The sequence below is a fragment of the Actinacidiphila oryziradicis genome (assembly GCF_005047355.1).
GTDB lineage: Bacteria > Actinomycetota > Actinomycetes > Streptomycetales > Streptomycetaceae > Actinacidiphila > Actinacidiphila oryziradicis.
In genome coordinates, this window is sequence record NZ_SUMC01000005.1 from 1 (window position 1) to 57,671 (window position 57,671).

The window sequence follows — 57,671 nt, forward strand, 5'->3', positions numbered from 1 at the left end:
GATGGGAACTAATTGCCAAACTCCCAGCTCAGGCCGCCAAGTTGTAGGAGGATGGAGACCCCGTCGGACCGCGCTCTGACCTCGTGACCTGCGGGTTCTCACCCGTCTGATGCAATTCCCGAGGGTTGAGGTAGATCTCCCGCGTCGTCTCCAGTTCGGCATGGCCCAGCAGGTCCTGGACCATCCGCCACGGATCCCCGTAGAGCTGCCGGAAGTCCCGCCGATCCTCAGGCGTCAACCCCATCCTCTGGTCCATCAGGTGGTTGAGGACCACGAGCATGGCGAGCGCGAAGGAGTGCCTGGCCATATGCGCGGTCGCGAACGGCGGCTCGGCCATCACCTCGGCCAGCACGGTCGCGCACCGCTCCGACGCCGCGCGGAAGACGTTCTCCCACGAGGCCGGCCGGAACGGCAGCCCCGACTCGTTCAGCCAGAGCCACAACGGCTCCGGTCCCGCCGGGCCTTCGGTGAAGTACGTCATCCGCTCGTCGACGGTGGCCTCGCTCAGTGGCGTCTGCCCGATCACGCCGTCCTGGTCGCACCAGTGCAGGAGCCGCCGCAGCCGCCCGGTCTGGTGTGTGACCAGGCGCCGTTCGGTGAGCCGCTCGTACCGACCCGCGGCCTGAGCACGGCGGACGGCCCTCGCCCGCGACGACTCCGTGTAGCCCTCGATGTCGCCCACCACGACCGCCGAGGCGTAGAACGTCCGGGCCCTCTTGGACTTCGTCACCGCGCGTGCCAGCCGGCCGCAGTAGTACCGGCCGCCGTCCAACCGCGTGCGCGGAACCTCGAACGTCAGCAGCGAAGCCGCCTCCGTCAACCGCAGCCCGGAGGAGAACAGCAGGTCGGCATAGGCGGCGTTGCGGTCGTCAAGACGCCCGGCCCATCCCGGGGCGGGCAGTCCCCGAGCCGTGTGACCACGCAGCCCGACGTCTACCCACCGGCGGTAGGCCCGTGGGGTCAGCCATCGCACGTCGCTGGTCTTGGCATGCTTCGCGCGGGCCGCCGGCACTGAGATCATCTCGCCGTTCCGGCCGATCGCCGAGCGCAGCACGATCGGGTTGGCCAGCACGTATTCGTGGTTGATCGCCCATGAATAGAGCTTGGTCAGGGCCGCCAGCTCACGGTTCCAGCGGGCGCCGCCCACCTTCTTCGGGTTGCGCGGGGAGCGGGTCCGCCAGTCCTCGTAGTCCCACAGGTCATCCGCGGTCGCTTCGTTCCAGCTCTTCCCCCGGCTCCAGAGGAAGTTGCAGAACACGCAGTAGTCGCCGGTGTAGTTCCGCTTCGACTCGTGCTCAAGACGTGCGAACGACGAGCGGCACAAGTACAGGCTCAGGATCTCGTCGACCCGGTGGTCCGGCGACAGCAGGATCGGGTCTCCCGGACGGATCCCGGTCCGTTCTTCCCGCTCCGCCAGGTCCGCCCACCCCGCCAGCACCGGTATTCGATCCGGTACAACGACGCGCCTCTTGGGCACCCAGTACGTACGCCAACTCGCCACAGAACCACCCTGTTAGATCAGCTTCAACACGCTGATCTAACAGGGAACACGTCGCAGACGACCAGCCGCCAGCCGGGTGGCGGCCAGCCGGTGATGGCTCCCGGGATGGGGACGGGACGGAGTACCACCAGGAGCAGGATGAGCACGGCGGCCGTGCACAGCCAGGGGTGGCGCAGAAGGCGGCGGGCGAAGGTGACGACGAGCACTGTCACGGTCGCCAGGGCGAGGGCGCCGAGCCAGCTGCCCGGCCAGCCGACCGAGGCGCCGGGGAGGGCGGCACCCCGCCGGGCCACGATGACGATCCAGCCGGTGGGCCAGCCCGCCAGCCAGGCGAGGGCTTTGGCGACGGGCATGGCGAGCGGGGCAGCCGCCAGCGCGGCGAAGCCGAGCACTGTGGCGGGGGCGACGGCGAGTTCGGCGAGGAGGTTGCAGGGGATGGCGACCAGGCTGACATGCGCGGCGAGCACAGCCACGACCGGCGCGCAGACCGCTTGGGCGGCAGCGGCGGCGGCGAGGACTTCCGCGAGGCGGGGCGGGACCCGGCGACGCTGGAGGGCGGCGCTCCAACGCGGGGCGATGGTGAGGAGGGCAGCGGTGGCGAGGACGGAGAGCAGGAAGCCGTAGGAGCGGGCCAGCCAGGGGTCGTAGAGGAGGAGCAGGAGTACGGCCGTGGCGAGAGCGGGGATGAGGGTGCGGCGGCGGCCGGTGCCGATGGCGAGGAGGGTGATGAGGCCGCATACGGCGGCCCTCAGCACACTCGGGTCGGGGCGGCAGACGATGACGAAGCCGATGGTGAGCACCCCGCCGAGGACTGCGGTGAGACGGAGCGGGATGCCGATGCGCGGGGCGAGGCCGCGGCGTTCGGCACGGATGGCGATGCCCGGCGGGCCGATGAGCAGCATCAGCAAAATAGCGAGATTTGAGCCGCTTACAGCCGTCAGATGAGTGAGGTCGGTGGTCTGGAATACCTCCTGGAGCTCTGGGGTGATGCGGGACGTGTCGCCGGTGACCAGGCCCGGGAGCAGTGCGCGGGCGTCGGGCGGCAGGTGATCGGTGGCGGTGCGGAGCCCCGCGCGGAGGCGGCCGGCTTCGCGCTGGGTCGGGGTGGGCGCGCCGGTGATCCTGGGCGGCCCGTGGACGGAGAGTATGGCTGCGATGCGGTCACCGGGGCGCGTGGATGGTGCCAGCCGGGCCTGCACGGCGATCCGGGTCGTCGGCAGTAACCGCAGCCAGGCGGCGACCGGTTGACCGGCGATGACGAGGACGGGGGTGCGGACGGCTGTCGTCCTGCCCTCGGCCGTGACCCGCACCGCGTCCGCTTCCACAACGACCGCCGCCGGTGCCCGGGCCGCGCCCCGGACATGGGGGCGGAGGGTGCGGGGGTCGCCGGTGAGGAGCAGCTCGACGCGCGCATGCCCATGTTGGGCGGCGAGCCGGGGGACGGGGCCGCGATGCAGATCGGCTGCGTGCAGGGCCGCCGCGGTGGTGGCGGTGGCGGCACAGAGCAGGGTCATGGCGGCGGGTAAGCCCAGGGCTTGTCCGGCGGCGGTGGTCCGTATGCCTGCGACGCGGCCTGGTGCCGACTGTGCCGGTCGCTCGGACCGCGTTCCTGCGGTCGGAACGCACCAGGCGGCGGGCCTGGAGCCAGGGGCGCATAGGCGGCGCGGCACGAGGAGAAGCAACGCCACGAGGACGGCGGCACCGGCGCAGACGGCTGCCGCCTTGCCGGGTGCCCCAAGGGTCAGCGCCGCCGCGATCCATGCGGCGATGGCGGGCGGGACGAGCCGGTAGTCGGGTGGTCCGTCCTGGTGAGGGTCGGAGGCACCGAGCCGCGAGGCGGCTGCCGCGTGCACCGCGAGGCGGGCCGGACCACCCTGGTCTGGTGTCTGCGTCGTGGCCGGACCAGTGGCTTGAGGTCGGCGAAGCGGCGGTCGCCCACACGGTCAGTGCGACCTTGAGGTCAAAGGCGGCGCGTATCAGTTCCTGTACGGCAGTACGTGCCTGATTCCCAGCCGCGGACCTGCGCGCCGCCTTGTCCTTGCGGCTGTTTGCGAACCAGCCGATGCCGAAAACGAGGAGTGAGGCAGTGGCGCCGATCGAGCCGGACGCGATTGTCGGATTCACAGCCGATCACTCTGCCGTACTCGCCGAAAAGGGAAGACAGTACCCGGCAGTACGCATCCAGCCGCCGCGGCAACGGTGTGGCCTCCTTGCCGCCCGACGCAAGCGGACCGCTCCGGCCCGTCAGTCGCCGAGGTGGCTATCGGGGCCGTCGTCTGCCGGCCCGTCGTCGTTGGCTGCTTCGGGTTCGGCAACCGAGGCCTCCGTCGTAGGGCTGACTCCGATGCGGTCGTCGACGGTGATGGTGACGGGTTCGGCACCGCCGCCGGTGTGGGGTGCCTTGGCGATGGCCCGCACGGTATCGGCGATGCGGTCGTACAGGTGCTGGGCGATGGCGGCGGTGCCAGGGTCGACGCCTCGGGCCTGGTGGACGGCTTGGAGGCTGGTAAGGGCGGCGACGAGGCTGCACCCGGACACGTCGACTGTGACGGTTCCGCCGTCGGCGGTGACGTCGCCGGGGATGCGGAAGTGGCGGTCCTGGCCGGCGTGTTCGACAAGGAATGAGTGGGCGGCGCGTTAAAGAGTGGTCTCCTAGCCCACGCTCACCCAGCCAGCTACTGTCCGGTGAGAGCCGCGTACTCCTGCTGGCAGGCGGCCACGTACTCCTGGGCGTGCTGGTTGGTATAGAAGCGAATGAACCCCACTCCCTTCTCCGCCACATCACAGGCGATCTCCGGCGTGGTGCTCGCCACGTCCCCGCCTGCAGCATGGTTGCGAACGATCGCTTGGGCGTCTGACTTTCCCTTCTGGGCAGCGGTCATGCTGTCCGCCAGTGGCGCTCCGCTCCTGCCGATCGCGAAACCCAGGAGGAGCAGCGTCGCCCCACCGACCGCCAACGCGACTATCAGGCCAGTGCCACCGACCGCCAACGCGGCTTTCAAACGGTATGCGAGGGGCTCCGTCGGCTGACCAGCCGCTGCCGGCGGCCAGGGTGAAGAAGGCTGACCAGCCGCCGATGCGGCATGGTCCTTTCCGGCCTGTCTTTGTGCTTCCTGGGCCTCAGCCCGCCCTTCGATATAGATGTTGATGCATTCTGGGCAGTTCGACTGCTCCGGTCCGACAGCGCGAGGCGCATTAGGAGAGATGGATGCGTCGCACATGGCAACTATGTCGCCTTTGATGCCAATATGTATCATTGTATCCATTGCGGCTTGCGGGTTCCTTCGGGAGGTTTTTGCAACTTGACTGCGAGGTAGGGCGGTAACAGAACCATGAAGCGCCCGGTAGGTGGGTTGTCGACCAGGACCAACCGCTCCGCCGGGGCTTAGCTGTGCTTGTTTTAACCCGTCCGGCTGGATCTGTCTACATCTGCGCTGCGGCTGCTGCCACGGGAACTGGCCGCTCATCGCCGCCGTATCGGCACCCATCGTCCGGAGGGGCCGGCGCGGCTATCTCGACGGTTACCAGGCTGGGCCTGGCCTGCCCTGGCGCGCCGTCCATCGTCATCGGTGCCCCGGCGGGGTCCGGCTGGCGAAACCGCCGATACCCCACTGTGGCAGTGCCGGGGACTGCGCGCCCGGGCGGCCGCTGCGACCCGGCTATGGCGTGCACCCGCAGCCGCAGCGGATCAGGGCGTATCCGGCGTACCGGAAAAGGCGGGCGGACTGTATGAAGCCGGGCTAACCTGTGCGTTGGTATGTACGCGGAGTTGCAACTCGCCGCCGTCTGCGACCGGTTGAGCCGGAAACGATCACTACAAGTGCATCGTGGAGGCGCACGGGGCGCGCCTTGCCACACACATATGCGGGCGCACAGACGGCGCGGTGATGCGGCAGTACCTGCCCCGCTTGCGCACCTGTTGCCGATCATGAACTGACCAGGAGATCCTGTGCCCCTCGACCTGAGCCGCGTCGGACAGCGCGACAGCAAGCCGCTGCGCCCGCGGGACATCTACAACGCCTCCCGCAGGCCGTGGCCCTACCTCCGCTTCGAGCAGGGCGAGGTCCTGGACAAGTGGTTCCAGGAGGACGTACGCAACCGCCGTGACGTGGTGATCAAGCAGAACACCGGCGGCGGGAAGACCGCGGTCGGCCTGCTGATCGCCCAGAGCACCCTTAACGAGGGCATTGGCGCCGCGGTCTACCTCGCCCCGGACCGATACCTTGCGTCCCAGGCCCGGGCCGAGGCCGCAAAGATCGGCCTGCCGGTGACCGACGACGCGAGCGACGTCAAGTTCCGCAACGGCCGGGCGACGCTGGTGACCACCTTCCAGAAGCTGGTCAACGGGCAGTCGGTCTTCGGCGTCGTCGGGGACCAGCGGGACAAACGCAAGCTCGGCCTGGTCGTGGTCGACGACGCGCACGCCGCCCTCGCCACCACCGAGAGCCAGTTCCGCCTTACCGTGGAGAGCACCCACCCGGTTTACTGGCCGCTCGTCGAGCTGTTTGAGAACGACCTGGAGGAGCAGTCGCCCAACCGCTGGGCGGACGTGCGCACCGGCGACTATACCGCGGTGGTGCCCGTGCCGTTCTGGGCGTGGGCTCGCCGGCAACGCGACGTCATGGACTTGCTCCACCCCTACGCCCAGACCGGCGCATTCAAGTTCACCTGGCCATTGATCGCCGATGTGCTGGGGATTTGCTCGGTCACCGTCACCAGCAGGAGCGTGGAGATCAGTCCGCCCTGCCCGCCGATCTCGATGATCCCGGCGTTCGCGAACGCGTCGCGCAGGGTCTACCTGACCGCCACGCTCGCCGACGACAGCGTGCTCGTCACCGACCTCGATGCGAACCCCGAGGACGTCGCCCGCCCGGTCACCCCGGGCAGCGCCGCCGACCTGGGCGACCGGATGATCCTCGCCCCATCCGCGCTTAACCCCGGACTTGACGACGAGGCCGTACGGCAGCTCGCCCGTCAGTTCGCCGACGGCGACCGCGACGGCGACGGCATCTACGAGGCTCGGCCGGTCAACGTGGTCGTGCTAGTCCCCAGAGACAAGGCCATGGACGCCTGGACCGGGTACGCCGACCTGGTCCTGAATGCGAGCAACCTCGACCAGGGCATCACCGCGCTGAAGGCCGGCCACGTAGGCCTGGTGGTGCTGAGCAACAAGTACGACGGCATCGACCTGCCGAGCACCGCCTGCGAATTGCTCGTCCTCGACGGCGCGCCGCGCGCCATGGACGCCACCGAGCGCCGCGAGGCCGCTGTACTTTCGGGCAGCCCGACCCTGTTCGCGCGCCAGATCCAGCGGATCGAGCAAGGTATGGGCCGCGGCGTCCGCGACTCCGAGGACCACTGCGCGGTCCTGCTGGTCGGCAGTCACCTCGCCGTCGCCCTTCACGACCGCACCCACCTGGACCTTTTCTCCCCCGCCACCCGTGCCCAGATCAACCTGAGCCAGGACCTCACCGACGAACTCGCCGGCAAGGGGCTGGACGCAATCCGCGAGGCGCTGAGCCTGTGCCTTGACAAGGACGACACCTGGGTCAGCATCGGCCGCCGCGGCCTCGCCGAGATCCAATACGCCACCACCGGCTCCGTGCGCCCGGAGGCCGTGGCCGCACGCTCCGCCTTCGACCTCGCCGCAACCCACCGCTACAGCGAGGCGTGCGACCGGCTCCAGGAGGTGCTCGGCCAGGTGACGGACCCGGCCATGCGCGGCCTGCTCGCCGAACAGCGCGCCGCCTACCTCCACCACTTCGAGCCGAACGCGGCCCAGAACGCCCTGCGCAAAGCACTCGACGACAATCCGCACGTGCTGCGCCCCCTCGGCGGTGTCGCCGCCGCCCAACTCCGGCCGGCCGCGGCACAAGCCGAGGCGGCCGCAGCGTTTCTCAGCAGAACGTATCCGGATGCCACCTCTTTGCTTCTGGGCGTCAAGTCCATTTTCGAGGACGTAGTCTGGGGCGACGAGAAGCGCTCCAAGGACGCCGAGCGCGCGGTGGAGCAGCTCGGGTTGCACCTGGGATTCGCCAGCAGCCGTCCCGAGGACATGTACGGCAAAGGCCCGGACGACCTGTGGGCGCTCAGCTCGGACCGGCACGCCGTGATCGAGCTCAAGACCGGCCGCACCCACGACGCGATCATCAAGCACGACCTGGACCAGCTCGGCGGAGCCGTCCGCTGGAACGCCGAGACCCACCCCGGGGTCACCCAGATTCCCGTGATCATGCACCCGTCTCCGGTGCTCCACGGCCAGGGCACCGCCGTGACCGGGATGCGGGTCATCACCCCGCAGACCTGGAACCGCCTGAGCGAGGCGGTGCGGGCGTTCGCTGAGGCCCTCACCAACGGCCAGCAGCGCTGGCGTGAACACCACGCCGTCGCCGAACAGCTCGCGCAGCACAAGCTGACCGCCACCACCCTGTTCACCACCTACACCGAACCCCACCAGCGCGCCAGCACCGCATAACCGGTCACGGAACAGAAGGGCACGGGCAGCCGCAGTGGCGCGGCTGCGGGAGGAGGCCGAGCGGGTGCAGGCCGCGCTGGATGCGGCGGAACACGCGCTCGCGCGGCTGGCCGGTGCGCGCGAGACGGTGGCCGAGGTACTGGCCGAAGCGCCCGCCGGGAGTGAAGAGCCCGGCTCCTGCCGAACAGCATGATGCAACAGACTCATCCCACGGCCTTCGCGCTGGTCACGTGCATTCCTTGGTCGGAGCACATGATCAGCCGAAGGCCGCCCGCACACGCCGTAGTTCCCGACGCGAGTGATCAAGTACGAGGCGCCTTCGACGCCCGAGGTTAAAGATCAATTTAGAGCGGGCACGCAAGGTCTTCAACGAGGCGCGCTTGAGTGCGAAGTCGCGGATACGTACCGGGCTCATGGCGGCGATGGCGTTTTACTCGGTGTGGAGTGCGCGGGGGAGCAGCTGTGAGGCCACGGCGGTCGCGTTGGCTCCGGCGGTGCGGGTGGTAGAGGCTTGGGATCGCCGTACCTTCACGCAAGGCTTGGAGTTGACGTCGCACCTTGCCCGAGTATCGGCGGCCAGGCTGCCATTGGGGACGGTGGAAGATACGGCGGTCGCCAAGGCCGCTCGGGTGCTGATGGACGCCGCGTTGGAGAACAAGGGCGAGGAGGCGATAACCGCAACGGTGCGAGACCTGCGGACCGCGTTCTAAGGGGACTCCGCAGACGCCCGGGAGCCCCCAGTAGCTGGGCGCGCAACCTTCACTCCGTCAGTACTCCTGCGCGTCGGCGCCCCATGGGCGTGGCGGCGTCGGTGCGGGGCAGTATGTTCGCGGCTCGTTCCCCGCTTCGTGAGGATCCGCTCATGCGCCCCAGTCGCCCCGCCTCGTTCGCCTTGCTTGCCGCGCTGCTGCTGGCGGGGTGCTCGTCCACGTCCTCCGGCAGCGTGGACAACGCCGCCCCGTCCGGGAATGTCGCGCCTCCGGGGCCCTCGAGTGGGGGCCCAACGGCCAGTGGCTCACCGGGTCCGATCCCTGTTGGGGCCGGCCCGCAGACGAAATACACCGTCCAGCGGCAGCCCCCGGCGGGGAGTTGCCACTACCGGGCCGACAAGGGGGAACCACTCCCGGATCCGTCTTGCACGCCTGGCGCGATCAGCCCCGCCGTGACGCAGGCGAACTTGAGCTCAACGATCTGCAGGAAGGGCGGTTACACCGCTGGCATCCGGCCGCCCGCCTCTGTGACCGGCAAGGAGAAAACTCTCAATGCCGCGTCCTACGGCTACAACGGTAGCTTGGCCGATGCTGAGTTCGATCACGAAATCAGTCTTCAGCTCGGCGGCGACCCCAACGACCCCCGCAACTTGTGGGTCGAACCGCCGGATCCTGGCCACAAGGCGGGCGCTGGGGTCAACAACGCCAAGGACCCGGTGGAGACGAAGCTTCACACCGCTGTCTGCGCCCACAAGGTCACCCTCGCCCAGGCGCAGCGAGCGATCGTCGCGGACTGGTCTACGGCGCTGCACACCCTCGGTATCGGATAGGGCGACCGTTCAGGGCGCCCCCGTCTGGCTCCGGCCGGACGGGGACGCGTCGTCATGGCTGGCTAAGGAACAAGGTGATGTCGAGCGAGTTCGGGACCGATCGGTAAGGCAAGATGCCGTCCTCGTCGGTGTAGGCGGATTCTGGCCAACTCTGGGCCTCAAATCGCTCGAACTAGTTGGTGTCACCGGAAAGCATGACGCGGGTTCGATCACCGGGCCAGACGACAGCGAAGTGAACGGTGCCGCACTCACAGACCGAACAGAAGGCGATCTCCTGATTGGCCTGGGCGGCAAGGTTGTTGAACACATCTGGGTAGTGGATGACGTGGTTGCGGCCCCAGGCTCTTCGCTCACCACGATCTCGATGAGATCTGATGATCTCGCGGATAACTAGCCATGTCGGCGAGATTGAGGAGGGACCCCACCCCGACCGCACTCGCCCCCACGGGGTTCCCCTGGGCGAATCTCATCAGCGTTCGCAAGGAGAGTGGTCGCACCAGTGGTGGGACAAGCCTGAGCAGATCACGCTGCCCGCCACGGCGAAGAACAGTGCCTCCGACGCCTCGGCCTGACAGACCGCCCACGGCCCCGTCGCGGCGGGGCCGTCCGCAACCACCGGAGGACACGACGCCCCGCCAGAGACCCGGAGCGCGGCGGCCGAGCTAAGCGCCCCTTCGCTGTGGCTGCCCGAGCCCCGTCGCGTGGCACAGCGGGGCAATCGCAGGGGGGACTCCCGACCCCGGTTGCGCGGGGCTGGCCTCCGTCACCGGGGTTATCGTGCTCGGGACGTTGCCAAAGTTCAGCGGCTGGTGGCGGGGTGGCGCTGCCGCCCGAGTAGCGCGGTGGTGGCTGGATCGGGGGTCGCGTCGATGTCGGCGAGGCGCCGGGTCAGCAGGTGGTAGGTGCGGTGGGCGGCGTCGTCACGTCCGGCGGCGAGTTGCAGGCAGATGATGCGCTGGTAGACGGCCTCGTTGACGGGGTCCCAGTCGGCTGCCTGGTCCAGCAGGGCGAGGGCGGGGTCCGGGTCGGGGTGGCGGGTTGCGGTGTGGTCGGCGAGCAGGACGAGGGCGTCGACGGCCTTGCGGTGCAGGGCCTCGCGCAGACCGTCGGCCCAGGGGTAGTCGGCCCCTTCGCACAGGGGCCCGCCGTACGCGGCGACCGCGCTCTGGAGTGCGGTGGCGCGGGTGTGTTCGTCGCGGGCTGCGGCGGCTTGCTGGATGGCGGTGGTGAAGGCTTCGACGTCGGTGGCCACGAGGGTGGGGTCGAGCCGGGTGCGCTCGCCGGTCCGGACGAGAAAGGCCGCTTGGTTGGCTCCGGTGGCCTGGCGCAGGCTCCGCCGTACCGCGCGGCGCAGATTGCCCAGTTCCCGGCCGGACTGGTCCGGGTCGGTAGACATCCGCAGGTGCTCGATGATTTCTTCTGCACGGATTCCACGAGGATGGGCCGCCAAGATTGCGAGGAATTCCCGGGTCTCTTCACGCAGGCCAAATCCGAATTCTCCGGATTCCCCTTTCGTCTGGATGCAAAAGCCACCGAGCAGGTGCACCGTGACGGGCCTATTACCGGCCGCCGGTTCCGGGGCGTGACGGGCCGGTTCGGCAGCGCGGTGGCGCGCTTCTGGCACGGGTGGTGCTTCCCGCAGCACTTCGGATGAAGCCGGGTGAGGAGCGGGGACAGCAGGTTCGTGCTTCTCATCCGTGCCGGTCCTCGGCGGCGGCGCGGGGGTGGACGACGGAGTGTGACCGTGCGCGGCGTGCAGGACGTCGAAGAATTCGCGGACCGGCTCGCGAGTCAGGGTGAACAGGCGAACATTGTGCAGCTTCCCGGCTGCAGGTCCGGTCACGTGGGTGATGGTGCCGTCGGCCGCGAGGTCGGCGCGCTGAGGCCAGTCGTCGGTGCCGAGGACGATGACGGCGAGTTGGCCGGGGGCGGCGCGGCGTGCGGCCGCGCGCAGTCGGTCCCGGCTGCGGGGGTCGTCGTCGGTGAGCAGGATGTCCATCGGGGGCGCGGCTTGGGGCTGCTCGTCGGTGTCCTGGTCATCGGCGAGGCGGGCGTGGTGCAGCAAGGACTGTTCCACCAGATCCAGCGCGTGATTGCAGTCGCCCGTGCGCGTCCACGCCGGCACGTTGTGGTCGGCGTCGGGGAGCAGTCGTGCGGCGGTGGGGGCGGGCGTCAGCAGGCGGGCGTGCGGGTTCCCGGGTCGTAGGCGCTGGGCGGCGCTGAGGACGGCGATGGCCAGTGCGCGTGCGGCCGGGTCTGCTCCGGGCCCGGTCCAGGCGATGCCGCCGGGGACGGCGAGCGCGTCGAGGGAGAGCTCATGGCCGTCGAGGGCTCCGAACATCACGACCCCCGGTGTGCCCGGTTCGGCCGGGATGGGCCGGCGGGAGACGCTGGGTTCCTGGTTCTCCTCCTCGTGTAGTGCGGTGGGCTGGGCTTGGTGGACGGTCAGGTGGGCGCTGTTGGCAGCGCGGACGGCTTCGGCCAGTGGCGGCGGGGCGGGAGCTGAGAGGTCGGGCTGTCGGCGTCGGCGTTCGTGGGCTCGGGCGAAGGCGAGGGCGGCGGCGATGCCAGCAGCGGTGGTGACGCCGATCGCCGAGGCCAGGCCCACGCCGATCGTCACAGGCCGCTGCCCGATGCCACGGTGGCGTGGGGCCGGGACGGCAGGCTGCTCACGCTCCTCCCGCTGACCGGAGGCCTGGCGTTCAACGGGTCGGGGTGCGTCGGCGCTCGGTGCTGGTGACCGCTGCGGAGGTGTGATCTGTGCGTGTGGCGGGGTTGAGGGGGCTGGCGGGCTGGGGGGTCGCCCGGGGCTGGTGGGGGTCTCGGCGCTGTCGGGGAGGTGCAGGACCCAGCTGGGTTCGATCAGGTCGGGGTCGCGCAGGCACTGTCCGTCGTCCTGGATCCGGCCTTGGTTGAGTTGGTAGATCTTCGGCCAGAGCAGCGGGTCGCCCAGGTGCTGGCTGGCGATGTCCCAGAGGGTGTCACCGGGCGCGACCGCGTAGGGGGTGGTGCGGTGCTCTGACGTCCGCGACGAGGACGGTTCGGCCGCGGCTGTCACAGTCACCGTGAGGGGGGCGGTCGCGTACGCGAGCGGCCGGGCCGCCGCAGGGCTGTCGGCCGACGAAGCATGAGCTGGGGCCGGGCGCCACGCTACGGCCCACGATGCCATCAGCGTTCCGATGAGCAGCGCGGCGGCGACCCGGTGGGCGGGCAGGGTGCGGATGCGGGTCCGCAGCAGCGCGCCGTCGCGCCTGAGCGTCGGCAACTGCTGTGCCGTCCAGGTGGCTTCGCGGGCGAGGGTGGTCAGGAAGGCTGCCCAGCAGGCCCAGCCGAGCAGGGCCAGGAGTTTGACGACCATCGGGTCGCTGACCGGCTCGCTGAGCCGGTCCATCAGGTCTCCGGCCGAGACCGCTGGGTCCGGCCAGGGCACTCCCACGGCAGCGGTCAGCGCGTAGGGCACTCCGGCGACCAGCACGAGGAGCACCACGGCCGACGCCATCAGCCGCACCAGGGCGTGCACTCTGCCACGCACGGTCCGGGGCGGTTCGGGGTTGGTCATCGGACGCTCGCCTTCGCACCGGTCCACGGGGCATCGATGCCGCGCTCTGGGCGTGCGATCGCACTCGCGCTGGTGACCAGGTCATCGACGCCGACCAGCGAGAGGACCTGCGTGCATTGGCGGTGCGTCACGGTCACCGTCACCCGGTCGCCGTCCACACGCACCTGGCCCGCATCCCCGGTGGCGTGGACATAATCAAGCGCCGCGCTGGCAGCGCGCTGACGGTCCAGCCGGACTCGCTGGGTGGCGCGCAGGTAGGCGAGGTCGATCTGCTGCGAGCCGCTGCGGGCAGCTTCCTGGGCCGTATCCGCCGCGGCGACCTTGCCCGCCAGCGCCAGCCCGCCATCGAGCACCAGCCCGGCGAACAGGAACAGACCCGCCGTGACCACCACCACCATCGCGGTGACCTGCCCCGCATCCTGCCGCTCCCGGCTACGTGACACGCCATGGCCATGGCGTCGTCGATGTTCCGGCGTCGTCATACGCTGCTCCCCCGGTAGGTGTCGACCACCGAGGTCGCCGTCTTGGCCACCGTGACCTGACCGGGCAGACCAGCGCCCGTCAGTACTGCCGTGCAGGCCACCTGCACCCGTACGACGCCTCCGGCCCGGAGACGGCCGACGTCGGTGGCGACCGTGAAGTGCCTGCAGGACTCCCCCGCATCGCCCAGGGCTGATGCTGCCGCGGAGCGCGCTGCCTCACGTGCAGCGGCCGGGGTACGGGCCAGGGATGCGGCGCGGGCGGCCTGGTGCGCGGCGTCATCGACGCGGAGCCGGGCCGAGGCCATCCGCCCCAGCGACACCGCGACCAACAACAGCAAGACCAGCAACGGAGTCACGATGACCAGTTCCGTCGAGGCCGAACCATGATCGCTTGTCCACAGCCCGTGCACTGGTGTGTTGATAACTCCGCGTCGGTGCGACCCGGCAGCGCGCCTTCGTCGTCCCTGCGTCCGGTTTTCCATGCCGTTCACCTCCCGTCTGCGACGGTCGACCAGCGTTCGACGGCTCCGCCGGCCCGGCCGGTGACCCTCAGATGCAGGCCGGGAATGACCTGCTGGACGTCACCGCTGACCTGCACGGCCGCGCTCCCGGCACCGCGCGTGACGGTGACCTTGGGGTTCAGCAGTACGGCGGAGCCGAGCGCGGCCAGGGTGTGCTGGGCGCGGGATCGCCCGGCTCCGGCGCTGCCGCCCTGGGCACGGGCGTCCGCCAGGGCTCGGGACGCGGCGGCCTGGGCGATGTGCTGGGCGTGCTCGGCGAGCGCGAACTGCACGATCAACAGCAGGAGCAGCAGGAGCAGCGGCACCGTGATGACCGTTTCGGCGGCCACGGCTCCGTGATCCCTGCGCCGCCGAGCGCCTGGTCTGCGGGCCGAGCGGCCGGTGGTAGCAGGATCGGGCATGGTCGTCTCCGCGGGTGTTTTCTGTCAGCCGAGGTTGATGCCGTTGGCCTTCTTGGTCACTTTGGCGGCGATGATGCCGACGACGGCCAGGCCGAGGGCGGCGAGCAGTGCGGTGACGATGACGGTCTCGGTCGAGTAGCCCGCGTCGTCGCGCAGCCGGTGGCGCAGCTCGCTCCACCGGAGCCGCAACTGGCAGGTCAGGTAGTGGAACATGGGGTCCATGGAGGGTGTCTCCTTAAGCGTTCGAGGGTCTACAAGCCGCTCAGCACGTGCGTGAGAGCCGGGTAACCGATGAAGATCAGGAAGGCGCCGAACTTCAGCACCACCGGCAGCGCCATGCGTTCGGTGGCCGATTGGGCGGCGCCGTCTGCCTCCGCGAGGCGGCGGCCGCGCATGGCGGCGGCCTTGGCCTCCAGCGAGGTGCGGATGCGGGCGCCTTCGCTGCCGGCCAGGCCGACGGTGGCGGCCAGTTCGGACAGCTCGCTCACGCCGGTCTGCCGGCCCAGCGCGCCGAGCTCGTCCCACACGCTGCTGCGGGCCAACTGCGCCGTCGCCAACGCCCGCCGCAGCTGGGACGCGGCCCAGCCCTGTGGGGCAGCTGCGGCATCGGCCAGGGCCTGCTGGACACCGGCACCTCCGGCCAGCGCGATGACGACCAGGTCGAGGAAGACCGCCAGGGTGTGCCGCATCTCCGCCCGCCGCCGACGGGCCTGCGCGCGCACCGTCAGGTCGGGGGCGAGGAACAGCGCCCCGGCGCACAGCAACGCCACCCACGTAGGCAGCCACCAGCCGACCCCAGCGCCGGTCCCCAGGTCGACCAGGGCCAGCAACGCGGGCGGGGCGATGAGCCCAACCGCCGCGGCGGCAGCCTTCTCGGCCAGATGCCGGTCGACGTCCATGCCCAGGACCGCCAAGTCCTGGCGGAGCGAGGCGGTCGGCAGACCCAGGGCGCGCAGCAAGGGCACGCCGCGCCGCCCCCAGCGTGCCGCCCAGCCGCCCGGTTCCGCCTCGGCCGCAGTCGGCGCCGCCGCCTGCCGGACGGGGCGGTGGAGGGCGGCCAAGGAGGCGGCCAACGAAGGGCGGGGCGGATGGAGCCCGTAGGCGAGGGCGAGCAGGCCGCCGCCGAACGTCGCCCCGAGAAGGATCGCGATCACCGGACCCCCACCTCTCTCTTCCCCTGTGCGGGGACCGTTGGCTGCGTGGGCGGGGCCGGGGCGAGGATCCGGGGTTCCTCGACGAATTCGGCGATCTTCATCAGCCAGGCGAACCCGGTTGCGAACAGGATCCCGATCAGCGCCAGCACCAGCTGACCCTCCACGGAGGAGAACGGCTCCAGATAGGGACGGTTGAGCACCACCAGCCCGGTCGCCATACCCAGCGTGGTGGCGGTGATGACGCGGACCGAGGTGCGCACCCGGGCCCGCCCGGCATCGATCCGCAACCGCATCGCCACCTGCTCACGCGTGGCCCCGGCCAACGAACCCAGCAACGGGGCCAACTGGCGGCCCTGCCGCTCGGCCGCCATCACCAAAGCGGCCACCACCGTGTCGGCCACCGGATCCGCCACCTCCTCCGCGAACACCCGCAAACTGGCCCCGAGCGACTGCCCGCCCTCGATCCGCGCGGCCAACGCCGCCGTCTCCGTCCGCAGGGCGGGCGGGGCGAGGGAGGCGGTGGCCACAATGGCCTGCTCCAACCCGGCCGCGGCCGACAGGGTGTCGCGGAGCATCTCCGCCCACACCGCCACCGCCTCCAGCCTCCCCGTACGGGCGGCAGCCTGACGGTCCCGCCCCAGCACACCGGGCAGCACCGCCACCGCGACCGAGGCCAGCAGCGCCCCGACCGGCCAACCCGTCGCCGCACCCACCAGCATCCCCGCGAGCACCGCACCGCCCAGCCGCCGCTTCCCCACCCGCCCGGTCAGCCGCGCCCACCACGCCACGCCCGAGCCAGAGGTGCCGTCGGGCCGGTCGCGACGCATCGCGCCGTGCGCCACGAGCCAGCCCCCTCCGCCGGCACCGGCGCCGAGCAGCACCGCCATTACCAAGTCGAGGCTCATGCGGTGCGCCCCCACCACTGCTCGCGCAGCACCCGCTCATCCAGCCCGGCCGCGAGCAAGTCCTCGAGGGTCTCGCCCCGCACGGGGGTTGCCGGGATCGCGCGGCCGTCCGGTCCGGGCCGGTAGACCTCATTGGAGATCACCTGCGCCCCGTCCGCATCGACGATCTCCCGCACCGAGTCCACCACCCGCCGCCCATCGGCATCCCAACCCAGATGCACCACGAAGTGCACGGCCGAGGCCACCAGCAGGTTCGTCGCCTCCAACGACAACCGCTCCGGGGACTGGGCCGCGTAGGCGGCAAGCTTGGTGAACACCCCACGCGAGGTCGAAGCATGGATCGTGGACAGCGACCCGTCATTGCCCTGCGACATGGCATTGCACATCGGCACCACCTCCGACCCACGGATCTCCCCGACAATCACCCGGTCCGGAGACATCCGCAGACCCCACCGCACCAACTCCGCCTGATCGATGACGCCCTCGCCCTCGATGTTCGCCTCCCGCGCCTGCATCGCCACCACATCCGGATGCGCCACCGGGTCCGCATCCAGACCGAGCTCGAAGGTGTCCTCAATCGTCACCAGCCGCTCGGACGGATCGATCGCCGAGGCCAGAGCGCGCAGCACCGTGGTCTTCCCCACGTTCGTACCGCCCGCGACGATCACATTGCGACGAGCCCGCACCAAAGCGCCCAGGAAGCCCGCCAGCGCCTGGTCGCACACACCCAGCCGCACCAGATCGGGCAGCGTGGCGGTACGGAAGCGGTGCCGGCGAATCGACAGCGAGACCCGGCCGGTCACCGCCATCACCGCGAACATCCGCGACCCGTCCGGCAGACAGATGTTCAACCTCGGCACCCCCCGGTCGAACCGCCGCTCCTCCAACCCCGCCCGCGCGGCAATCTGCCGCACCAGCTCCACCAACTCCTCATCGGACGCCGCCAGCGCCTCCGCCCGGCGCTTGGCCCCGTCCGCGTACCGCACCCACACCGTGTCCGCACCGTTGACCGCGATGTTCTCCACCCGCTCATCGGCCAGCAGCACCTCCAACGGCCCCAGCCCGAACAGTGCGTCCAGCACCACCGAACTGATGCGGTCCTCTGCCGCCGTATCCAGCCCGGTCCGGCCCGCCGTCAACTGGGCTGCTGCGTAGCCATCCAGCTCCTCCGCGACCAGGCGGCGCACCACTTCCCGCCGCTGGCCGGCGTCCTCGGCCGGCAGTCCGGCCTCTTCCCGGGCATGCGCATAGGCCGCCATCCGCCCCGCGACCTGCTCACGCAGCCAATCCGCCAGCCGCCGCTCCCAATCCTGCACCGGCCGCGGCAGCAGCGCCTGCTGCTCCGTACCTACCGTCATCGCACTTCACCGGCCTCCAACACCCGAGCGCCCTGCGCAGCAGGCGGGAGCGGAGCCGGTACCGCCAGATGAGCCAGATCCCGGCCAAGAACGCCCGAGGGCTGCTCCGTCAATGCGGCCAGGTGCCATCCGAGATGGCCCGCCGCCCGCGCCAACGGCGACAACCGCCCTCGCCTCGCCTTCGGGGCCGCCCGGCCCGCGAGCGCGGCCGCGGTCGGCGGATCCCACGGCACCGCATGCACCCGCCCAATCCCCAACGCAGCCCCGATCTCCGACGCCGGATACGGACTCGGCCCGACCACCACCAACTCCACACCCGCCGCCACAGCGTTCAGATCACCGGCCCGGGCCGCGACGTGCGCCAACGCCTCCACCTCACCCCGCGTCACCAGCAACAGCACATCCGCCGCCCCCACCAACGCCACCGTCGCCTCCTCCAACCGCCCCAGATCCAGCAGCACCGTCCCCGCCGCCTCCGCGCCCCCGCGCAGGGCCTCCACGCCCCCGCTGCCGGCGAACAGAGTGACGGCCGCCGCAGCCTGCTGCCCACCCGCCGGACCCGCCACCACCGGCACCCCGCCCGGCAGCACCTGCACACACTCCTCCACGACCTCCGGCGCCGCCGCCCGTCGCACCGCAGCAGCCAACGCCATCAGCCCAGGAGTGTCCGAGAGAGCGAACCGCGCAGCGACATCACCGCCCGCCGGATCAGCCTCCACCACCACCGGCCGCACCACCCCACCCGCGGTCGGCCAATGCCCGGCCACGGCCAGCGCCAGCGTCGTCGCCCCCGGAGAGCCCTTCACCGACCCCACCGCCACAAGCCTCCGCATTACGGCACCTCCCGGCCGACCGGGCTCAGCACCACCACATGCGGTTTGTCGAGCTGCGCGGCCCGCCGCGCCGCCGCCGTATCCACCAGCATCGTCACCACCGACGGCGCCGACTCCCCCTCACCAGCCGTCACATCCGTGACCACACCCACCAGCGGATCCTCCTTGACCTCCGCACCATCCTTCGGCGCCCCCGCAGCGTCCGGGCTCCCCGCGAGAACCGCCGCCCGCTGCCCGGCCACCAACCCGGCAGGCACCGCACCCGGCTCAACCGCAAAGGACACCTGCGCCCGCCCCGCCGGCGGATACTGCGAGGACTCCCCCACCTGCTCCGGCGCCAGCAACGACCCCGCCGCCAACGGCACCGCCGCCACCTGACCCACCACCGACCCCGCATCCGCCGCCGGCACCACATGCCCGGCCGCGTCATCCACCCCCAACTCCACCTTCCGCAGGTCACCGGCGACCAGGACATGGCCTGCGGGCAACGACCGCGCCACCGCCAGCACCGGCGTCTTCCGCCCCGCCTGCCCGAGCAGCGCCGCAAAGCCCACCGCGCACACCATCACCACAGCAGCCCCGATCCACACCAGCGCAGGCCGACGCCGCACCCGACCGCCCACAACGCCCGGCGACCCCGGCTCCGGACCGCTCGGCCGACGCTCAGGACGCACCCGCGCCCAACCACCCGCAGCCCGCTCCCCGGCCGAAGAAGACACAGAGGTACCCACAACTCACCTCACACATCAAGAAGATCACTCACCCACAGGGCGTTCACCGCCCACCCGGCTGCAACCGCTACCGGCCGCGCCGCCCGTCCACCACCAGCGCCTGCACCTCACTCACCCGCACCGGTATCTCCGCAGCCGACCGCAGCCCCGGCACAGCTCCCGCCTGCCCACCGCCCTGCCAGACCACATCCCAGACGATCGTCGCCGTCACCGTGAACGCCTCACCAGGCCGCCCGGCCGACGACCGCCGATACACATGACCACAATCCGGAGACACCGAATCCGCCGCGAACCTCGCCGAATACGCAGTCCCCGGCCCAACACACGTCACCCTCACCCCGTCACCCATCGACCACACCACCCGCCTCGGCGTCGCAGTAGCCGTCACCACCATCCCCGGCACCCGCGCCGTCCTCGACACCGGCCGCCACACCGACCCATCAACCCACAACCACGTCGGCACCCCCACCACCTGAGCCACATCCTCACCCGGGCTCATCCGAATCACCGGCTCCGGCAACACCAACTGCTCCACCACCTGCCGCGCCACCACCGCTGGAGAAGGGCGGTCAGCCCTCTTGCCAGGCGCAGGTGGCGCGCCTCGGTCGTCAAGCACAAGCCCCTTGCCGTCAAGGCTCATGAGCATCCACGGCCGCTGATTCTCAACCTGAGCGCCCCCGCTCCTCGAAGGGCTGCCGCTCCCCGCCCTCAGAGGAGCAGATCGCGCAGGCGAGGGCACGTCCTGTGCCGATCGGGCTGGTGTCCCTGCGTGAACGTTGCACCGCGAATTGCCGCAAGACACACCAGCCAGCTGGTTCCCATTACCGTCCGCTCTGGCGGCAGGCGGTGTGCTGGCCATCACCGCCAGGCAGACGGTCGCGGCGACGGTGATGGGGTGCCGGTGGCAGCCGATCAGCACGTTCCCGCCTGATCCACGTAGAGCTTGGAGACTTTCCACGCACCGTGCACATATTCCACGGTGGCCTTGGTGTGGTGATGGCTGCCCGGGACATCGTTCTTCAAGGAGCCGTCGAGCTTGTACTGGAGCCACTGGGTGTCATCCATACAGTCCTCCAAGTCAACGGCTGTAGGCGCGTCAGCCGGACGGGTTCGCACCACCTCGGGTTCGAGGCGCGGCGCTCCCTTAGTGACAACTCGCTCCGCCTGTGCCTTCTCCAGGCCGTACATCAGCAACCGCAGGGCCCCGTCCACCGCGTGGTCATCGAGTCGGGGGGACTTGGGATCGGAAGTCCTCGACACTGCCGCCATGTCGGCCCACATTGATCGGTAGGCGGAGAGCGCCGCTTCCGTACGGAGATCGCTCGGCGCTGCGCTACGAACAGAAGCCGATCTGCGGCCCTGTGCGCTTCCCCCCGAGCGTTTCCCCTCATCACTGCATCCGCTCAACGCCAGGCCGACGAGCACGAGGGCGGCAGTTGCCACCGCGGTCGCTGCCGCCCATCGACGAGTCCATCGTTCTCGCATCAACACCCGCTCTCCACCACACCGCTCTCACACATCGTAATGAGTCACTCACTTTACGTCACGTCAGCCTGTTCCCGGCATGCACGGTGGCAAACCCTCCGGGAACGATCAGTTGCTGCTCGTAGCCAAATTCGGACGCGACCGCGGCCGATGGCCAGTTCCGGTAGCCGACCCCCATCTGAGCGATCCAGCGGGGCTGTTCACGAGGTCGTCTCGTGAACGATGGGGAGTTCCGGCGCTACGGTGCCGCCTGCCGCTCTCACCCGAGGAAGAAATCCCCAGCCACGAGTACCTCACCGCCATCGTTCACGATCTGCACCCTTCAGGCCTGCGGCCGCTGGCCCTGCCCGTCACACCCGGCCGGGTCGGTGACTCCGCCCAACCCGGAGCCGTCGTCGAACAGGTCCACGTTCCACGCCCAGGGGCGGAAGGACCCGCGCCCGGCCAGACCGCGATAGGCCGACGGCCTGATCAAGCACCGGGAATCACCATCCACGCGACCTTTGTCCCGTCGCCGGGCAGCCGGAAACCCCACGCACCCCCAGTCAGCTGATCCACGATGTGCAAACCCCGGCCACGCTCGGACAAGCATGCCGACAGCGCTTCCAACCCGCCGCCACGGCCCTCAGGATGCGGAGCAAACACCCCGGTTGCCGGGAAGGCAGGAATCTCCGGAATCCGCGGGTCGTAGTCGTAGACCTCGCAGATCAGCTCCACAGCCGTGCGGCGTAGCATCATCTCGTAAGGGCCAGTGGCGTGGTCTGTGGCGTTCCCGACAAGCTCGGACGCAGCCAATACGGCGTCGGTGATGACGTCCTCGGAAAGTTCCAGCCTTTCCAGGGCCCGGCGTAGAGCCGTTCGGGCACGTCCTGGTGCGCCCGGGGTGGCGCTGGTCCAGGTGTAGACCAAGCCGAGGGCCGCGGCGTGGGACGGCGGCATCATCGCGAGCCTCCCCTGGCGGCGTGCCGGCCGTGCGTGACCCGGCGATGGCGGCCGCGCCCGGGGCGCACGCAGGCGCGTGCCCCACCGGCCATGAGCGCAGTGCTCGACATGGCCGGCCCCAGCAGCAGAGCGGTAGTGAACAGCAGCGGGAGCATCAGGTGGCCCTCCAGCGGTCGTGATCGGGAACACGACCACGACACCGTCCGCACCCCAGTGAGCGGCACCCTGTGCAAACGACGTCATCCCACGCAATCCGACGTGGTTGAAGTCGTCGTACGTGGTCCAACCGGACCGGTTCCGCTCTGGCCGCCAGCGGCGTTACGGTCCATCCGGCCGCCCGACGCCGCGCCTGAGGAGGTGACTGTGCGCCGCCCGAATCACACACTGGCAGAGCAGCTCGCCCTCGCCGGCTGGCGCCCGCCGCAGCTGGTTGCGGCGGTCAATGCGCTCCTCGGCGACGGCTACCTGAGCCGTTCCACCGTCTCGGAATGGCTGCACGCCGGGCGCGTACCGCGCGAGCCACTCCCGGCGATCGTGGCCCAGCTGCTGTCCGAAGCCGCCGGAAACCACGTCCCGGTGCGTGACCTGTGGCCGCGGGCGGCACTCGCGCCGGTGTGGACAGTCCCTGCAGACGATGGCCTGGCTGACATCCTGCGCGCACCCAGCCCGACCATGGCACTTGCGACGGACTGGATCCGTCACGCCGACCGTCGGACGGGACGCGACCGGCGCCGTTTCACCCCGGCCCTGGCCGCAGTGCTGCCCACAACCGCCGCCTGCAACGACACCCCGGCACGAGCCGCAGTCGCCGCCCACTGGAGCGAGGCAGCGCGGGCTGCCGCCGACCTGATCGCCGAGCTCACGCCGGGGCCCGAAGCCATCCGCTTCGCGTACCGCCAGACGCTCGCCTACGCGGAGACTCTGATCGACCTCCCCCACAACCTCGGCGTCACCGCCGCACTCGCCATCACCACCCACGCTGCCGGGAAGATGGCGCACGAGACAGGAGCCCTCGGACTGGCCCAGCGGTACCACCTCAGCAGCACCATCTTCTCCGAGGCGCTGACCAACCCATCCGAGCACCCCCGGACGCAATGACTCAAGCATCCGGCAATTCACCCGGCGACGGCACCAAGGCCGCCGCCGGTGAGACGCCTGAACCTTCACCGGGCACTGCCCTGGCCAGCCGGTGCGCGCCAGCCCGCAGCTACCCTGCGCACCTCGTGATGCGGGCCCCTACCAGATGGGCTCTGGTAGGGGCCTGCTGTCGTGCGATCAGGATGTGAGCTTGGCCAGAAAGTCCGCGTTGGCGGTGGTGTCGTGGCCGAGGACCACGGAGTGGTGCGGCAGCGCGGTGAGCCGGTCGGTCACAGCGGTTCGGGCCTGCTGGTTGCCGCCGCCGTTGACCCGGGTGAGGCCGAAGATGTCGGGGTAGCGGTCCTCCGTCGCGCCGGACATGAAGTCGTGCTCGCTCAGGCTCCGGGTCTCGTCGGCGAGGGCCGGGGCGGCGTCGGGTTCGATGCGCGGGAACAGCAGACCGGCGGCGTGGCCCCCGGTGGCCAGGGTCATGCCGAACCAGGTGGCGAATTGGTCGGGGAAGACCTGGATCTTCAGCTCCCGCTTACCGCCCTGCTCCCACAGAGGCGTGCGGCTGCCGTCCATCAGGGCGTCGGTGACGCGCTGATGCTGGGTTGGGTGGAGTTGTTCGCCGGCCTTGAGGCGGTCGCAGACGAGGTCGTAGAAGTCGAGGGCGTCCAGCAGGCCCAGGCCGATGGCGGCGGCCGACGGCCACGGCAAGACCTGCAGCCGGTCGCCCTCGGGGCGGACGAACACTCGGTCGTTGGCCAGCAGCTCCCAGCCCCGAGAAGCCAGCAACAGTGCGGTGGTGGTCTTCCCGGCGCCCTTGGACCCGAAGGTCAGGAGCGTCTGGCCATCGCGGACGACGGCGGAGGCGTGCAGCAGCGTCCAGCCGTCCCGCAGCAGCTGGCCGCGGATCGCCTCGCGGGCCAGGCGGGCGGCAGCCAAGGCGACCGGCTGTTCCTCCGGCCCGGCGATGGTCAGCCTGCCGAAGCGGGAATCGGAACGGTAGGCCAGCTGCTCGTCAGGGGAGACGGCGGAGATGATGCCGCCGCCATGGCTGGTCACGCGGGTACGGGCCTTGGCATAGGTGACCTCCTCGGCCTCGTTCAAGCCGCCGTCCACGAGCTCTGCGAGTTCGGCGTACTTGGCGGCGTCCACTGTGGCGTTGACCTGCGGGCCTGCGCCGATGCTCTCGGCGGGCACCTCGAACGCGTTCCACCAAGGGCCGAAGTAACGCCGGGACCAGCCGGTGACGGCCGGGGTGTTGCTCACCACGGTCACGATCGCGTCGCCCGCGTGCAGCCGGGTGGCGGTAATGGTGGGGTTCATGGGGCCTCTCATCGGTGAGTGGGTGTAGGGGAAGGCCGCAGCGCGATGTAGGCGGTGCGGAGTTTGGTGTCGGCGGCGTCAAACCGGACGGTCTCGTCGGCATCGAGGGATGGCAGGCACGGTAGGGGCCGGCCTGCGGTGAACCGCAACGGAATTCCCAGCCAGCCGCCCCGGTAGGCGGCCGACAGTTCGGTGACGCCGTCGGCCAGGCCGAGGGACAAGCGGAGGGTGGAGACCACGGCCCCGGCCGGTCCGGAGCGGGTGCGGCCGATGCCGGCGCTGATCCGGCCGGCCCGGGAGGCGAGTTCGTCCCGGAGCTGCTGGACCGGGACGGCGATGGGCTCGTGGTTGACGGTGGTGGCGGACGCGCAGACCACCATGCCGTCGCCGTGCTCGCCGATCACGTGGCCCCGCACCGCCCGCGCGGGGACACCGAGCAGGGCCGCCAGGGCAGTGCGGTAGCGGGCGGTGTCGAGGTTCGAGCCGATGCCGTAGACCCGGCCGCAACCGGAGGAGTCGGCGAACAGCCGGGCCATCAGGTCGACGGGGTTGGTGACCACCAGGACGGTGCCGGTGTAGCCGCGCAAGACGGCTCCCAGCAGCGCGATGTGCGGGGCGTTCGCCGCCGCGCCGCCCATCCTTACGTCGGTGGCACGGGTGTTGGTGAAGGTGGCGCGGACTGCGATCACTACGGCGTCGCAGTCCATCAGGTCGGCCGGCTGGCAGGTCAGCGGGTGCACCGGCAGGCGGAGAGCGGTGCGCATGTCGTCCAGGTCGGCCGCCAGGGCAGCGGCCTGCTCGGCCGTACGGGAGTTGACCAGCAGCCTGCCGGGCAGGCCGGCGCCTTGACCGCGCTCATGCCGCCACCGCCGCGATCCACGCGAGACCGTGCTCCCAGGCGGCGTCGGGCTTCGTGCCGACGGCGAGGTCATCGCTGATCTGGTCGGCCATCGCGCACACCACGGCCGCCCGCTTCACCAGCACCTCGCCTTGAGCAGAGATGGGCAGCGCGGCCGGGGCCGACAGGTAAGTGGTGAGGATGTTGATGCTGTCCATCAGCCACAGCACCAGCAGCTCGTGCAGCCATCCGTTGCCAACCGCCCTGGGCAGGCCCCGCACCCGGGCCTCGGCGAATGCCGAGATGCCCTCGGCGACCTGTTTCCCAGTAATCTCGCTGGGCTGGGCGGCAGCCATTAGCAGGATTGTGCGGCTGATCAGCTTCACGACGTCCACAACGAGCCGGGCGCGTAAAAGACCGGGGTCGATGAACACCGGCTGCCCGTCCGGGCCGCTGGGGAAGAAGACGTGTTCCGGCTTGAGGTCCCCGAAGGTCAGCACCGCCCCCGAAGCGGAGCTGGGCAGCACGGCGGTGCGGAGCCGGTGCAGCCGGGCCACAACTCGCCGCAACAACTCGACCACCCCGGCACGCTCGGCGGGATCGCACCGCTCGGCGCCGAGCCGGTCGACGTACAGCGTCCCGGACAGGCCGTTGAACTTCCGCAGGAATGTGCCCGAGACGCTGCGTTCCCCGATCGCGGCAGCCGGGCCGAGGGTCTGCGCAGTAGCGGGCCGGTGGAGCCGGGTCAGCTCGCGGAACGGTGCCTCCAGCAGCCCGGCGGTATCCTGTGGCCGTTCCAGCAGCAGGCTGGCCAGGGTGGGGCCCGGCACGGCCCGGGTGAACAGCACGCCACATGGCGACCCGAGGACCCCGCACACCCGCGGGCGGCCCAGCGCGGCAAGGAACCGTAGCTGCCCGACCTCGCGTTCCATCAGCCCGTCCGGGCGCCGCACGTACGCCGCCTGCGCGGCCCGGACCTCGTCCCAGTCCCCGCACGTGCCGCGCAGGAGCGAGACGAGGGAGATGCCGAGGAAGGAGTACTTCGCATACCAGTCCCGGTCGTCGATGGTCAGCCGGCGGACGTAGCCGGTGACGCTCGGCACATGCCCGCCCAGTACAACGTCCGCCTCCGCCCACAGCACGGCGGCAGCCTGGCGGATCTTCCTCTCCGCGTGGGCGAAAACCTCCTCCACCCTGGGGACGGCACTGGGTGATGTGCTCACGGCGGTGCTCACGAACGCCTCCAACGGGCTTGGTCTGGTGGGCCGTCCCGGCCGGGGCGTAGGGGAAAATTCCCCGGCCAGGACGGCGTCTTGGTCCCGCCGCACGCACCGAGGTGGAAGGCCTGCCGAGGCCAGGCGTGTGCGGCGGGGGTTGGCCTGCGGTCCTTCAGCACAGGCCGGGCCGTCCACCGCATCCGGGCGTCCCCGTGGGTGAGCGTCAGCGTCATCTCGTCGCCCCGTGACAGGTCCAGCGCGGATCGCTGGTGGCCGCCGAACAGCCACGCCTCGACGATCGGGCTCGTGGGGATGACGGCGACGACGGTCCGCACCATGATGCGGACCCACCGCACGGCCGCCGTCGGAGTGTCCGCTGTGACGGACCCGGCAAGCGTCGGCCACCGGTCCTCGTCCACTACCGAGGATCTGACGACCTCGCACCAAAACCCCGGCCGTACGCCGCTGTTTGGCGTCCGAGCGAGAGGGCCCACATGCAGGGGCCGCGTGCAGTTGTCCGGAGGCCTCATGCCGCACCCGCCACGGGCACGGCCAGCGTCGCCCACACCGTCTTCCCGCCGCCCTCCTTGGAGCGGCTGCCCCAGGTGTCGGAGAGCGCATCGACGAGAAACAGGCCGCGGCCGTCCTCGTCAACCTTGCTCGCCTGCCGTACCACCGGTTCGGTGTCGGCTCCGTCGTCGACCTCCAGCAGCGCTATCCCGTCCTCCACCTGCAACCGCACCTCGACGCCGGACGAGCCGCTGTAGCGGATCGCGTTGGCGACCAGTTCGTCCGCCATCAGCACCAGGTCGTCCGTCAGCTGTGGCACGCGCCACCGCCGCAGAGCGGACCGCACGGCCGCGCGCACTCGGGCGACGTGCTGCAGGTCAGAGGCGATGTGCACGGCCATTGCCTGGCGCGGACCGGTAGCGACCGGCGATCCGACCGTGGTGGCCTCCAGGACAGAGGCAGGCGGGTGATTGCGGTACATGGAGGATCAACTCCAGTGAGCAGGGGGGAGGATGACGGCGGGGACCGCCGCGCGGTACGTACTAGTAACCGCCCTGACCGTGACCGTGGGTATGTCGAACCGCACGCGGCGTGCTCGGGCTCAAGATGACGATTTGACTCTCGCTTTACCGGCCGGGTCGCTACGGTTCCGTCATGTCCCGCGTACGGAACGAAGTCTTGGCCGCCTGGATGGCCGAGCATGGGATCACCGCTCATGAGCTGGCGGGCCAGCTCAACACCGCCATCCGGGCGTTCACCGGCACCTACGGCAGCACCGACAAGCGGGTGGTGTTCCGGTGGCTGTCCGGGGAGGCAACCTGGCCCAACGCCAAGCAGCGCAAAGCTCTGGAGCAAGTCACGGGCCGTACAGCAGCACAGTTAGGGTTCCGACGCAAGGGCACTGTTCCTGATGCCCCCGCACCGCTGGAAGAGGACCCTGTGCGCAGACGCGAGTTCATCACGGCCACGACCGGTACCGCCCTCGGCGCCGTCCCCGTCCCCGCCGTCGCTCACCGGGTAGGGACCGGCGACGTCGAGCGGCTGCAGGCGAAGTTCGCTGGCCTGGTCGCCAGCGACCACCGGCACGGCGGACGTCCGGACATCGAGAATCACGCCAGCGCCCTGGCGGACGAGGCCCTGGCCCTCCAACAGCGCGGCAGCGCGAGCCAGCGCATCCGCAGTTCCCTGTACAGCACGGCCGCCGCCTTCACCTCCTCCTCGATGTGGGCCGCGATCGACGGCCGTCGCTTCGACACCGCGGAGGCCCACCTCCACCAGGCAGTCACCCTGGCCGGCCTCGCGGGCGACCCCGCCATCCAGTTCCGGATCTGGAGCCACGCCGGCACCCTCTACCGCCACCTGGCGCGGGCCACCGACGCCCTCGCCGCCAACGACGTCGCCCGAGCCCTGGCCGTCACCCGCCGGGACCCGATGTTCGCCTCCCTCGGCCACGCCCGACACGCCGCGATCCTCGGACTCACCGCCGACACCACCGCCGTACGACGTGCCCTCGGCCACGCCCAGGACGCCCTGGACCGTGCCGAGCCCGCAGCCCAACGCCCTCTGTGGCTGACCGCGTTCTACGGCCAGTCCGAGCTGGAATCCCTCTCCCTGGCCGCGTATCTGTCCCTGGGCGACTACGCACGGGCCGAAACCCACGCCCGCAGCTGCCTGGACCTGCTGCCCGGCCACATGCACCGCTCCCGTGCCATCGCCACCGCCCGCCTGTCCCTGGCCCAGCTCGGCCACGGTGACCTGGACACCGCCGTCATCACCGCCATGTCCATCCCCACGGACGCCTCCACCAGCCACCCGCGCGTGGTCGGCATCCTTAGCCGCTTCGGCCGCACCCTGGCAGCCCTCGCGCCGGACAGCGAATCCGCGCGAACCTGGGACGAGTACACCCACGCCAACCGGAGGAACCCGATATGACCACCGCCGCCTCCGTCGAACTGCGCCACGTCACCGACGCCCAGCCTGTCTGGCAGACCCTCCTTGACGTCTACGCCGACGTCCGCGCCCCGCTGCTCCACCTGCCGCACTACGCGGTGGACAGCTTCGGCGAACGCCTGGCCCGGCACGCCAAGGAACCCGGTTTCGAGGCCGTCATCGGCTACGACGGCGACGAGCCGGTCGGCTATGCGTACGTCAACACCCTCCAAGGTCACGAGGATCGCTGGTGGGCCCGCACCACCGGGGCCCTCCCCGCAGGCTGCACCGCCATCCCCACCCTGGCCCTGAAAGAGATCATGGTCCGCACACCCTGGCGGGGCAGCGGCACGGCCCGCCGTATCCATGACGACCTGCTCACCGGACGTCCCGAGGAGCAGGTGACGCTGATGGTGAATCCGGCAGCTGGGGACGGCAAGGTCGAAGCCCTGTACGTGGCTTGGGGGTACGAACACGTCGGACAGGCCCAGCCGAGCCCAGGATCCCCGCCTCTGCACGTCATGATCCGAGCCGTGCAGACTCCCTGACTGCCCGGGCCATGAACCGGAAGGGAGACGCCGTGCCGCACACCCCCAACCGCGCCCTTGCCGCGTGGATGACCGATCACAAAGTCCCCGCGAACAAACTTGCGAGCCTGGTCAACACCGCGCTCGCCAGCCTCGAAGGCACCTACGGCACGACCACCGAGCGCGCCGTGTTCCGCTGGCTGTCCGGCGAGACCAGATGGCCCCTCCCCCCTACGCGGGCCGCGCTGGAACACATCACCGGACTCACCTGCACCCAACTGGGGTTCCGCCCCAAAGACGGCACCCCGTCACCACCCGCACCCGAAGAGGACCCTGTGTACCGTCGCGCCTTCATCGCCGCCGCCAGCGCCGCAGGAGCCACCCTGGCCACCCCCGCCAACACGGCCCCCCGCCGCCTCGGCAGCGGCGACGTCGCCCGCCTCAACGCCAAGCTCGCCGCCGTCGTCTCCATGGACGACCGCTACGGCGGCACCCCCGAACTCGAAGCCCACGCCACCGCCCTCACCACCGAAACCCTCGACCTTCAGCAGAACGGCACCTCCAGCGCCCGCGTGCGCTCCGAGCTCTACGCCGTTGCCGCCGCCTTCATCACCAGCGCCATGTGGGCCGCCATCGACGGCCGCCGCCTGGACGCCGCGCAAGGCCACCTCAACCACGCCGTCACCCTCGCCGGCCTCGCCGGCGACCCGGCCGTCCAGTTCCGCGTCTGGGGCCACGCCTCCGTCCTCTACCGCCAGCTCGGCCGCCACACCGACGCCATGGCAGCCGCCGAAGCCTCCCGCGCCACCGGCATCACCCGCCGCGACCCCATGTACGCCTCCCTCGCCCTGGCCCGCCTCGCCGTCGACCACGCCGACCTCGGCGACACCCGCACCGCCCTGCGCACCCTCGGCCAAGCCCAGGACGCCTTCGACCGCGCCGACCCCACCCTGCGCCGCCCACCCTGGATGCGCTTCTACGACCGCGCGGAACTCGACAGCCTCGCCCTCTTCACCCATCTCCAGCTCGGCCGCTGGGACGAGGCCGAACACCACGCCCACCGCAGCCTCGCCTACCTCCGCCCCGACCTCCACCGCAACCGCGCCCTCACCCACGCCAACCTCGCCCTCGCCCAGCTCGGACAGGGCGAGCTCGAACCCGCCCTCGCCACCGCCCAGACCATCCCGCCGGAGATGGCCCGCAAAGGCCGCATCGGCAAACTCCTCAGCGACTTCACCCGCCGAATGACCGACCTCGCCCCCGGCAGCGCCGGACAGCGCACCTGGACCGAACACCGGAAGGCACAAGCGTGACCAACACCAGCCCCCTCACCTTCCACCACACCCACGATGTCGAGACGGTACGGCAGCTCCTCCTTGAGATCCACGCCGAAGTCCGCGGCGACTTCGGCCTCATGGACCGGCCCTTCTACGCCATCGAGCGCTTCAACGAACGCCTGACCACCTACGCATCACGCCCCGGCTGGGAAGCCGTCATCGGCTACCAGGCGGACCAGCCGGTCGGCTACGCGTTCGCCACACCGCTCGGCCCCACCACCGCCTGGTGGACTGCCATGCAGGAACCGCTACCCGACGACTACGTAGGCGAGACGGGCACACGCACCCTGGCCCTCAACGAAATCCTCGCCCGCAAATCCTGGCGCGGCACCGGCACAGCCTGCCGCATCCACGAAGAACTCCTCGCCGGACGCGCCGAGCGGCGGGTGACCCTGCTCGTCAATCCGGCGACCGCCGACGGCAGGCTGAAGGCCGTGTATCAGGCATGGGGGTACGAACAGATCGGCCACCAACAGCCCTTCCCCGACTCCCCCGTCTTCGCCGCCATGATGCGCGACCCCCTCCACCGCTGACCATGCCCCCAAGTAGCACGGAAGAGGGAAGGTAGACGGTCTGCTGTCCGCGATCACCCCGGAAGGGGCGAGTGATTCTCGCGGTATGCCGGTGCTATGCGGTATGCGCAGGGTGGAGGCCTGACCGCAGCTCTTGCCAGCCGTACAACGAGGGCTGTGCCTGCTCGACGAAACCGTATTCTTCAGTAGTTCCTGCACGCGCTCGGGCAGAGGTTCTCGGCCATCGCCGCCGTCGGCGATCACCGGCACCACCCCTGACCACGCCCCGCCGACCTCGCTGGTTCGCCCAGTCGCTTCGAAGGCAGCGCCGCATGCTCCTGGAGACCGGCCGGGACAGCACCGAGGCCCTGGCCATGTACGCCCGATTCGGCTATGAGCCCATAGCCCCGTATGCCCCCGTCCGCCACCTCCTCATCAGCCGCGCGGTTGCCTGACGGAAATCCCGTTGCCTGGTGTTCCTCGGCTGCGTCACAGTGGTCATCACACGCAACGGAGAGGAGCGCGCGATGATCGTCCAGGAAAGTCAGTCGCAGTCATATCAGCGCACTTCCAGTTTGCCGCAGAGCATCCCCGGGCAGGCCACGTAGCCGTCGACAACGGACGTCGACCAGCCGCCCGCGGGGAGCCCCCGCCAGGGCGGCATTCTTTTGCCGCCCGCCCCTTTGCCGGATGGTGCAACTGGCAGCACGCCTGACTCTGAATCAGGAGGTTCGAGGTTCGAATCCTCGTCCGGCAGCTTTGGAGAGTTGGCCGAGTGGGAAGGCAGCGGCTTGCTAAGCCGTCGTCGGGTGCGAGCCCGCGCGCGTTCGATCCGCGCACTCTCCGCGTACGTCCTGGAGGAGCCAGCCGAAAGGTGGCGTCGGCCGCGGTCCCGAAAACCGTCGGGGTGCGTAAGCACCCGTGTGGGTTCGACCCCCACCTCCTCCGCCCCGGGCGAGCTGGGCACTGGTGAGCCCAAGGCCCTGTAAAGGCCCCGCTTCGGCTGTGGAGGTTCGACTCCTCCCTCGCCCACCCGGTGACGTTGCTGGTCGAGCTCGCGAGCGAACCGGCCCGCGTATTCGGCACCTGAGAGGGCGTTTCATCCCGATTCGAAATGACTGTTTAAAGCATCTCGCAGTGTTTTGTCTGAACGCTCAGCCGGTCAGTCCGCTGCATACACGGGGCTGGGCAGCCCGCCGACGGTATCCATGAGACCGGCAAAGCGACCAAACGGGCAGATTTTCAAACCAGACACGCTCCAGGGGATGTTGCGGTCCAAATCGCCGAGTGGGAGGTCGACGGTCGACCTCACAAATCCCCGCAATGGATATTTACCCCGTAAGTCAGGCGAGGACCAAACCGGGTGCCAGTATGCAGAAGCAGATGAAGGGCCTGTCGAGGAACTACTGGTTGCTTCCGGGATTTCGGCTCGTTGATGTGATATAGGGCGTTTCGATGGGTTGATCGGGCCATTGCGGGCGAAGCTGGAGGCGGTGGGGCCGTATCTGGATGAACGTCAGCGTCGGCTGTTGTACGCGGCGGAGGCGCGGCAGCTCGGACACGGCAGAATCGCCGCCGTCGCCGAGGCCGCAGGCGTCTCCAACGGATGTGTCAGCCGGGGACTTGCCGAGCTGCAGGAAGGAGCGGAGCCCGATAGCAGGGTGCGCCGCCTGGGCGGGGGCCGCCCGACCTTGACCGAGAAGGACCCGGAACTGCGCCCAGCACTGCTGTCCCTGGTCGAGGACAGCACACAGGGCGATCCGATAGGGCCGTTGACCTGGACGACGAAGTCGCTGCGGCACTTGGCCCGTGAACTCGCCGCCCAGGGCCGCGTCGTGGGCCGGGACACGATCGCCACGCTGCTGAAGGAGGCCGGGTTCAGCCTGCGGGGCAACGCCAAGGTCCTGGCAGGCAGCGGCCATCCCGACCGCGACGCCCAGTTCCGGCACGTCAACGACAAAGTGCGGGAGTTCCTGGACGCGGGCGACCCCGTGATCAGCGTGGACAGCAAGAAGAAGGAACAGATCGGGCTGTTCGCCCAGGCCGCGCGGGAGTGGGCCGCTCCCGGCGCGCCGGTGAAGGTCCTCGACCACGACTTCCCCACCCAGGCGGTCGGCACCGCGATCCCGTACGGCATCTACGATGTCGGGCGCAACACCGGCTACGTCGTGGTGGGCACCGACCACGACACCGCAGCATTCGCGGTGGCCGCTTTGCGCCGCTGGTGGAAGGAGGAAGGCAGCGCCGCCTACCCGCACGCCCGCCGGCTGCTGATCACTGCGGACGGCGGCGGCTCCAACAGCTCCCGCGCCAAGGCATGGAAGGCCAACCTCGCCGTTCTCGCCACCGAGACCGGCCTGGAAATCAGCGTGTGCCACCTACCGCCTGGCACATCGAATAGGGTCGGGGACTGGCGCGGTGACGCAGTACGTGCGTTCCGTTTCCAGCCCCCGCCACCTCGATTCCGTGCATGCGGTTCTCCCGCACACGGCTCACCGACGCCGTTCACCACCGGCATTCGGCTTCCCCCGCCAGTCCCGGAAGGGCCTGGGGGCGACGACGTTCCCAGAAAGGCTGACCAGGCCCAGATGGTCCGGTGAGGCGTACGCCACCACGTACCGTCCAAAGCCACGGGAGCGTTTGTGGCGTTTGCCGATGAACAGCGCCATCCGCATCCGCACGTACTCCCTGATCACCCCGAAGCGGTGTGCTGAGTTGCCGTACTTGAAGTACGCGGCCCAGCCGGTCAGGAACCGGTTGAGGTCCTGAACCACCACCTCGGTCGGCAGCAGCAGCCTGGAGCGGTCCGTCAGTTCCCGGATCCGCTCCCGTGCGTGCCGCACCGCCTTGTCCGCGGGCCAGCGGGCGAGGAAGGGGAACGGCCGTCTCCCTTTGAGAGCGGGCGCGTTCACCATCCGATGATGAAAGCCGAGGAAGTCCACTCCCTCGCCTCCCACCTTCAGCTGCACGATCCTGGTTTTGGCTTCCTTCGGCTCCAGGCCGAGCTCGGCCAGCAGTTCCCGAAGCCGCGCCAGCGCGGCTTCGGCCTGCTTCCGGGATCTGCACATCACCACGGCATCGTCGGCGTAACGCACCAGAACCCCGTGCTCCCGCTCGTCCCATGCCCGGTCAATCCGGTGCAGGTAGACATTGCAGAGCAAAGCAGATGCAACCCCGCCTTGTGGGGTTCCGGTGACCGGCCGACGGACCTGCCCCTCCTCCATGACCCCCGCGCGCAGCATCGCACGCAGCAGCTTCAGGAACGACTGGTCACAGACGCGTTCCTCGACCGCCTGTATCAACTTCTCGATCGGAATCGCCTCGAAGCAGTTGGCGATGTCCGTCTCCACCACCCAGTTGCGCCCCTGCCAGGACTCATCAATGAGTACCTGGAGCGCATCATGGGCACCGCGCCGGGGACGGAACCCGAACGAGCACGGAAGGAAATCCGCCTCGAACACCGGCTCCGCCACCAGTTTCCACGCGGCCTGGACGATCCGGTCGCGCACCGAAGGGATCGACAGCGGCCTTTGCTCCGGCGTGCCGGGCTTGGGTATGAACACCCGACGCGCCGGAAGCGGACGATAGCTGCCCGTCTTCAGCTCCACGGCCAGTTCATCGAGGAGCCGGGCCACCCCGTACTCCTCGACCTCCTCCAAGGTGATCCGGTCGATACCCGGAGCGCCGTTGTTCCGACGCACCGCGACCCACCCACGCCATAGGACGTCCCTGCGCGAGACTTTGTCCATCAGCGCGTGAAACCGCCGTCCGGGATCAGCCTTGGCCGCCCGGTAGAGCGCATGCTGCAAGGCACGGACCGGATCCGAGGGAGAACGTCCCCCGTCGGCGGGACTAGCCACCTGGGCACTCACCGGGCCCCTCCTCCACATCTCTACGCATCGACGAAGTAGCGGCCCTTCCCTCACCGGCGGTTATGTTGTCCGCTCGGCTCAAGCAGTACTACGGCCGCCTCTGACGCCCACCCGACCAGCACCCACTTCCCGAGGTCATCGGTTATAGGGCACCCAGCTTCCAGCGGCATCTGCGCGCAGGCCGCCGGGCCGGGGAGGGCCTCTCCAGTTCCCGCCGTCACTATCCGAACGTTCCGCGCCCCTTACGCCGAAGAGTTCCTCACGGCTGCGATTCCAGGGTCTTCGCCGCTTCCATGGCCTTCACCCTGACACTCCGGGCTCGGCTCTCCCTTGTCCCACCTCACGATGGGGATTTTCACGACGCGGCAGGCTTCGCTTCATGCTACGGACCGCTCGGTTGCTCCCCCTTGAAGGGCTTTTGACGCTGGGCTCCGACACCGGGCGTTTCCCCCCGATACCGCCAGCCTGCTACCGGGCCTCCTGGCAGCTACCCGGACCGGACTCACACCGGCAAGCGACGACGAGCTTACGACTGGCGATCAACCGCCTACATGATCGACCTCCGGTCTTCTGGACGCACAGTGGAACAAGGTCGAACACCGCCTGTTCTCGTTCATCTCGATAAACTGGCGCGCCCGCCCGCTGACCAGCTTCGAGGTCGCCCTCAGCCTGATCGCGGCCACCACCACGAGCGGCGGCCTGCGCGTGACCGCGCGACTAGACGAGGACGTCTACCCCACCGGCATCGAGATCGACGCCCAGCACGCCGCCGCGCTCACCATCAACCCCAACGAGTTCCACGGCGAGTGGAACTACACCATCCCGCCCCAGGCCGGCGTCCCCGCTGTGCCGCTCCAGCCACCCGGACGCCGGGCACACCCCCGCCTTGCCCACACTTTCGACTCCGCCCTGGCCACCCACCCCGTGCTGACCGGCATGCCACGCGACGCCCTCGACCAACTCGTCGCCCAGGTACGCGAACTGGTCGACGCGCTGCCACCGAAGCAGCGCCCCCGCCACCGCAAACTCACCGTCGAGAACATCGCCTGGGCCGCCGTCCTCGACCAGCGTGGGCTGCCCTGCTCGCTGATCGCCCACCTCTTCCGCATCGGCGAGAACCAGATGCGCACCCTGCTACAACAGGCCCGCCCCCTGCTTCAGCAGCAGGGACACCACGCCGAGCCACTACCCGTCCACCTCGTCGACCCCTGCCAACTCGCCAGATACGTCATGCACGCGACGTCAACGACCAGTTGACACGACACACACCACTAATTAATTGACGGACCCTGGCCATGGAGCGCAACGAGCTTGCTCGCCTACTTGCTGACGGCTCTGAAGCGGCGACACGGGCTCGTGCAGCGCTGCAGCAGACTTTCGGGGCGAGTGGGATTGCGCGTGGATCGAGCGGCTCTGCAGGAACCACACCCCCTCCCCGCTGCCATCCCGTCTGCCGTCGTCCCACACCCTCGGTGGAGCGGGCCTGCCCCCTGGGTGTCCAGGTGGAGCGCCGTACTGGACATACGACCTAGACACCCTAAGAATTTGCTGAACGAGCCTGCGGCCCCGCAAGAGCCTGGATACGCTGAGTGAGGTGGAGGGCATCATCCTGTGCTGTTGGGACTGGCGCTGGGAAGGGAGTCCAAGTGACCGTTTTTGACGTTGCTCAGCTTGCACAGGAGATCACTCCGTATGTGACGGCAGCCGTGGGGGCATACGGGACAGCTGTCTTGACGCAACTGGAAGACTCAGCGGCAGACGCCAGCGTTTCTTTCGGACGCCGCGCCATTCAGCGCATCGTCGGCCGGCGTCAGGCGCAAGATCCTCCCACGGTTCTTGAAACAGCGATAGCCACGACCGTCGCGGAGATTGTCGCCAACCCAGCCGATGCAGATCTCATCACGCTTTTGCGCACAGAGATCCGGCGCGCCTTTGCTTCAGATTCTGAACTAACGGCGGAAGTAGCCGCTTGGAGTCGGCCCCCACTCGCCTCTTCAACCGCAATCACGGCTTCCGGTGCACGGTCGTTGGCCGCGCATACGATCACAGGAAATATTCATACTGGTGATGTAATCACTAACATGGAGACACGGAGGCAGCCAGGCACCCCGTTGCACGTGACAGCCGGACCGCACAATAACTACATCATGACGATGATCATACCAATCGAGGGCCGTGATCCAGAAATTGGACCACGGCCGCTAGGTGCAAGAATCACCGTTGAGGCTTTCACCTCGCAAGCCGTCATACTCCACGGGATTCGCCCGATAGTTATCTCGCGCCATCCTGCCCGGCCTTGCTATTTGCGCTATCGCATGGGCCTTCCGATGCCACCACGTGCTTTTACGACTGACCTGGACGAGCCAAGGCCGACCTTGAAGCCCAAGGAAAGTCGCGAAGGCCCACCATCGGATTTTCCATTCACAGTAACAGATAGCGGACCGGAACTATTCCTCATTTTCGCCGGGTCTCAAAGCGAGGTCGACTGGACTCTTGAGCTGGACTGGTCCAGCGCGGGCCGCAGCGGAACAATTGCCATTGACGACGGCGGAAAACCGTTCCACTTTCACCCGGGTGCCCCGACTATCGATCGACCTCAGCCCGATAGGTCGTACAACTGGCCCGTTCCGCAACCACGGCCGTGAGGCTACTGCGTAGCTGGACGTAGCCCGGCCGCTGCGTGCAGACCCACCGCGGTACCTGCTGCCATCCCGTCTGCCGTCGTCCCACGCCGCCTCCGTTGCCGACTGGCTGTCCGCCCAGCCCGACTCCTGGCGCGAACAGGTCCGCTATGTCGCCATCGATCTGTGCTCCACCTTCCGCGCCGCTGTTCACCGCGCCCTACCCCACGCGGCCGTGGTCGTGGACTGCTTTCACATCGCTCAGCTCGCGCAGCGTCACCTCGCTGACCTGCGCCGCCGCCTCACCTGGCGGCAGCACGGACGCCTGTGGGGCTCAAAAACACGAATCGTCGTCCCGCTTTGGAGTCCTTCGCCGTCAGGAACCGGGAGCCCAGGTCCTTGAGCAGCGGCTGTGTCGCGTCTGGGATCATGTTTCGTGATCATGTCCACGGTGTACGCCGTCACCCGCCGCCTGCTCACCAAGGGGCGACGGCGGCCGGCTGCGAGCCCGCCCGGGAACCAGGGCAGGTGGGCGTTTGCGTCGGCCGATGCGACCCAGGCCGCTTCGCGGACATCCTAGCCGCTTGCTCTGGCGGCCGGTTCTCCGCGGATGAGGGTCGCGCGGAAGACGGCGAAGTCCTCGTGGACGACACCGTCGAGCCGTTCGCTGAGGTGGACGAGACGCCCCGTCTCCACGACAACGCCGGCTACTTCCTCGGTCCCGCGTACGGCGGCTTCGGCCAGGCTCTCACCTCCTCGCGCCGGCCGCCGGGCAGCCCCCACTGCCCGGTACGCCGGTCCTTGACGACGAGCACCCGTTCGCCGGTGGGGTCGGTGACCAGGGTGTACGCCACGTCGACGCGCTCCAGGGCTGCCATCAGCTCGGCGCTCCGTCCGGGGTGTTCCACCCTGGGCGGGGGGCTGTCGGAGCGGTCAGGATCTGGGCGAGGTGGTCGGCGATCGTGAAGGGCACCTTCGGGTCGGTGAGGAAGGCGGCGGGCTCGATGCTGCGGGTGACCATCAGCGGGATCACTTCCCAGTCCAGGTCCTCGGGGGCCTGGCAGGCGCGGGCGGCGGCCGTGGCGTGGGCGGTGATGGTGGCCGTCTTGGCGAGGAGCTTGTCGCGGTACTCCTTAGTGAAGCGTTCGACGTGCTGGAGCACTGCGTTCGGCGCGACAGCCCCTTCGGGGTTCTTGGCCTCGATCACCCACAGGCGCCGGGTGGCCGGGTCGGCAATCAGCAGGTCGATCTCTCCGATCAGGCCCGGGATACCGAGCTGGGCAGCGGTCCTCTCCAGGAGGCGGTACCGGTGGGGCAGTCCGGCATCGCGGGCAATCGTCTTGAGGTCGGCCTCCAGTCGTTTGTCGAGCTGCTGGCGGTGGCGGTGCAGGGCGTCCCGGACGGGCTTAGGAAGGTCGGGGTGCGGAAGGCGGCCCTCGTCGAGGTAGGCGGCGTAGAGCTCCTGGGCGGTGTGGACGAGCCAGGGCAGGACGAGCAGCCGGCCGTCGTGGTTGATCAGCGGGTGGGTGGCGGGCCGGGTGCGGCGCTCGACCTCGGTGTAGGCGTGCGAGCCGGTGCCGGCGGCGTTGCCAGGGTGCAGGCTCAGCCGGTCGACGGCGGCCGTCAGGTCGGCTTCGGGCAGCCCTGACCAGGCAGTCGCCTCGCGCACCAGGTCTTCGGGGGTGATCACGGCGATGCCTTCGGGTCCGGTCGGCCAGTCGGCGGCGGTGGCGAGCACGGCGCCCAGCGCGGCGAACCCGAAGTGCCAGTGCTGGTGGAGGAGCCGGTCGGCCTGGGCGAGCTGGCTGGTGGCGGGCAGGTCCGGCGCGGCGAACACGGTCTCGGTGCGCGCCCCCGGGCTGACGAACACGGCGGCGTCGTCGAGGAGTTCGGGCGGGCTGCGGCGGCTTGGGCAAGGAAGCGCTCGTGCCGGGCGTGCCGGTAGGCGCCGGCGTCGAAGCCGAGGTGGACCAGTTCGGCGTCCGGGTCTGCGGTGTCCGCCTCGCCGGTGTCGGTCAGGGTGAACACGCCGCTGGGGTGGATTTCCAGGTGAAGGTCGTGCAGTCGTCGGGCGGCGGCGACCGCGGTGGTCCCGCAGTGCAGCACGAGTTCGGCCAGGGCGACCAGTTCGGCGACAGCCAGGATATCGACGGGCCGCCGGCCGGCGGGCTGGGTGGTGATGGCTTGCTGGAGCAGGAGTTGCAGGGCGGAGGTGGCCGTGGCGGCGTCGCTCTGGCGGCGGCCGGCTTCCGGGGCCCAGTTCGCCGCCCACGGTGCCGCGAGGTTCACCCTCATCTCGTGATGACCGCGGGTACGGGTGCTCCAGGCCGCGTTCAGGTGCCGCGCCAACTCCTCGACAAGGCTGGGCTGGTGGGCGCGAATCTGCTGGGTGAGTTCGTCTTCCAGAGCGTGGAGCAGCTGCTCGGCGGGACCGCCGCGAGCGTAGGCGTCCGGCCCGTGCCAGGAGCCGGCCGGGACGCCGGCGCGGCGGATGGCGGCGGCCGCGGTGTGCAGCGCGCGGGCGTGAAGGTGGCGGGAGCGCGGCAGCGTGTAGTGGGGGGCGATGGCGGGCCAGTAGGTGGTGGCGCCGGTGATGCGCAGCACCGGGTACGCGGCGTCCCAGGCTTCGGCGAACGCCTCCGGGTCGGTCCCGGGTCCGGCGCCGCGGGCCTGACGGACCTGTTCGACCAGGTGGTGCAGGAGCCGGCCGAGGATTTGGTGGCCCTGGTGGCCGTCGCCGGTGAAGGAGGCCAGCAGTGGCGGATCGAGGTCGATGCCGATCCGGGCGTGGTCGGGGTCCGCCCCGGCGTGCAGCAGCAGCCTCTCCCCCGCCTCCTGCTCATCGACGTCCCGGCCTGGTTCGGCGGGAGGGGGCTGGTGGGGTTGGGTGGTCTCGGTCAGCTGGAGGACGACGGGGGCGCCGTTGGGCAGGGTGAAGTGGGCGGCGACCAGCGGATAGCCGGTGACGGTGGTGCGGATGCTGTCCGCCAGGCCGGTCATCGCGGCCAGGTCGAGGACCGCGCCCTGGTCGGGGCAGGGGCTGGCCACGACCGCCAGCGGCGGGACGGTGCTGATCCGCACCACCAGCGCTCCCCCGCCGTTGCCGGGATACAGGAGGTCGGCGTGTTCGCCGGGAACACCTGGATCGGGTTCGGCGGGGTGAGCGAAGCGCCAGTCGAGCGCCTGCGGCAGACCGGCGGCAGCCAGGACGTCATCGAGGCGTGCCCAGGTCGCGGCGCGCTGCCAGGTGGTGTCCAACCCGGCAGCCGGGGAAACGACGGCCGCACCCTCGCGGTGCGGGCCCGGCATGAGCAGCGTGCTCTCGCGCCACCACTCGGTCCACGCGTCGAGCGGCTCCCGGAAGAGGACCGCGTCGACGCCGGGGTGCTCGGTGAGCTCCAGGACGAACAAGGCGAGCAAGCTCGGGTCGCCTTCGGCGTCGGCGAGGATCTCGGCGAGCTCCTCGACGTGCAGGTAGGCGGTGTCGCGGATCAGCTCCGGCCCGAGCACCCGGGGCCCGCCGTAGACCACGAGCCGTCCCCGGCCCGGCGCGCCGCCGTCGGCGAGGGCGGACCGCCCTGCTTCGATCCGTCCGGACAAGGCTCCGTCGGCAAGCGCGCTGACGACGGCGATGTCGTAGCGGTAGCCGGGCGAGGAGATCACGCACACCGGCCCGGGCCTAGCCGGGGCCTCGTCCAGGCCCAGCAGCTGCGCGACGCGGTCAACGGTCAGCTTCTGCAGGCGCTGCTCGGCGCCCTGCCGATCCGGGACCGCGGCGAGGAGGCGTTCGAGGGCCGCAGCGAAGCTGCCCAGCGCGGCGGACACCGGTACCAGCCGGCGGCGGCCGTGCGCGACGACAGCGAGCACCGGACCGAACAGCGGCGCCGTCGGACGGTAGCGCAGCGGCAGGTCGCTCAGGTCCGCGGTCAGCCAGTCCAGCGCCCGGGCGGCGCGCTCCGGGTTCCCGCATGCGCCGGTGACCACGGCGGGATCGAGGTCGGCCAGCCCCTGGGCCGCCTCGCCTTCACCGGGGCTGATCCCGCACGCGATCTCCTCCGGCGCCCGGTCCTCGTACGCCTGTGGCCACGCCGGCGCGAGCGCCGTGACCGCGTGGTCGGTGTAGCGCAGCACGAGCTCCAGGACGTCGGTGAGGGTGAAGCCGTGCACGACACGCACCGGCTCGTCGATCGCCAGGGCCGTCAGCTGGGCGCTGCGCAGGAACATCAGCGGGTGGTCGAGCTGACCGGGGTGGACCAGCAGCCGCTCGCCCGCCACCTTGAACCCCACCAGCGCGCGCGGGTCGTTCGGCTGAATCTCGGTCACCGTGCCGCGGCCCGGGGCGGCACGCATGACGGCCTCGACCAGACCGGGCAGGTCACCGGCGCCCGCCTGGTCCCCCGGATGGGAGGGGGTGCGCAGGATTCGGGTCCACAGCAGCAGCAGGTGATCGTGAAAACGGGAGCAGCCCGGGGAACCGAGCGCGGCGTGGAGCAGTACCCGCAGCGACTGGGTCGAGTAGCGGGCCAGGGCCCGGTCGATGGGTTTCCACTGCACGCGCCGTTGCTGCGCGGAGGTGGGCTGCTGCACCGTTGCCATCGTCGGTCTGTCTCCCTTGCCGGTTTCCTCCCCAGAGCCTGGCAGGAACGCCGTCTCCCCCGCCGAGTTTTTCGCCCTGGGTCCAGGGGGCCGGCCTCCACAGGGTCCAACGGTCCTCGGTTCGACTGCCGAGCTTTGATCTGGCGGTTCAATCGGAAGGCCGTGGGCGTTCGTTACGGAGAGGTAGGGGGCTTCCCCAGGCACGGGCGGTCAGGTGGCCGGGGCGGCCTGCGCGGACGGTTCGGGGGTCTACCGCTTCCAGGGGGGCGTGAGTTCGGTATTCGGTCTCGGGTGCCTCGCCACGGTCGTGAGGGAGTAGCCAGAAGGTGCGGCGGTCGTAGCGGCCGGAGTCCCGGGTGGCGAGGGCGTCGCTGCGCAAGTTGGCGTAGCCGACGAGGCGGCCGCGGCCGCGGTAGGCGGGCCTGCCACAGCGCGGAGATCCGAATCGCGTCAGTCGACGCGCCCACGACAAGGCCGATTCCCGCATAGGTAACCTGCTCTGCCTGCGCACTGACCAAGTCCGAACCAGCTGTAGAGGCGGTAAGCCACTGCGGGTCATATCGGATCACTACCATACGTCCGCCCAACCGGAAGAACAGGTAGGGGTCCTACTCCCACGCTCCGGTAAGTGCGCGGGGAAACCGCTGGTTGGAGCCGCGACGCAGCTGTCGAGATCGGCGGAGCAGTGGATCTGTGTGCGGACCCCGCGCCCTCCACCCGCTCAACCGAAATCTCCGCCGCACAGAAGCGGACAGTGCGTGAGAATGCCGGGATGTGCACGAAAGCGACAACGGTACTGGTCCAGCGGGCTCTCACCGCGGCCCACCAGGCCACGGGCCCTGAGGAGTGCGACGAGATCTGGACACTGCTGGCGCAGGCGGCCACCGACGGGCCGGAGGCGCTCGTGCTCGGCCGGGACCTGCTCCACCGCGCCGAACCGGTGGAACGCCGCACGGGCTGCGATCTCCTGCGCCTGGCCGGCGAGTCGCACCCCGCCGTCCAGCGGGACGCCGCGACCGACCTGGTCGCTCTCGCCGCGGCAGAACGGAACCCCCGTGTGCAAGAAGGGTGCTGCACAGGTGGCGCGCCGTGTCGGCGTCGAGAACCTGCGCCCCATCGACGTGGTGGTCTGCGGCAGCGTCGCGGTCAACCGCTCCGGCGCACGCATCGGCAAGGGCGCGGGGTACTCCGACCTGGAGGTGGCGCTCCTCATCGAGGCTGGTCTCGTGACGGACGAGCTGGTGATCGTCGCGCCCGTCCACCAGCTTCAGGTCGTTGACGAAGAGATCCCTGAGACGGAGCACGACTACAGCGTCGACCTCATCGTCACGCCGGACGAGGTGATCGAGTGCCCGAACCGGCGCCAGCCCCGGGGGCTTGTCTGGAAGGACCTCACACCGGAGAAGATCGGGGCGATTCCGGTGCTGGCTGCGCGGGCAAGTGTTCGACAGGAGCCAGAGTAGCCGCTTCGATGATTGATGACTCCACTTGACCGCCCTCGTGACAGCCTGACTGATGCGCACCACAGCTACGGTCTGTCAGTGTCCATTCACGGGTGCGACCCGTCGCCCGGAATCATAGCTTATTTCCTGATTCTGGCGAGCGGCCGACATGGCTAGCGCGGTGGGCCGAATCGCCTGAAATCTAGACAAATCAAGTAAGTGTCGAGACCGTTATCGGACCCCCGTGAATGGACACGTCTGTCAGTGTGTCCCGCTAGGGTTATCCAGATGCTGCGGACTCGCAGGCGACGACCTACTTCACGCTGGCTAGATGGGATTAGGGTGGATAGGCAGCGTATGCCGACTGACGCGGGCGATGATCGACAGATCTCTCACAACCGACGGGGGATGGCTGCCTGATGGCCGGTCGCTTTGGCAACGCCAGGAGACCGGGTATTGGCCAGCTCGTCGACGAGACGATGGATCTCATTGGTCGAAGTGGAGTACGGATTCGACCACATACTCGGTAAGTTCGCAGAGCAAGGCAAGTGCGGGAAGTACACCAGGAAGGACAAGCTGCTCGATGGCTCGCTTGACACTGCCCCAGCTGGAGCGGCACCTGTTCGCTGCCGCGGACGTGCTCCGCGGCTCGATGGAAGCCTCGGCGTACAAGGAGTACATCTTCGGGATGCTCTTCTTGAAGTACGCCTCCGACCAGTTCGAGGCGGAGCAGCAACAGGTCATCGCCGACCAGCGGGCGCGAGGACGTTCTCAGTCACAGGCGGAGCAGCGAGCAGAGTCCCCATCGTTCTACAAGACCTTCTACGTGCCACAGCGAGCCCGATGGGACCAGATCCGCGATCATCTCCACAAGTCGGTCGGCAGTGGCTTGAACAAGGCCCTTGAGGAGTTGGAGCACAGTAACCGGTCACTCGACGGAGTGCTGCAGCACATCGACTTCAACCGCAAGATCGGCCAGTCGTCGATGTCGGACAAGAAGCTCCGTGAGCTGATTATGCACTTCAATAAGGTGCCGCTGCGTCAGCAGGACTTTGAGTTCCCCGACCTGCTCGGTGCAGCCTACGAGTACTTGATCCGCGACTTCGCCGACTCGGCGGGTAAGAAGGGCGGCGAGTTCTACACCCCACGTGACGTCGTGCGCCTGATGGTGCAGATTGCTGACCCACACCCTGGGATGAGCGTATACGACCCGTGCACTGGATCGGGCGGCATGCTCATCCTGTCCAAGGAGTATGTCGAGGAGTCCGGCGGCGACGGACGAAACCTCGCCCTTGCCGGCCAGGAGAAGGACGGCAGCGTCTGGGCCATCTCCAAGATGAACATGCTCCTGCACGGCATCCCCGATGCGGACCTGCGCAACAACGATGACGGCACCCTCGAAGATCCCGCGCACATCACCGGCGGTGAGCTGCAGCGCTTCGACCGGGTGATCACCAATCCGCCGTTCTCGATGAACTATACCGCTGACGCCATCCCGTTCCCTGAGCGCTTCCGCTACGGCTACACCCCCGAAAAGGGCAAGAGGGCCGACCTAATGTTCGTCCAGCACATGCTGGCGGTCACGCGGCCTGGCGGGATGGTCACAACGGTCATGCCTCATGGCGTGCTGTTTCGCAGTAGCGACGAAGGTCGAATTCGCACTGGTTTCCTGAACGATGATCTGATCGACGCGGTCATCGGTCTCGGCCCGCAGCTTTTCTACGGCACCGGCATCCCCGCCTGCATCCTTGTACTTCGTCCAGTCGGCTCCAAGCCCGCTGAGCGCAGAGGCAAGGTGCTGTTCATCAATGCCGACCGGGACTACCGCGAGGGTAGGGCACAGAACTACCTCGAGCCTGAGCACACTGAGAAGATCGTTTCCGCCTATCGAGCCTTCGCGGACGTGCCGGCTTTCGCTCGCGTCGTGACCCGGGAGGAGCTGGCCGAGAACGACGACAACCTCAACATTCGCCGCTACGTCGACACCACGCCCGAGCCCGAGCCTCAGGACGTTCGGGCTCACCTGCATGGCGGTATCCCGATTCGCGAGATCGAGGCTAAGGCCGAACTTTTCGCCGCTCACGGGCTCAACCCTGCGCACCTCTTCGTGCCGAAGGATGAGACCTATCTTCGGTACGCCGACGTCGTCAACAGCCAGCACGACCTGGGCCGTCTGATCGAGGCAGATGCCGGTGTCACCGCTGCCGAGGCGACCGTGACCTCCGCGATCGAACACTGGTGGAATGTCGAAGAGGATCGCTTCGACAAGCTGCAGTCAGCCGCCGACCTCATCGAGCTTCGCAAAGAGTTCATCGAGACGTTCCGGGTCGCGCTGCAACCGACAGCACTGCTGGACCACTTCGCGGTCAGCGGCGTCATCGCCTCCTGGTGGGGCGTTAGTCTCCCAGACCTCAAAGCCCTTGCCACGCTTGGTTACCGCGGCCTAATCGAGGCCTGGGTTGCCACGGTACTTGACGCGCTTGAGGAGGAAAAGGCCAAGGTCAACCCGCTCGATCACAAGGTCGCCCGGGCGCTGCTGCCCGAGTACCTCGACCAGCTCGCCACTCTTGAGGCTGAGGTGGCTGAGCTGGACTGCACGATCAAGGCGGCCACCGCTTCCGATGACGACGATGATGATGAACCGGCCGAAGACGCTCTCTCGCCAGCAGAAGTCAAAGGACTGAAGGCTAAGCTGACGGCCACCAAGAAGCAACTCAAGGCAGAGAAGGCAGCGCTTGGGTACCGCCTTACCGAGGCGAGCGAGGTACTCGCAGACTCGTCCGCTCGCCAAATCGTGCTCGACGCGATGGAGCATGACCTGCTGGAGGAAGCTCAGGACCGGATCACTCGGCACCGACGAGCTGTGATCACGGCCTTCGAGACGTGGTGGGACAAGTACCAGACTCCGCTCTCAACACTCGAGGAAGCACGAGACGCCGCCGCTGCAAAGCTCGCTGGATTCCTCAAGGAGCTTGGCTATGAGTAGGCCTAAGTGGGCTCATGTCAGGCTTGCGGAATGCATTGCCACGATTAATTCGGGTGTGAGTGTGAACTCAGATGACCGCCCGAGGGGGCCGGGTGAGATTGGAGTCCTCAAGACAAGTGCTGTCAGTGCGGGTTCCTTTAAGGCTGATGAGAATAAGGTTGTCATCAAGAGGGAGCGCTCGCGAGCTACGGAATCGGTACTCGGCGGATCAATCCTGTTTAGTCGGATGAATACTCCGCAGCTGGTGGGAGAATCTTGCTACGTAGAGGCTGACGACCCCTCACTCTTCCTGCCTGATCGCTTGTGGCAGATAAGGGTTGATTCATCGCGCATTGATGCTCGTTGGCTATCGTTTGTCTTGCTGGCACCACGGGTTGCGTCAGAGATCAAGGGTCTTGCAACCGGAACAAGCGGTAGCATGAAGAATATTGCGCGGAGCAGTCTTCTCGGTATTGACATACTACTTCCGCCTATAAGGGAGCAGCGACGCATCGCCGAAACTTTGGTCGCGCTAGACGATCAGATTCAACTGGCCTCGAAAGTTATTGCGAAGCTTGAGCAAGCTGGCCGCGGGCTGATGGAAGATCTGCTGAGTCGTGGAGTAGATATCACTGGTCGTCTTCGACCGGCGGAGTCGTTCGAAACACAGACGAGGGACGACAAGTCATTTCCAGCGAGTTGGATTATCGTCAGACTCGACCAGATCGCGGAGGTCGAGCGAGGCAAGTTCGGCCATCGCCCCAGAAACGATCCGATGTACCTCAATGGACCATTCCCGTTTATCCAGACTGGAGACATCGCTGCAGTGGAAGGCGGAGTGATTCTCGATGCCAGCCAGTCGCTGAGCCACCTCGGTGCAGCGGTGAGCCGCAAGTTTGCAGCTGGGACCATTGCAGTAACTATTGCGGCCAACATCGCGGACACGGCGATGCTCGGACGACCTATGTACTTCCCTGACAGTGTTGTGGGTGTATCGGTCTACGAGCCGCATCGTGCGGAATACGTACAGCTCGTTCTCCGTGCGGCGAAGCCGCGACTCGAATCGAGAGCACCGCAGAGTGCGCAGCGCAACATCAACCTTCAAGATCTGCGTCCACTCGATGTGCCGTTGCCGGATCCAGCCGAACAGAGACGCATCTGCCAGGTGATGAAAGCCCATGCCAATGCGGTGGCGGTTGAGCGTGACGCCCTTGAAAAGCTACTTAAGAAGAAGGCAGCGCTGCTGGATGACCTTCTCTCAGGTCGCGTTCGCGTTCCGCAAGAGGCTATGTCGTGAGCGCGGGCCCGGAGTACACCGAAGTTGAGAAGCCGCTGATGCATCAGCTGGCTGGTCTTAACTGGGCAGTCATTGAGGGTTCGAAGTCGAACCCGGCTGTCACGGAGCGGGGTTCGTTCCGTGGCTCAATCCTTGGGGAACGCCTGCGAGCTGCGCTCCTCAAGATCAACCCTGGGCCGGACGGCGTGCCGTGGCTGGACGATTCTCGTCTTTCCGAGGCGGTCTCGTCGCTGACACGGTCTGGGGTGGGCAAGCTCACCGAGCTTAATGAGCAGATGACTGAGCGCCTTCTCGAGGGTGTGGCGGTGTCAGGTCTGCCGGACTGGGATCAGGGCCGCTCGCAGCGGATCCGATTCATTGACTTCGACCACCCGGAACGAAACGACTTCCTAGCGATCAACCAGTTTCGGGTGGATGAGCCCGGTGGGCAGGCGAAGAAATTCGTCGCGCCTGACGTGGTGTTGTTCGTCAATGGTATCCCGCTGGTCGTAATCGAGTGCAAGAGTCCCTATGTCACCGACCCTATGGCTGAAGGCGTCAACCAGCTGCGGCGGTACGCCAACCAGCGCAACCTCGGTGCGCCCGAGGGCAACGAGCAGTTGTTCTGGACGAACCAGTTCGTCGTCTCGACCTACGGCGACAAAGCCCGGGTTGCGACGTTCACGGCTGGGCCGGAACATTTCCTTGAATGGAAGGACGCAGCACCACTCTCGCGCGATGAACTCGCCAGCCATCTTGGGAAGCCTGCGGCTGAGTTGACGGGGCAGGAGCTGCTGGTTGCGGGGATGCTGACACCGTCCAACCTTCTGGACATCGTCAGGCACTTCACGTTGTTCACCGAAGCGAACGGTCGACGGATCAAGATCGTCGCTCGTTACCAGCAATACCGCGCTGTGGGCCGAGCGCTAGGGCGACTGCGCAGCGGGAAGACCCGCGCGGTGGATGGTGAAAGTGATCGCCGCGGTGGCCTGATCTGGCATACCCAAGGGTCGGGCAAGTCGCTCACGATGGTGTTCTTGGTTCGGGCTATGCGCTCGGACCCGCTACTGCGGGCATTCAAGGTCGTCATCGTGACCGACCGAACCGATCTGGAAAAGCAGCTGTCCGAGACGGCCAAGCTCTCTGGCGAGGGAGTCCAACGCGCGCCGCGCACCAGCAAGCTCAAGACGATTCTGGCGGAGAAGGGTCCGGCCCTCGTCTTCGCGATGATCCAGAAGTACCGCGACACCGATAGCGCCGGGACGAGCGAGACGCAGATGGCCGGCGACGAGAAGACCGAGGCACTCGGTGTGCTCAACACCGACGAGACCATCGTGATACTGGTCGACGAGGCACACCGCTCCCAGACCTCGACCCTGCACGCCAACCTGATGGCCGCACTGCCGAACGCCGCGAAGATCGGCTTCACTGGTACACCGATCATGCGCGAAGGTAAGAAGCGCACCGACGCCATCTTCGGCTCGTTCATCGACAAGTACACGATCCGCCAGGCCGAGCACGACGGTGCTGTGGTCCCGATCTTCTATGAAGGGCGCACCGCCAAGGGCGCGGTGGCTGGTGGTAGTGATCTCGATGAGCTGTTCGAGGACATGTTCGCTGAGCACACAGCCGACGAGGTCGAGAAGCTCAAGGCTCGCTACGCCACAACGGGTGCTGTCCTGGAAGCACCAAACCTAATTGCCGCTAAGGCGAAATCAATGCTCTGGCACTACGTATCGACGGTGCTTCCGGGTGGATTCAAGGCGCAACTCTCTGCGTCAAGCCGTTTGGCAACCGTTCGCTACCGCGAGGCGCTCATAGTCGCCCGCGATGGCCTCGTGGCCCAGATCGAAGCCCTACCCGAGCATCTCATCAGCTGCGCTGCTGACGGAAGCCTCGACATCGACCGTCTAGACCGGCGCAAGCAGGTGCTGATCCGCGCGCTGCCGCACGTCGATCTGATTCGCATCCTTGACTTCGTACCGGTCATCTCCGGCAGCAACAACGACGACCCGACTTGGGCGCAGTGGACTGACAAAACTCGTCAGGACGCAGTGATCGCCGAGTTTAAGAAGCCTCTTGGTGCCGCAGGGGAGCATGCCAGCCCGATCGCTTTCCTCCTCGTCCGCACCATGCTGCTGACTGGTTTCGATGCACCGGTCGAGCAGGCGCTCTATCTCGACCGCTTCATCCAGGATGCCGAGTTGCTGCAGGCTATCGCCCGCGTTAATCGCACGGCTCAAGGGAAGTCGGCCGGCCTGCTGGTCGACTACTTCGGCGTCGGCGCGCATCTCCAAAAGGCGCTTCAGGCCTACGCGCCGGAGGATGCCGAGGACGCCATCGGTGCGCTTGCCTCCATCACCGATGAGGTTCCGAAGCTGCGAGACCGGCACGCACGGGTAGCGGCGGTTTTCGCGCAGGCAGGCATTGAAACATTCGATATGGACGAAGACATCGAGGCTTGCGTCGATGTTCTGTCAGACGAGGCGCTTCGCGCCCGGTTCGGCGTGCTACTCAAACAGTTCCTGACCACCCTGGACACGATTCTGCCACGCCCGGAGGCGCTGCCCTTCGTGGCAGATGCCAAGCGGCTGGGCATCATTCAGAAGTTCGCCCGCCGTCGTTACCGCGACGACGGCATGGGGGACTTCGACGCATCGTTGTATGGCAAAAAGGTCCGCGCTCTGATCGACGAGCACGTCACTGCCCTAGACATCGCGACCAAGATCCCTCCCATTTCGATCACGGCGCCAGACTTTCTGGCAAAAGTTAGGGGTCTCACCTCGGACAAGGCCAAGGCGTCCGAGATGGAGCACGCTCTGCGCTTCCACATCCGGAAGAACTTTGATGAGGACCCGGCCCGGTACACCCGGCTCTCCGAGCGCCTCGACGAGATCCTAAAGACACTCACCGGCAAATGGGAACAGCTCAGCCTTGCCTTGGAAGTATTGCTCGGCGACGCCACGGACGAGTCCAGCGTGTCGCGTGTCCACGACGACCCGCTGGTCGCACGGTTCTATGGCCTGTTGGAGAGCGAGTTCGCCACCGAAGCTCGGCTGCCCGATGAAATTCACGCCGACATCATGCATTTGGCCGAAGAGATCGTTGCACAGGTGACCCTGCATGCTGCCATCGTCCGCTTTTGGCATAACCCTCACGCCCAGGATGAGCTGCGCAAGGAGATCATCCACGCCCTGGACGACCGCGACCTGTTCCCGTTCTCTGAGCAGGCTGCCGTCGCCGACAGACTCATGGAACTCTCCAGAGCTAACCAATCCTTGATCACGCAGCAGATCAACGCGCGGAAGCGCCCATGAGGGCCGCCGTCCTTCATCTTGATGACCTGCGCGTTCCGGTCGAGACGGGCGGTGCCAGCCGGAAGGCCAAACTGACGATCGAGGCCGATGGCTCGTTGCGACTCCGGGCTGCGGAGGACGTCGCCACCGATGAGTTGCGACAGTTCCTGGCCTCCAAGCGTGACTGGGTCTACCGCAAGCTGGCGGAGAAGGAGGTGCTGCAGCATGACCCCGTTACCAAGGAACTAGTCGACGGAGAGGGCTTCCTCTACCTCGGCCGAAGCCACCGCCTGAAGATCTATGATGCCGACGGTGCTGTCCGCCTAGAACGTGGCCGACTCATCCTTCCTCGACTGCTTGTTGAGGCCGGCGAGGCCAGCCTCATCGCGTGGTATCAGCGATGCGGCGACGCGTGGCTACGTCCGCGGGTCAAATCGTGGGCCGAGCGGCTGCGCGTCGAACCGGGAGCGATCGAGGTTGCTGATCTTGGTCATAAGTGGGGTAGTGCCACTGCCGGACGGCTCGTGCGCATCCACTGGGCGGCGCTGCAGCTATCTCCATCGCTAGTTGACTACGTCCTGGCCCATGAGCTTGCTCATCTACGGGAAGCACACCATGGCCCAGACTTCTGGCAACTCCTCGCTCGGGTGATGCCTGACTACGACGAGCGGAAGCAGGAGCTGGCGCAACGGGGTGCTCGCCTTTGGTTCGGAGGCACGTACTGACGGTAACAATCAGCGAGCATCATCTTGGTCGCACCTGTGGTCGCCGCTCCACGCCCCGTCGGATCAGCATTTTCCGTACCGCTCCGGCCGACACCTTAAACAACAGCGCAATCTCCGCCAGCGTCTGTTGCCTATCAACATAGAGTCGTACGACCTCGCGCTCCTGCTCATCGGTGAAGGCATTCTTCGGCCGGATGGCCACCCCTCGCCTGATGAGCTGGCGCCGCACCGTCTGCTCGTGAACATCGAACCGGCGCTTCAGCTCCAGCATCGACGCCCCTGCGACGTACGCACTCTGCGGGTGCCGATAAATCATCCCGCCAGGTCAGGACCTTGATCGTTGATCAGGGGCCGTCTGCGGTCGCTCCGCTCACCCCGGCTGTCTTCACGTGAACAGGGGACGGGCGGAATCATGACCTCCCGTGCTGCTGCGCCTGGCCTACCTCGCCGTGACCAACACCTTCACACTCCTGCGCCGGCTGCCGATGAGCGGTCGGGAAAAGGACATCGAGATCCTGGCGCTGCGGCACCAGCTGCTGGTCCTGCAGCGCCAGGTGGGCAAGCCCGCGTTCACCGATACCGACCGCGTGGTGCTCGCCGGCCTACTCCACCACCTACCGATGGACAAGCTGCGCCAACTCCTGCTGCTCGTAAACCCGGACACGATCCATCGCTGGCACCGCGACCTGCTCAAACGGCGCCACGCCGCGACCTGCGCACCGAAGCGGCGCGGACGCCCGCCCAACGTCCGATCCATCCGCGCCCTGGTCCTTCGCCTGGCACGCGAAAACAGCTCCTGGGGGTACCGCAGAATCCACGGTGAGCTCGCAGCCCTGGGAATCAAGGTCGCCGCCTCCACCGTCCGGGAAATCCTCCGCGAGCACGGCATCCCACCCGATGTCGGCGGCGGCTGAACTCTGGTTCTGGCACACTTTCCGTGCTGGCACAACGGAGCGTTACCACATGCCATCTGGAGCAGCTGTCACACGGCGGAAATACGAGGCTCTGTGCGTATGATGCTCGCTGATGATCATGGAGCCCGTGACGCTCTGTGCCCTGGCGCGGAAAGTGTGCCAGAACCAGGATTCACCCGACGCCGACAGGTGCCGTTTTCCCTGGCCGCGGGCGCTTCCCATGTTTTGCGGCTCCTGCCGGGGACTCGAACCTGCGGCCAAGCCTCCCCGACTACGGCAAGGCGTACGCCCCCGTCGAGGATTCGAACCCGCGCAACGTGAGCCCGCCGCTCCCCCGCCATGGCAGCAGGCCCACGGCCACGCCCAGCCGCTCGGGCCGACACACCGCCCGCAGCAACCGCTCGCCCAAACGCCCGGCTACGGCCCCCCGAAGCCACCGCCCCGGGGATTGACACACCACCACCATTCCTCACCCCCAGCGCCCGCCCACGGGCCGCCAGCGCCCCGAAACCCCCACCCACCCCGCCCCACCGGACCCCCGACCGGATCCCCACCCATCTGACGGACCATCAGCCCGATCCAGCACCGATCCAGCGAGGGTACGGAGAACCAGGGATGACGACAGGTGACGAAACGTCAGCCGATCCAGCACGGATCCAGCAACGGGTACCGCAACGGGGTCAGCCCCCGATCGGGCCGACCCCATCCCACCTGCGCATTTGCCAAATCACCGCACCAACGCTACGGCGGGCACTAGACGTTGAAGCGAAACTCCACCACGTCGCCGTCCTGCTGTCAGGGCCGTTCCTCCTCCAGGAGTTCGACGCACCGGCCCAGCGGTCCGACCAGCGCGTCCCGCTCCTCGTCCGTGAACTCGGCGGCCAGCGCCCGCTCCACCCGTACCGCGCGCGCGTCTGCGTCCGCCATGACGGACCGGCCTTCCGCGGTGAGGCGGGTCTCCAGGATGTTCCTGTGCCAGTCGTGCGGGTGCGTTCGATGAGCCCGCGGTCCTGGAGATTCTTCAGGACCGTGTTCATGGTCGGAGGTGTGACCCCGCACAGGCGGGCCAGGGCGGCGGCCGAGATACCGGTTCTGCGCGAGGTGAAGCAGCGCCGTGTCTCCATGGGCGTACCGGTAAGGAAACAGGACTCGGTCGCACGCCTCGGTCCAGACGGCGACCGCCTTGGCGCGGCGGGTGTCCGGGTTCTTCACGTAGTGGGCCTCGTCGACGACGAGCATCCCCGGCTTCGTGCGGTCGGCCGGGCACGGGCCGGTTCCGTCCGGCGTGGGCAGGGTGTGCAGTAAGTCGAAGGTAGTGATCGCGACGCCGCCACGCTCGCGCCACTCGGCGTACGCGTCGAGCCGGTCGGGGCCGTGCACCGGTAGGGCCCGCAGGGTGCTGCGGTCGCGGACCTCGCGCGTCCAGTTGATCAGCACGCTGGCGGGGCAGACTACCAGGAAGTGTGTGTGCCCCTCCGCCGCGAGATGGGCGAGCGCCGCGATGGCCTGGACCGTCTTGCCGAGCCCCATCTCGTCGCCGAGGACGACCCGGCGCTGTGCCAGCGCGAAACGGGCGCCGAAGGACTGGTAGCCGCGCAGCGAGACCCGGCGGTGCGTGTCGTCGAGCGGCTGGGCGTGGACCCGCTCGACCACCTCCGACGGCAGGCAGCCCTCGCCGGCCGCGACGTCCGGCCGGTGCTCCGAGACCTCGGCGAGCTGGCTGTAGTAATCCGTGGAGCGCAGCTCGAAGGCGACCCAGGCCTCGATGTCGGAGGGAGGCTCGCGCAGCAGGTCGGTGGAGGCCTGACTGAGCGCAGGGGTACGCCCTTGGCGGCCGCGTCGGCAGTCAGCTCGCGGATCTCGGCCGCTGCCGCAAGCGCCCGCTCCCGCCGGTCGCGTCCCATGATTGCCATGCGCAGCCGCCCGCCGACCGGCGGGGCCGCCGGCAACAGCGCGCCGAGCGTGTCGTCCAGCTGCGCGGACGTCGACGGCCCGGCGCAGCTCCGGGCTGGCCTCGACGAGCCTGCGCAGCGCGACGACCAGGGCGGTGGTCCGTGGCTCGGGGTGGTCGACGTCGATCTGTACCGGGACGGTCTCCCCCATCGCCCGCGCGATCTGCCGTGCGGCGGCGAGCGCCCTGTCGGTGGTCTGGGCGCCGACGCCCGGTATCTGCTGCAGCTCGTACCCGCTCCGATCCGCGCACATCCTTCCACGGCGCACTGACAGCCGTGGTTCCCACGGGACGTACGGTCCCCGCCTACTTGACCAGGTGGAAGTCCGGGTGCCGCAGCCCCGCCGCGAGGAACTCGCTGTTTGCGACCTGCCGGTACCACCGGTCACCGCCGCCTGCGTCGTACCCGCCGCCCATGGCCTCCGGCTCGCGACTGGCAGATCCGCCGTCGACCTGCACCTTTGTTCACCCGTCCGGACGACCGCAGGCACGGGAAATTAGTTTGGAGAAACTCCTTGACGCCCATCGCTGCCAGGCAGGCGCAGCCGTTGCTTGCACCTGGCATATATGGCTTTGACCTGCGCCTTCACAAGCTCAAGCGCGGCAGGCGCCGGCCCAAGGGGCTGTGCGCATCGGGGTTACGGGCCAGGGCGCGGAGTGTGGAAGAACCGCCGGGGATGGCACAAAACGGGCCGGAATTCTCCTTACCTGGTGTCAGCACGAAGACGGTCGGCCACCGCAGCGCGCACGCCATGACAGCACCCGCCACCCCGTCCCCCGGGTTCGCACGAACCCAAGAATGCTCGGCCTGCGTCCGCCGTCCGGACAGCCGGATGAGCCCCCGCCAACTCTCCTGTGCACCCAGGGACTTTGAACTCATCTTCGCCACACCCGAACCCCAACTGACCCCGGCTGCAGCAGCCGCTCTGCTGCGACTGCTGCAGCACCACGCCGAGCAAGCTGGCTCTCTGCCCGAAGGCCAGCTATCGATGGACGGCCGCATCAAACCGTCACTGACCGAAGCCAACCCTCTGCCAATCGTCGCCACCAGAAAAGGGGACTCCCATGACGACCGGTGATCATGACCAGGTTCTGCCATGGCTACGCTCCGCCGCCCAGCCAGCGGGCGCACCGGCCACCTCTCTCGCGACGGGGCTGAGATTCGCCTTCTACGGGCGGGTCTCCACCGAAGACCAGCAAGACCCCGAAGCATCCCGCCTGTGGCAATTCGGCCGCGCCCGCCAACTGATCCAACCAACCGGCGGACAGATCGTCGCCGGGTACTTCGACGTCGGGCACACCCGCGCCCTGCCATGGAAACGCCGCCCCCAGGCCGCACTGCTGCTCGCTGCCCTAGCCGACCCGCAACGCGGCTTCGACGCCATCGTCATCGGAGAGCCACAGCGCGCCTTCCACGGCAACCAGTTCGGCAACACCTACCCGCTGTTCATCCACTACGGCGTCACGTTGTGGGTACCCGAGGTAGGCGGGGCGATCGATCCGGACAACGAGGCCCACGACCTGATCATGTCCGTCTTCGGCGGCATGTCCAAGGGCGAACGCAACAGGATCAAGGTCCGGGTCCACTCCGCGATGGCCTCCCAGACCCTCATGGAAGGCCGCTACCTCGGCGGCCGACCACCGTACGGCTACCGCCTCGCCGACCTCGGCCCCCACCCCAACCCCGGCAAAGCCGCCGACGGAAGGCGCCTGCACGGCCTGGAACCCGATCCCGGCTCGTCCCCCGTCGTGGTCCGCATCTTCACCGAATTCCTCGCAGGGCGCGGAATCTTCGCCATCGCCGAGCGACTCACCCGCGACGGCATCCCCAGCCCCTCCGCCCACGACCCGGCGCGCAACCGGCACCGTGACGGCCGCGCCTGGTGCAAAAGCGCGGTACGCGCCATCCTGGCTAACCCCCGCTACACCGGCCACCAAGTATGGAACAAGCAGCACAAACACGAGAGCCTGCTCGACATCGAGGACGTCACCCTCGGCTACACCACCGCCATGCGCTGGAACACCCAGGACAAATGGATCGTCTCAAAAAAGATCGTCCACACCCCACTGATCGACGACACTACGTTCGCCCAGGTCCAGGACATCCTGACCGCCCGGACTCGCACCGGCCCTGCCCACGGGGACAAGCGGACCCGGAACATCTATCTCCTCAGGGGTGCCATCTCGTGCGCCGCATGCGAGCGCAAGATGCAGGGCCACTGGTCCCACGATCAGGCCTACTACCGGTGCCGCTTCCCCCAGGAATACGCCCTCGCCAACCGCGTCCAGCACCCACGGAACGTTTATCTACGCGAGAGCTGGGTCGTCCCACCGCTGGACGCCTGGCTGGGGAAGGTGTTCCTGCCGCATCGTCTCGACGACACCATCGACCTCATGGCCGGCGCCGAACGGCCCTCCAATGGTGAGGCAAGGGCCGCCGAAGCCGCCCACGCGGTGATCGCCGACTGCAACACCAAGCTCGCCACCCACCGCGCTGCCCTCGAAGCCGGAGCCGACCCCGCCCTCGTCACCCAATGGATGGCCGAGACTCAAAGCCGGCGCGTCCGGGCGGAGGCCGAGTTGCGGACCGCGACCCAAGGGCCGGTCGCCCGCATGAGCCGCGACGAGATCGTCCGGCTCGTACGCTCCATCCGTGACCTGGCCACCGTCGTCCAGCAGGCCGAGACCCAGGACAAAGCAGAGATCTACCGCCAGTTCGGGCTTGCCTTCACCTACGACTCCGGAAAGCAAAAAGTGCTGGTTGAAATGAATCTCAACCAGCACTCGCGTGGAGCCCGTGGGCTACCAGTTGGTGTCCGAGGGGGGACTTGAACCCCCACGCCCGAT

The 57,671-nt window shown here is 68.4% G+C and carries 46 protein-coding genes, 5 tRNA genes and 5 pseudogenes (1 of these 56 running past the window's edge); 24 read left to right on the forward strand and 32 right to left on the reverse strand.

Annotated features, from left to right (window positions below):
• Positions 1-28: 28 nt before the first annotated feature.
• The 4 genes and pseudogenes from FCI23_RS07005 to FCI23_RS56195 all read right to left on the reverse strand — a co-directional run bounded on the left by FCI23_RS07005 (position 29) and on the right by FCI23_RS56195 (position 4,314).
• Positions 29-1,501, reverse strand: coding sequence for a site-specific integrase (locus tag FCI23_RS07005; RefSeq protein WP_246143456.1), 1,473 nt, complete (start codon positions 1,499-1,501; stop codon positions 29-31).
• 47 nt (positions 1,502-1,548) lie between these two features.
• A pseudogene (locus FCI23_RS07010) lies at positions 1,549-3,354 on the reverse strand (ComEC/Rec2 family competence protein); the annotation flags it as partial.
• A gap of 391 nt (positions 3,355-3,745) precedes the next feature.
• Positions 3,746-4,039: a hypothetical protein gene (locus tag FCI23_RS07015; protein WP_169316704.1), complete on the reverse strand. Its 294-nt coding sequence runs from the start codon at positions 4,037-4,039 to the stop codon at positions 3,746-3,748.
• A gap of 137 nt (positions 4,040-4,176) precedes the next feature.
• Positions 4,177-4,314, reverse strand: coding sequence for a hypothetical protein (locus tag FCI23_RS56195; RefSeq protein ID WP_169316705.1), 138 nt, complete (start codon positions 4,312-4,314; stop codon positions 4,177-4,179).
• 1,136 nt (positions 4,315-5,450) lie between these two features.
• On the opposite strand from FCI23_RS56195, the gene FCI23_RS07020 reads away from it, so the two are divergent.
• The 3 genes from FCI23_RS07020 to FCI23_RS07025 all read left to right on the forward strand — a co-directional run bounded on the left by FCI23_RS07020 (position 5,451) and on the right by FCI23_RS07025 (position 9,516).
• Complete coding sequence (locus tag FCI23_RS07020) at positions 5,451-7,976, forward strand: DEAD/DEAH box helicase (protein WP_136722592.1); 2,526 nt, start codon at positions 5,451-5,453, stop codon at positions 7,974-7,976.
• A 34-nt stretch (positions 7,977-8,010) separates the two neighbouring features.
• Complete coding sequence (locus FCI23_RS56200) at positions 8,011-8,169, forward strand: hypothetical protein (RefSeq protein WP_169316702.1); 159 nt, start codon at positions 8,011-8,013, stop codon at positions 8,167-8,169.
• Between the two features lie 669 nt (positions 8,170-8,838).
• Entirely contained in the window at positions 8,839-9,516 is a 678-nt protein-coding gene (locus FCI23_RS07025; RefSeq protein ID WP_211265233.1) for a hypothetical protein, read from the forward strand.
• Between the two features lie 799 nt (positions 9,517-10,315).
• On the opposite strand, the gene FCI23_RS07035 is transcribed toward FCI23_RS07025, so the two are convergent.
• From FCI23_RS07035 to FCI23_RS07095, 14 genes are all read right to left on the reverse strand, one after another.
• The gene (locus FCI23_RS07035; RefSeq protein ID WP_136722594.1) at positions 10,316-13,075 is read right to left on the reverse strand and encodes a BTAD domain-containing putative transcriptional regulator; all 2,760 of its coding nucleotides are present in this window, start codon (positions 13,073-13,075) and stop codon (positions 10,316-10,318) included.
• Positions 13,072-13,557, reverse strand: a complete 486-nt coding sequence (locus FCI23_RS07040) for a pilus assembly protein TadG-related protein (RefSeq protein ID WP_246143458.1) — start codon at positions 13,555-13,557, stop codon at positions 13,072-13,074. The genes FCI23_RS07035 and FCI23_RS07040 overlap by 4 nt, the downstream gene beginning before the upstream one ends.
• Entirely contained in the window at positions 13,554-13,967 is a 414-nt protein-coding gene (locus tag FCI23_RS07045; RefSeq protein ID WP_322973809.1) for a TadE/TadG family type IV pilus assembly protein, read from the reverse strand. The genes FCI23_RS07040 and FCI23_RS07045 overlap by 4 nt, the downstream gene beginning before the upstream one ends.
• A 77-nt stretch (positions 13,968-14,044) precedes the next feature.
• Complete coding sequence (locus FCI23_RS07050) at positions 14,045-14,407, reverse strand: TadE/TadG family type IV pilus assembly protein (protein WP_246143462.1); 363 nt, start codon at positions 14,405-14,407, stop codon at positions 14,045-14,047.
• Positions 14,408-14,503: 96 nt separating this feature from the next.
• Entirely contained in the window at positions 14,504-14,701 is a 198-nt protein-coding gene (locus FCI23_RS07055; protein ID WP_136722597.1) for a hypothetical protein, read from the reverse strand.
• Between the two features lie 29 nt (positions 14,702-14,730).
• Positions 14,731-15,633 carry a type II secretion system F family protein gene (locus FCI23_RS07060; RefSeq protein WP_136722598.1) on the reverse strand — a complete coding sequence of 301 codons (903 nt, stop codon included), beginning with the start codon at positions 15,631-15,633 and terminating at the stop codon, positions 14,731-14,733.
• On the reverse strand, positions 15,630-16,538 hold the full coding sequence (locus tag FCI23_RS07065) for a type II secretion system F family protein (RefSeq protein ID WP_136722599.1): 909 nt from the start codon (positions 16,536-16,538) through the stop codon (positions 15,630-15,632). The genes FCI23_RS07060 and FCI23_RS07065 overlap by 4 nt, the downstream gene beginning before the upstream one ends.
• Positions 16,535-17,896, reverse strand: coding sequence for a CpaF family protein (locus FCI23_RS07070; RefSeq protein WP_136722600.1), 1,362 nt, complete (start codon positions 17,894-17,896; stop codon positions 16,535-16,537). Before FCI23_RS07070 ends, FCI23_RS07065 begins: the two co-directional genes overlap by 4 nt.
• A complete protein-coding gene (locus FCI23_RS07075; RefSeq protein ID WP_136722601.1) occupies positions 17,893-18,729 on the reverse strand; it encodes a hypothetical protein in 837 nt (278 codons plus the stop codon). Before FCI23_RS07075 ends, FCI23_RS07070 begins: the two co-directional genes overlap by 4 nt.
• Positions 18,729-19,319, reverse strand: coding sequence for an SAF domain-containing protein (locus FCI23_RS07080; RefSeq protein WP_246143464.1), 591 nt, complete (start codon positions 19,317-19,319; stop codon positions 18,729-18,731). Before FCI23_RS07080 ends, FCI23_RS07075 begins: the two co-directional genes overlap by 1 nt.
• Positions 19,320-19,527: 208 nt before the next feature.
• A complete protein-coding gene (locus tag FCI23_RS59325; protein WP_246143466.1) occupies positions 19,528-19,671 on the reverse strand; it encodes a hypothetical protein in 144 nt (47 codons plus the stop codon).
• A gap of 701 nt (positions 19,672-20,372) precedes the next feature.
• The gene (locus FCI23_RS59330) at positions 20,373-20,525 is read right to left on the reverse strand and encodes a hypothetical protein (protein WP_246143467.1); all 153 of its coding nucleotides are present in this window, start codon (positions 20,523-20,525) and stop codon (positions 20,373-20,375) included.
• 742 nt (positions 20,526-21,267) lie between these two features.
• On the reverse strand, positions 21,268-21,420 hold the full coding sequence (locus tag FCI23_RS56205) for a hypothetical protein (RefSeq protein ID WP_169316706.1): 153 nt from the start codon (positions 21,418-21,420) through the stop codon (positions 21,268-21,270).
• Complete coding sequence (locus FCI23_RS07095) at positions 21,417-21,887, reverse strand: ATP-binding protein (protein WP_169316707.1); 471 nt, start codon at positions 21,885-21,887, stop codon at positions 21,417-21,419. The genes FCI23_RS56205 and FCI23_RS07095 overlap by 4 nt, the downstream gene beginning before the upstream one ends.
• Positions 21,888-22,250: 363 nt before the next feature.
• On the opposite strand from FCI23_RS07095, the gene FCI23_RS07100 reads away from it, so the two are divergent.
• The gene (locus FCI23_RS07100; protein WP_136722603.1) at positions 22,251-22,985 is read left to right on the forward strand and encodes a hypothetical protein; all 735 of its coding nucleotides are present in this window, start codon (positions 22,251-22,253) and stop codon (positions 22,983-22,985) included.
• A 177-nt stretch (positions 22,986-23,162) separates the two neighbouring features.
• Here FCI23_RS07100 and FCI23_RS07105 read toward each other — a convergent pair whose 3' ends face one another.
• From FCI23_RS07105 to FCI23_RS07125, 5 genes are all read right to left on the reverse strand, one after another.
• The gene (locus FCI23_RS07105; protein ID WP_136722604.1) at positions 23,163-24,296 is read right to left on the reverse strand and encodes a phosphoenolpyruvate carboxykinase (ATP); all 1,134 of its coding nucleotides are present in this window, start codon (positions 24,294-24,296) and stop codon (positions 23,163-23,165) included.
• Between the two features lie 8 nt (positions 24,297-24,304).
• A complete protein-coding gene (locus FCI23_RS07110; RefSeq protein WP_136722605.1) occupies positions 24,305-25,228 on the reverse strand; it encodes a Rossmann-fold NAD(P)-binding domain-containing protein in 924 nt (307 codons plus the stop codon).
• Positions 25,152-26,369, reverse strand: coding sequence for a phosphotransferase (locus FCI23_RS07115; protein WP_136722606.1), 1,218 nt, complete (start codon positions 26,367-26,369; stop codon positions 25,152-25,154). Before FCI23_RS07115 ends, FCI23_RS07110 begins: the two co-directional genes overlap by 77 nt.
• Entirely contained in the window at positions 26,366-26,770 is a 405-nt protein-coding gene (locus FCI23_RS07120) for a hypothetical protein (protein WP_136722607.1), read from the reverse strand. Before FCI23_RS07120 ends, FCI23_RS07115 begins: the two co-directional genes overlap by 4 nt.
• 107 nt (positions 26,771-26,877) lie before the next feature.
• The gene (locus FCI23_RS07125; protein WP_136722608.1) at positions 26,878-27,342 is read right to left on the reverse strand and encodes an ATP-binding protein; all 465 of its coding nucleotides are present in this window, start codon (positions 27,340-27,342) and stop codon (positions 26,878-26,880) included.
• Positions 27,343-27,515: 173 nt separating this feature from the next.
• Here FCI23_RS07125 and FCI23_RS07130 point away from each other — a divergent pair, with 173 nt between their 5' ends.
• The 10 genes and pseudogenes from FCI23_RS07130 to FCI23_RS07165 form a co-directional block, all read left to right on the forward strand.
• Positions 27,516-28,793 carry an XRE family transcriptional regulator gene (locus FCI23_RS07130; RefSeq protein WP_136722609.1) on the forward strand — a complete coding sequence of 426 codons (1,278 nt, stop codon included), beginning with the start codon at positions 27,516-27,518 and terminating at the stop codon, positions 28,791-28,793.
• Positions 28,790-29,338 (forward strand): GNAT family N-acetyltransferase, encoded by a 549-nt coding sequence (locus FCI23_RS07135; RefSeq protein WP_136722610.1) that lies wholly within the window; start codon positions 28,790-28,792, stop codon positions 29,336-29,338. Before FCI23_RS07130 ends, FCI23_RS07135 begins: the two co-directional genes overlap by 4 nt.
• A gap of 11 nt (positions 29,339-29,349) precedes the next feature.
• Entirely contained in the window at positions 29,350-30,630 is a 1,281-nt protein-coding gene (locus FCI23_RS07140; protein WP_246143469.1) for a tetratricopeptide repeat protein, read from the forward strand.
• Positions 30,627-31,187, forward strand: a complete 561-nt coding sequence (locus FCI23_RS07145; RefSeq protein WP_136722611.1) for an N-acetyltransferase — start codon at positions 30,627-30,629, stop codon at positions 31,185-31,187. The genes FCI23_RS07140 and FCI23_RS07145 overlap by 4 nt, the downstream gene beginning before the upstream one ends.
• A 311-nt stretch (positions 31,188-31,498) precedes the next feature.
• Complete coding sequence (locus FCI23_RS62305) at positions 31,499-31,621, forward strand: hypothetical protein (protein WP_265737727.1); 123 nt, start codon at positions 31,499-31,501, stop codon at positions 31,619-31,621.
• A 229-nt stretch (positions 31,622-31,850) separates the two neighbouring features.
• A tRNA-Gln gene (locus FCI23_RS07150) sits at positions 31,851-31,923 on the forward strand.
• Between the two features lie 4 nt (positions 31,924-31,927).
• Positions 31,928-32,012 (forward strand) — tRNA-Ser (locus FCI23_RS07155).
• 10 nt (positions 32,013-32,022) lie between these two features.
• Positions 32,023-32,114: transfer RNA gene (locus FCI23_RS56210), tRNA-Ser, on the forward strand.
• A 4-nt stretch (positions 32,115-32,118) separates the two neighbouring features.
• Positions 32,119-32,198 (forward strand) — tRNA-Tyr (locus FCI23_RS07160).
• Between the two features lie 410 nt (positions 32,199-32,608).
• Positions 32,609-33,562 (forward strand): annotated as a pseudogene (locus FCI23_RS07165) (ISAzo13 family transposase); the annotation flags it as partial.
• A 96-nt stretch (positions 33,563-33,658) separates the two neighbouring features.
• Here FCI23_RS07165 and ltrA read toward each other — a convergent pair.
• Entirely contained in the window at positions 33,659-35,056 is a 1,398-nt protein-coding gene (gene ltrA / locus FCI23_RS07170) for a group II intron reverse transcriptase/maturase (RefSeq protein ID WP_322973810.1), read from the reverse strand.
• A 558-nt stretch (positions 35,057-35,614) separates the two neighbouring features.
• Here ltrA and FCI23_RS07175 point away from each other — a divergent pair.
• The 3 genes and pseudogenes from FCI23_RS07175 to FCI23_RS63605 all read left to right on the forward strand — a co-directional run.
• A pseudogene (locus FCI23_RS07175) lies at positions 35,615-36,295 on the forward strand (ISAzo13-like element transposase-related protein); the annotation flags it as partial.
• A 389-nt stretch (positions 36,296-36,684) separates the two neighbouring features.
• Positions 36,685-37,683, forward strand: a complete 999-nt coding sequence (locus FCI23_RS07180; RefSeq protein ID WP_136722615.1) for a hypothetical protein — start codon at positions 36,685-36,687, stop codon at positions 37,681-37,683.
• 70 nt (positions 37,684-37,753) lie between these two features.
• Positions 37,754-38,062 carry a transposase gene (locus tag FCI23_RS63605; RefSeq protein WP_407645939.1) on the forward strand — a complete coding sequence of 103 codons (309 nt, stop codon included), beginning with the start codon at positions 37,754-37,756 and terminating at the stop codon, positions 38,060-38,062.
• A 304-nt stretch (positions 38,063-38,366) separates the two neighbouring features.
• Here the strand turns inward: FCI23_RS63605 and FCI23_RS56215 are convergent, their stop codons facing one another.
• The 3 genes from FCI23_RS56215 to FCI23_RS63610 form a co-directional block, all read right to left on the reverse strand.
• On the reverse strand, positions 38,367-38,537 hold the full coding sequence (locus tag FCI23_RS56215; RefSeq protein WP_169316710.1) for a hypothetical protein: 171 nt from the start codon (positions 38,535-38,537) through the stop codon (positions 38,367-38,369).
• 808 nt (positions 38,538-39,345) lie between these two features.
• A complete protein-coding gene (locus tag FCI23_RS07190; protein ID WP_246143475.1) occupies positions 39,346-42,255 on the reverse strand; it encodes a hypothetical protein in 2,910 nt (969 codons plus the stop codon).
• 148 nt (positions 42,256-42,403) lie between these two features.
• Positions 42,404-42,814, reverse strand: coding sequence for a DUF6009 family protein (locus FCI23_RS63610; protein WP_407645936.1), 411 nt, complete (start codon positions 42,812-42,814; stop codon positions 42,404-42,406).
• Between the two features lie 496 nt (positions 42,815-43,310).
• Between FCI23_RS63610 and FCI23_RS58155 the strand changes: the two genes are divergently transcribed.
• The 5 genes from FCI23_RS58155 (at position 43,311) to FCI23_RS07215 (ending at position 51,959) form a co-directional block, all read left to right on the forward strand.
• On the forward strand, positions 43,311-43,718 hold the full coding sequence (locus FCI23_RS58155; protein WP_407645937.1) for a 5-formyltetrahydrofolate cyclo-ligase: 408 nt from the start codon (positions 43,311-43,313) through the stop codon (positions 43,716-43,718).
• 571 nt (positions 43,719-44,289) lie between these two features.
• Positions 44,290-46,683 (forward strand): type I restriction-modification system subunit M, encoded by a 2,394-nt coding sequence (locus tag FCI23_RS07200; RefSeq protein WP_407645938.1) that lies wholly within the window; start codon positions 44,290-44,292, stop codon positions 46,681-46,683.
• The gene (locus FCI23_RS07205; protein ID WP_136722617.1) at positions 46,676-47,959 is read left to right on the forward strand and encodes a restriction endonuclease subunit S; all 1,284 of its coding nucleotides are present in this window, start codon (positions 46,676-46,678) and stop codon (positions 47,957-47,959) included. The genes FCI23_RS07200 and FCI23_RS07205 overlap by 8 nt, the downstream gene beginning before the upstream one ends.
• Complete coding sequence (locus FCI23_RS07210; protein ID WP_136722618.1) at positions 47,956-51,255, forward strand: type I restriction endonuclease subunit R; 3,300 nt, start codon at positions 47,956-47,958, stop codon at positions 51,253-51,255. The genes FCI23_RS07205 and FCI23_RS07210 overlap by 4 nt, the downstream gene beginning before the upstream one ends.
• A complete protein-coding gene (locus tag FCI23_RS07215) occupies positions 51,252-51,959 on the forward strand; it encodes a YgjP family zinc-dependent metalloprotease (RefSeq protein WP_136722619.1) in 708 nt (235 codons plus the stop codon). The genes FCI23_RS07210 and FCI23_RS07215 overlap by 4 nt, the downstream gene beginning before the upstream one ends.
• A 19-nt stretch (positions 51,960-51,978) precedes the next feature.
• On the opposite strand, the gene FCI23_RS07220 is transcribed toward FCI23_RS07215, so the two are convergent.
• Positions 51,979-52,230 (reverse strand): sigma factor-like helix-turn-helix DNA-binding protein, encoded by a 252-nt coding sequence (locus FCI23_RS07220; protein WP_169316711.1) that lies wholly within the window; start codon positions 52,228-52,230, stop codon positions 51,979-51,981.
• Between the two features lie 151 nt (positions 52,231-52,381).
• On the opposite strand from FCI23_RS07220, the pseudogene FCI23_RS07225 reads away from it, so the two are divergent.
• Positions 52,382-52,855, forward strand: a pseudogene (locus tag FCI23_RS07225) (helix-turn-helix domain-containing protein); the annotation flags it as partial.
• Between the two features lie 698 nt (positions 52,856-53,553).
• Here FCI23_RS07225 and FCI23_RS63615 read toward each other — a convergent pair.
• The 3 genes and pseudogenes from FCI23_RS63615 to FCI23_RS56220 all read right to left on the reverse strand — a co-directional run bounded on the left by FCI23_RS63615 (position 53,554) and on the right by FCI23_RS56220 (position 55,283).
• Positions 53,554-53,997, reverse strand: coding sequence for a MarR family transcriptional regulator (locus FCI23_RS63615; protein ID WP_246143518.1), 444 nt, complete (start codon positions 53,995-53,997; stop codon positions 53,554-53,556).
• Positions 53,986-55,057, reverse strand: a pseudogene (locus FCI23_RS07235) (SNF2-related protein); the annotation flags it as partial. The gene FCI23_RS63615 and the pseudogene FCI23_RS07235, both read right to left, overlap by 12 nt.
• Before the next feature lie 73 nt (positions 55,058-55,130).
• Entirely contained in the window at positions 55,131-55,283 is a 153-nt protein-coding gene (locus FCI23_RS56220; RefSeq protein WP_169316712.1) for a DUF6368 family protein, read from the reverse strand.
• A 606-nt stretch (positions 55,284-55,889) separates the two neighbouring features.
• On the opposite strand from FCI23_RS56220, the gene FCI23_RS07240 reads away from it, so the two are divergent.
• A complete protein-coding gene (locus tag FCI23_RS07240; RefSeq protein ID WP_136722621.1) occupies positions 55,890-57,656 on the forward strand; it encodes a recombinase family protein in 1,767 nt (588 codons plus the stop codon).
• Here FCI23_RS07240 and FCI23_RS07245 read toward each other — a convergent pair.
• A tRNA-Leu gene (locus FCI23_RS07245) sits at positions 57,635-57,671 on the reverse strand (it continues 51 nt past the right edge of the window). The two genes, FCI23_RS07240 and FCI23_RS07245, sit on opposite strands and share 22 nt — an antisense overlap.

Bases quoted from the DNA above. Each gene is read 5' to 3' on its own strand.
- FCI23_RS07075 (WP_136722601.1), bottom strand. From the start codon at position 18,729: ATGCGGAGGCTTGTGGCGGTGGGGTCGGTGAAGGGCTCTCCGGGGGCG.
- FCI23_RS62305 (WP_265737727.1), top strand. From the start codon at position 31,499: ATGCTCCTGGAGACCGGCCGGGACAGCACCGAGGCCCTGGCCATGTAC.
- FCI23_RS07035 (WP_136722594.1), bottom strand. From the start codon at position 13,075: ATGACCAACCCCGAACCGCCCCGGACCGTGCGTGGCAGAGTGCACGCC.
- FCI23_RS07040 (WP_246143458.1), bottom strand. From the start codon at position 13,557: ATGACGACGCCGGAACATCGACGACGCCATGGCCATGGCGTGTCACGT.
- FCI23_RS63615 (WP_246143518.1), bottom strand. From the start codon at position 53,997: ATGGAGACACGGCGCTGCTTCACCTCGCGCAGAACCGGTATCTCGGCC.
- FCI23_RS07190 (WP_246143475.1), bottom strand. From the start codon at position 42,255: ATGGCAACGGTGCAGCAGCCCACCTCCGCGCAGCAACGGCGCGTGCAG.
- FCI23_RS07055 (WP_136722597.1), bottom strand. From the start codon at position 14,701: ATGGACCCCATGTTCCACTACCTGACCTGCCAGTTGCGGCTCCGGTGG.
- FCI23_RS07140 (WP_246143469.1), top strand. From the start codon at position 29,350: ATGAACCGGAAGGGAGACGCCGTGCCGCACACCCCCAACCGCGCCCTT.
- FCI23_RS07205 (WP_136722617.1), top strand. From the start codon at position 46,676: ATGAGTAGGCCTAAGTGGGCTCATGTCAGGCTTGCGGAATGCATTGCC.
- FCI23_RS56215 (WP_169316710.1), bottom strand. From the start codon at position 38,537: ATGGCAGCCCTGGAGCGCGTCGACGTGGCGTACACCCTGGTCACCGAC.
- FCI23_RS07125 (WP_136722608.1), bottom strand. From the start codon at position 27,342: ATGTACCGCAATCACCCGCCTGCCTCTGTCCTGGAGGCCACCACGGTC.
- FCI23_RS07130 (WP_136722609.1), top strand. From the start codon at position 27,516: ATGTCCCGCGTACGGAACGAAGTCTTGGCCGCCTGGATGGCCGAGCAT.
- FCI23_RS07240 (WP_136722621.1), top strand. From the start codon at position 55,890: ATGACGACCGGTGATCATGACCAGGTTCTGCCATGGCTACGCTCCGCC.
- FCI23_RS63610 (WP_407645936.1), bottom strand. From the start codon at position 42,814: ATGACCCGCAGTGGCTTACCGCCTCTACAGCTGGTTCGGACTTGGTCA.
- FCI23_RS07095 (WP_169316707.1), bottom strand. From the start codon at position 21,887: ATGATGCCGCCGTCCCACGCCGCGGCCCTCGGCTTGGTCTACACCTGG.
- ltrA (WP_322973810.1), bottom strand. From the start codon at position 35,056: ATGTGGAGGAGGGGCCCGGTGAGTGCCCAGGTGGCTAGTCCCGCCGAC.
- FCI23_RS59330 (WP_246143467.1), bottom strand. From the start codon at position 20,525: ATGGATGACACCCAGTGGCTCCAGTACAAGCTCGACGGCTCCTTGAAG.
- FCI23_RS07065 (WP_136722599.1), bottom strand. From the start codon at position 16,538: ATGAGCCTCGACTTGGTAATGGCGGTGCTGCTCGGCGCCGGTGCCGGC.
- FCI23_RS07105 (WP_136722604.1), bottom strand. From the start codon at position 24,296: ATGAACCCCACCATTACCGCCACCCGGCTGCACGCGGGCGACGCGATC.
- FCI23_RS07025 (WP_211265233.1), top strand. From the start codon at position 8,839: ATGCGCCCCAGTCGCCCCGCCTCGTTCGCCTTGCTTGCCGCGCTGCTG.
- FCI23_RS07070 (WP_136722600.1), bottom strand. From the start codon at position 17,896: ATGACGGTAGGTACGGAGCAGCAGGCGCTGCTGCCGCGGCCGGTGCAG.
- FCI23_RS07135 (WP_136722610.1), top strand. From the start codon at position 28,790: ATGACCACCGCCGCCTCCGTCGAACTGCGCCACGTCACCGACGCCCAG.
- FCI23_RS07220 (WP_169316711.1), bottom strand. From the start codon at position 52,230: ATGCTGGAGCTGAAGCGCCGGTTCGATGTTCACGAGCAGACGGTGCGG.
- FCI23_RS07215 (WP_136722619.1), top strand. From the start codon at position 51,252: ATGAGGGCCGCCGTCCTTCATCTTGATGACCTGCGCGTTCCGGTCGAG.
- FCI23_RS07110 (WP_136722605.1), bottom strand. From the start codon at position 25,228: ATGACCTCGCCGTCGGCACGAAGCCCGACGCCGCCTGGGAGCACGGTC.